The following is a 54,993-nucleotide window of genomic DNA, read 5'->3' on the forward strand; positions in this document are numbered from 1 at the left end:
CAGCAACTCCTCCCGAAGCTCGTCCAACGGACCAAGACCTCCTCGTAACCGGGCGACCCGCCAGAGGATAGAGACTTGGTGCAGTTAACTCGGATTCCGATCTTGGCGTCCTTGGCCCAGAACGGCACCAGCTTGTTGACCGGACTGCGCCACGACGCGCCCAGCACGTGTGCCCGGAGCTACGCCGTCCATTTCGAGCCGTCTAGCTGGCTCTGGCTTTGGCGCGCCTCTCAACCTCAAATGGCGTGCGGGTGTGGCGTCGAACGCCCGCTTTGCCGGAGCATCCGGTTGGACTTGATCGGGGCAGGCTTGGGCGGCACGCGCGCCGAAGGGCAAGCGGCACGTGCACCGTCTGGGTGTGGTCCAGAGCGAGCTCGGTTCGCCGGTCGGATCAGTCGTTCGGGGCGTGTGTCTGGTCGGCCAGGGCAGGTCGACGGGGACATTTCGGCGCGGGCGGCGCAGACTGGGTGGCGTGGGTGAGCCTGCAGTCGCACGGCCACTCCTCGTTGCGGGGCGGGTCGATGAACAGGGGATCCTCGGTGCGGCGATTCAGGGGGCGGCTGAAGACCGGCCGTGTGCGGTGTTCGTGCACGGCGAGGCGGGCGTGGGCAAGACCCGCCTGGTGAGGCGGATCTGCGACGTTGCTGTCGGGCGGGGCTTTGTCGTGCTGTGGGGGCAGTGTGTTCATTTTGGATCGGTCGACTCGCCATACCTGCCGCTGGTCAACGCCTTGGAGGGTTGGATCGAGTCGGCCGTGCCTTCGGAGGTGTCCGAGGTGTTGGCCGCTGTTCCGGCCGCTTCTGAGTTGTTGCCTTCGTTGGGTGGGCAGGCCTCACGGGGGGCGGTTCGGCTGCTGTCGGTGGTCGATGGGTTGGTGATGGCGATCGCGTCCCGGCGGCCGACGGTGCTGGTCGTGGATGATGTGCAGTGGGCGGATCCGGCGTCGCGTGATGCGATCACCTATCTGGTTGCGGGGTTCAGGAGCCAGCGGCTGGCAGTGCTGGCGACGTATCGGGACGAGGAACTCGCCGTGGGGCATCCGCTGCACAGCTGGCTGGCCGACCTGACCCGGCTGCCGTCGGTTTCGTCTCTCCGGCTGAACAGGCTGAGCCGGGACGAGACCGAGGACCAGCTCGCCGTGTTGCTGGGGGGCCGACCACATCCGCGCCTGGTAGCCGACGTGGTCCGTCGGTCCGACGGTAATCCCTACCTCAGCGAGCTGCTCGTCGGTGGGGTCACGCTCGCAGATGACGGCCTTCCTGCTGATCTGCCGACACAGTTGACGGGAGCGTTGCTCGGGGCGTGGCACGGGCTGTCGGCGCCGGCGCGGGAGGTCATGCGGATCCTGGCGGTCGGCGGACGGCCTGTCCTGGTCGACGATCTGATCGGGGTCGCGGCGGCACGCGGCATCGGCGCCGAGGCCGTCGTCGCCGCGCTGGTCGAAGCGACGAACGCCGGGATCTGCGTAGCACTGGGCGCCGAGACGTGCTGGTTCCGGCACCCGCTGCTGGCCGACGTACTGTGCGGAACCCTCGTCCCCGGCGAGGCAGGCCCCATCCATGCGGCATGGGCGAAGGCGCTCGAGTCTCGGTCCCGCACAGGCCTCGACGAGGTACGACGGCACGGCGACCTGGCGCTGCACTACCAGGGTGCAGGGGACCTGGAGTCCTGCCTCGAGGCGTCGCTACGCGCAGCCGATCTCGCACGAGATGCCAAGGCACTTCGCGAGGAGGCGCTCCACCTGAGCCGGGCGGCGCGGCTGTGGCCTACCGTCCATCGCGGCGACGCCCAGAGCGTGGGCCAGGAACTGGACCTGCTGGAGCGCGTCGCTGGGGCGCACCGGCTGGCGGGTGATGACGAGTCAATCTTCACGGCATGGAACCGGGCGCATGATTTGGTCGATGAACGCACCGACCCACTGCGGGCAAGCCGGGTCGTCAGGCGCTGGTCCTATAGCGCCGTGTCAACGGGCCGAGCCACCGGCGAACCGATCCACGAGCTCGAGCACGCCGTCGAACTGGCCCGGACGTTCGCTGACAGCAGGGAGTATGCCGAGGCGCTCGCCGAGCTGAGCGAGTCTCACACGTTCACGAACGCCCCCGAGCTGGCGCGACGATACGCCGAGCAGGCAGTCCAGGCAGCGCATCGGTCCGGGTCCAACGAAGCACTGACGCACGCCTACAGGTCGCGCGCACTGGCGTTCATCCGGGAGGACCGGTCCGACCGCGACTCAGCCGAGTGCCTGCGTTTCTCCCAGTTGACGCAAAATCCTGTCTTGCTCGAGGACGCTCGAATGATCAGGTCGGACTACCTCGAAGCGCGCGGCCGCGTGGCCGAGTCGGCCGAGATCTTGGCCGAAGGGCTCAGCGACACCCTCGACGCAGGCGCGTTGAACGTGGTCTCCGGCCTCACACGTGCCCTGGCGTGCCAGCTCCTCATGTTCGGGCGCTTCGCGGAGTGCGGCCGCGTCATCCGCCAAGGCCTCGCCTTGGCCGAGGGGGCGAACCAGACAGGTGACGTACGGCTCGCGGCCGCGCTGCTGTCCACACGGCGAGGAGACCTCGAGGTCGCCCGTCTGCACCTGCAACGAGCGAGAGAAGCGATACCGAACCTCGAGGACCGCCCAGATCTCATGGCGCCACCGATCCTGGCCGAGTACCTCCTGGCAGATGGTCATCCCGACCAAGCTCTCGACATGCTCACGCGGACGCTTGCAGCCCAGTCCGTAGATCCCCATGTCACCGACGAGATGCTTATGTGGGGTGCGCGCGCTGCAGCCGACATGGCCCAGGATGCCCGAGACCGACACGACGGCGATCGAGTCAGCTCTGCGAGAGCGGCCCTCCTCGGCCTCGTTGCATTACGCAAGGACCTCCCTCATCGGCCGTTCGATGTGCTGGTCGCCGAAGACCGTGTCCAACCGGCGATGGAAGCACTCTTCAACGCGGAGACGGGGCGGTGCAACGGTGAGGCGGGCACATCTTCGACATGGCAGGAAGCCGTCGCTTCGTGCGAAGCCGCAGGCCTGCGATGGGAGCAAATGATCGCGTCCTGGCGATGGTCCGAAGCCTTGCTGGACGAGGGAGCATATCCTTCCACCGTCGCCGCGCCACTCAGAGCGGTGCACCAATTCGCCTCTGCATCTGAGGCTCACCCCCTGCAGCGGCAGGCAGCCGGACTGGCGGCCCTCGGCAAGATCTCGCTCGAAGAACCGCCGGCGGCGACGCTGCGACGCGACGCACTGCCGGCGCCCTTCACTGCGCTGACCCAGCGAGAACTGGAGGTGCTCTCCCACCTCATCGTGGGGAGAACCTATGCAGAGATCGCCGACGCACTGTTCATCAGCAACAAGACGGTCAGCGCTCATGTGTCGAATGTGCTGCGCAAGACGGGAACATCGTCGCGTCAAGATGTATCCGCGCTCGCGCTGAGACTCGGCTGGTCCAGAGCCAACCCGGACTGAGCCATCCCGACTCGGGATGGTTGACCTCGGGATCAAATGCGATGTCGGCAGGTGAGCCAGAATGCCGTTTGCGGTGGCATGTCGAGCACGACGATTGGGCTTGCGGTATTCGTTCTCTGGTATCAGGCCGTTCTTGCAACCGCAGGACCGGTGCTTGACCCAGGCGGGGGTGCGGTTCCCGGACTCGAGGACGACGAGTTGTCAGCATAGGTCGTCGCGTTCATGGCTTTGTCAGCGAATGGGGTAACTTCGGGCCACCAGTCAGGGTGGTCCATTGCTCTCTTACGGAGGGCTGGACTTGTGGCCATCACGTACTCCGCGTACGAGCTCCAGTCGCTTTCGTTGGAGGCAAAGCCAGGCAACCGATTGCAGGCCTTGAGCGCCATTGAAAGCACGTCCAGGACAGCCTCGCCAGCGACCTGAGGTCGCCGGTTCTCCTCCGAGCTTCCCCAGACCTCTTGATAGGTGCTCTCGTCATCGGCGACGTGGAGTAGCACCTCCTGCAGTCGCACCATCACGTCGAGGTTGAACGTAAGTTCTGAGGCCGCGTACATGAGCCGATTCTGGTCGGCCAAGGCCTGCGTCTGCTTGGCAAGAAAGCGCACGGACATACCGGTAAACACCGTCGACATGAATGCCGCCACGGCTGCGACGATCGCTATGACCAACGCGGTCAAGGCTCCCTCCCCCTCCCCACTTCGACTACAGGATCCCCCGCCGGATGGGGGCACACCAGAGCCCACCGACAATCAATATCCACTGGTACCGCTGGCCTGTCGAATTTCCCATGCCAGCGCGCGAGAACGCCTTCCGAACGTCACTGGCCCGTCCACCGGACCCGAGAAGGGAGAAGGTCGCCAAGGGGCAATCGGTACGGCGCGGCGACGAAGGCGTTCTAGTCATGTCCGGCCCGGCCAACCCACTACAGCGGTAGGGATGCTCGCCTTGAGGCCTACGAGATCCCGAGCGGCCGTGGATCCGGAAGCGTCGGAAAGTCTTTTGGACGCAACTCCGCTCGGAGCCGGACATACCGCATGCCGTAGGTAGCCAGCAGATCGAACGCCGCATAGGCAGGGACTTTGGCGGCCTTGGCATGTGCCTTCGCCGGGCTTGTCACCAGACGCTGCTGGAGGGCATCAAAGCTCCGCAACGCCAACTTCCGCGTCAAACTCACCAACGGCCACCAGGTCCTCGCCCACATCATCGGAAAGATCCGGAAGAACTACATCAAGATTCTCTCCGAAGACCCTGACCCGAGGCCGAATCATCTTCCGCTACCGAACCTGACCTCACCGCAACCCGCGCTCGGCGATCCGCCGCCGAACGCGGGTTGATGTAGCTCATGGCCGCAGCCGACATGCTGGCCGATCGGCGACATCGACGGATGTCAAGCGTCGCGTTCTGGAGTCATCGAGTTAGCCGCCCGCTCCTCCATCGACGCCGAGGTCAGAGCTCCGGACCAGTGACGTCCTCGGCCGGCCGATGCTCGGTGATGTCGTGGTACAGCGCGACCCCTGACCGAGTCGGAAGCTCGAGGCGCCCGCCGGCCTGGTCACGTTCGTGGTGCGGCTTGTGGTGCGAAGTGGTGTCGACTCGTGCGGGATATGTTGCCGTGGTGCGAAGCAAACGATGGCAACGTTGCTGGTAGAGGCCAGATGCGGCGGTGTCGTTCCTCCTCGTAATGAGAAGGTCGTCGGTCCGACTCGTCGGAGACGCTCAGGGAGACAGGGGACGCCAGATCGGCCCGGGTAAATAGTGTCAGTGTCGCGACCGTCGACCGTGAGCAAGTAGGTCGATCTATCCTCCGGGCTAGCCGTGTTGGTGAACAGAAGCCCGGCACTTGGCGGCCCGGATCGCGAGCGTTGTCAGCGGCGATGGCGCTACTGCGGCGCGGAGAGATGGTGGTGGCCATCGGAACGTTCGCGGCGTCCTTGATGATCACGATTGGCAGCTCGACACCGACGAAAACGCCACGCGCCAGTAATGGCCGGCAGCGGCTGATTCCCCGGTCGACGGTTGTTGCTTCCAGCCCCGGTTGCCCACGACGGCCGAAACAGCGGGGTAGGAATGAGCCCGCAGCCGGATCCATCGCCGTACGGCGACATGAGCGGGGAGTCAGGCGCATGCTGGTGACGTGGCCGGCGTCCGGCGGTGTGGGAAGTGCGACGGGGCGAACGTACCGGAGCATCACCGGTTCTGCCCGTACCGAGACCGCCGAGTCACGGTCCGAGGCGTGAAGATCATCGTGTGGCCGCCATTCCACCGACCGGGCGACAGGAACGGCTATGACACCGGCCAAGCGACGCACTGACCCCACCGCGGTCCGGATCCCGCCCGATCTGGCCGGGCCCGTTGAGGTCGCCCTGGCGCGTTCGGTAGGCGAGATCCCTGGACCGCACGCGCTGCCGGGAGGGTCTCGCTACGAGGTGAAGTGGGACGGCTACCTTCACTGAACCGCATGCACAGCCGTGTTCGGAGGTCTAAGGAGCTGTGTGTTCGTTCTGAGGTGGTTCGCCCGATGTGGCTGGGGGCCTGTGAGCCGATCGTGAAGGAGAGTGGCGATCCGGCCGCATCGGCCTCATGGAGGAATCATGAACCGCAGGTACTCGGCCCTCGCACTGTCCGCATTTGCGGTGGGCGCCGTCGTCCTCACCGCGAGCGAAGCGGCGGCCATGACGACTGACCCGGAGACCGGGTCCATGTCCCAAGCGGCCCCTTCTCCCGACTGGCCCGACGAAGGGACCGGCTACCCGGGATTCTCGACCAAGAGCCCTGAGTACAACTACCCGAACTACGAGAAGAAGTACGAAGTGGCTCCGGTGAAGGCGGCGACGGTCCAGAGCCGGTCGGATGGCAACGGGGTCGAGGCCCTGCGGACGGGTGCTTCCGCACTCGGTGGTGCAGGCGTCGCCTTTTGCGGCATGTGGCTGTAACGGCGCCGCCGCGTGCTGACCGGCCATCCCCGCGCCGACCGGCTAGATGCCTAGAGCCGAACGCCGTACCTGCGGGCGCAGGTACGGCTTCGCCTGTCACGGTCAATCAGCGCGACCGGTCCCCAGCCGCTCAGCAAGTGTTGCCACTTCCACGCGACTCGAGGTGCCGGTCTTTCGCAGGATGTTGGACACGTGCACGCTGACGGTCTTGCCGCTGATCACGAGTTCCTTGGCGATCTCGGCGTTCGATCGGCCGGCGACTAGGAAGGTGAGGATCTCCCGTTCCCGTCTGGTGAGGCCGGCCAGCGCGGCCGGAACTCGGGGCGTGTCAGCGATCGGAACGGGTTCGCGCAGGGCGACGCGCGCGATCCGCGCTAGCGACTCGACTTCTTCTTGCAGTGGTCGCGCGCCGAGTTCGACGGCAGTCCGGTGGGCCTGCCTCAACAAATCGCTCACAGCCGTCGTGGGTGTCCCGGCGGCCAGCAGCGCCTCCGCGCACCGCAGCCGCGAGACCGCTTCGTGCCAAGGCGCCCCAGCTGCATGGCACGTGTCGATCGCCTGCCGCCACAGCTCGGCCTGGTTCGGCTCAGTTCGGCATCGGGCAACCTCGGCGTCGTACACGGCCTTGGCCATCGCCTGGCCTCCTACATCGGGGCGCGGCGTCGTGAATGGCTCTGCGGGCCATCGATCGATGAGGTCGTCGAACATGGCGATGGCCTGCGTCGCGCCTCGGTCGTCACCGGCATCTCGGGCGGCTTGCGCGCTCTCCGCTGCGGCGCGGGCGAAAACCGTGAGGCTGTCCTCACCGTAGACGGGGTTTGCGGCGGGTGACCTGACGATCCTGCTGTGGAGCCACTCCATGGCCTCGTGCGGTTTGCCGGCGGCCAACAAGACCTCGGCAGTCGCGATCGTCGTGTCTGCGTACAGTCCGGCGTAATCCGCGGAGACCAGTTCCATCGCCCTCTCGAGGTGCAGTTCGGCTTCGGCAACCCGGCCGCAACCCGCCGCCAGCCGGGCCGCGGCCAGGCGGACCCCGGCGCCGGCGATGCCTCCACAGCGCGCCGCCAACGCGGTGCGAAGGAGGTCACGACAGTCGTCCCACTGCCCGAGCCATAGAAGCCCGCCGGCTGCATGTGAGGCGAGCAAGTAGCCGAACTCCCATCCGTCGGCGACCACCTCCTCGAACACCCCGCGGGCCACCGCGGTAGCTTCCACCGTCCGGCCGAGGGTCGCCAGGCAGTGCACCTGCCAGATCGCCGCGTTCTCCAGCCACTCCGTGGACCCGCACAACCTGGCAAACCGCTCGGCCTCCTGCGCGTCCGCGAGGGGGTTGGCCGCGTAGTCCTCAAGGTGGGCGCAGGCACGGATACTGAGAGCGCCGGCGAGCGCTAACTCGGATCCGGATCGTCGCGCAGCCTGCACGGCCTGTTCTGCATGGGACGTCGATTCGTCGTTCAAGCCGTCCCAGTGTTCGGCGAAGGCCAACGCTGCCAAGGCCAGCGCATGCTCAGCGCTGTCTGGGAAGGCCTCGGTGAGCCAAACCGCCTCGACGAACTCGCCGGCAACGGTCTTCCCCAGGACCGTCTGCTCGTGTGTCACTTTGCTCCACGCGACCAGCAAGGTGCTGGCTAGTAGCGGCTCGGAGTCCCGGTCCACCAGGGCCAGCGCCTGTTCCGCCAGGGCGACGGCCGAGTCGTGTCGGCCGACTCGTCCACACACACTGCTCGCCCGACGGAGCAGATCCACCCTCCCACCGGGTGAGCCTCGAACCTCCGGCGAGACCCGATCCCACAGGGAGCAGGCGCGCTCCAGATGGATGGCCTCCTCGGCGGCGGCTCGCAGTTCCGCCGCATGGTCTGCCGCGGTCATCGACCACCGATAGGTCTCGTCGATTCGTCCCGCGCGGTAGTTATGCACGGCCAATTCCGCCACCGCGCCCGCCGGTATGCCGCCGGGGCTGGACTCAAGAACACGCACGAACGTCGCGTGGATGCGGGCCGTGTCTCCAGGCGGCATGGCGTCGTACAGCACCTCGGCGAGGAGCGGGTGCCGGAACCACTGCCGTCCCTCGACGTCGGGTTGTATGACGCCCTGGTCGTGGGCCTGGCTCAGACAGCCAGGCAGCCGCGCGGCGGCAACGCCGTGCTCGCTTGCCACGGCTTCCAACAGCGCAAGCTCGGTCGGGCGACCGCCGACCGCGAGCACCCGGGTGGCCTGCCGCGCCTCGGCGGTCAGGCCATGCCAGCTGGCCAGCAGCGCTTCCTCCAGAGCGGCCGGCGCGGTCGCCGGTAACGCCTGCTCGTCCCCGGTAAGGCCGCGGACCAAGAGTTCAGTGAGGTATGGATTTCCACCGGAGCGCGCTTGTACCTGCACCGCGAGCCCGATATCCATCGCGTCACCACGCAAGCCCTCGATCTGGGCCTCCGTCGCCGCGAGGTCGAGCCGGTCAAGATGAACTTCAGTGAACCCCGGCAACCGCCGCATGTCGGCGAGCCAGCCGTGCAGCGGGTGACCCTCACCGCGGTGCTCGTCGCGGCACGTGGCAACGAATCCCAGCCGCTGCTCCCGGAAGCCGGAGATCAGGTACGCGAGCACGTCCAACGAGGTGCGGTCTGCCCACTGCAGGTCATCGACCACCAGCACGGTTGTCGCCCGGCCGGCGAGCCGGTTGAACACCAGGTCGATCAACGGCAGCAGCCGCCCCGGTTCACTGCTGCGCTCGTTACCCAGTGCCGGGAGCAGCGTGCCCAGCTCGCCGGCCCCGGACAACACCTCAGCGCGGATCGCGGCATCGGTCTGCGCCAACCAGCCCTGCAGGGCACCAATCACCGGCGCGAACGGGACAGACGCCTCGCCAAAGTGCACGCAGGTGCCCCACAGGACCTGGGCCTCGTCGCCCAGACCGGTGCATACATCGCGGACCAGCCGGGTCTTACCGACACCGGCCTCACCATGCACCACCACCGCGCAGGGGTGACCGCTCGCGGCGCTCTCCAGCGCCGCCGCGAGCAGTTGCTGCTCGACTCCCCGGCCGGCGAGCCGAAGACTCGGCCATACCCTAGCGACCCCCACGTACCCAGTTTCCCCCCGCCGTCCACCTCACGCGACCCCCCCATGACCACGAGGTCCATCGCGCTTGAAGACTTCGGCCGAAGGCGCCCGGCCAGAGGCCTCCAGAATCACGATATGCGGGGGGCCAACTTCGAGCGGATCGCCTGGGCGGCGGCCGCCCGGTTGTCCTGACCGAATGGCACGGAGCGATGGCTTCGCAAATTCCCGCAACCAAGTGGGGCAGAACGCTGTCTCACGGTGCAGACAGCGAAGCAAACAGAATGGGGGAATCGAGACGATGAAGAATCTGCGCAAGGGCTGGAAGGCGGCAGCGGCGGGACTCACCACCATCGGACTGGCGGCAGTTGCTTACGGCAATCTTCCGGCCGCGAACGCCGAGCAGACTTCAGGGCAGGTGGCCACGGCGGCGAGCGGAACAGTTCTCAGCCGGGCGAAGCACATGGTCACCGTTGCCGAGGTCAGGAAGGCCGACCCAAAGGTGCCGTGGTCAGTGCAGATCGACAGGGGCCTGCTGCAGCGCACGTACTGCGGCGTCTACTCGACCGAGGGCAAGAATGTAGCGTCCCGGCTGGCCCGCGCGTACACCGGCGACAACATAGCGAGCTACGGCCGCCAGCACGTGACGGCGTACCGGACCCCTGCCGCGGCCAAGGCAGCGTACTACTCGATCGTGAAGACCGTGCTGAGCTGCACCGCGAGCAAGCCGGCGCCGACGCACGCCCGGAAGATCACCGAGAACCGGGTGGTCAAGGGCGCGGCCGGCCCGACCCGGGTGATCCGCTGGTACGACTACCCGCTGCCGAACGACCCGGGAAGTGAAGCCGGTGGTTTCCCGTACGCGATCACGCCCCGGGGTACCACCGTCTCGGTCCTGGCCTTCAGCGGCTAGGGTCCGGGCATGTCGGCGCCAAGTTTCGACAGGCTGGCCCGTACGGCAGCGGCGAAGCTGCCGCGCTGAATCGGCGCAAGGGACCGTCGCACGCCAAACCCTCTCCCGACACCTGCTGTAGCACCAACTGGTGCCCAGAAGAGTTCAGTCAACTAGTCGGGTCGCGATCGTGCGCCGCGGTGACCAGGCTCGGCTGTGGACCCGCAACCGTCACGACATCAGCGACCGGTTCCCCGACATCGTCTCCGCCGCGACACAGCAACTCCCTGCCGGTGTGCTCCTGGACGGCGAGCTGCTCATCCTCGGCGTCGATGGCCGACTCAGTTTCGATGCAATCCAGCAGCGGCTCGTGACCAGCCCGGCAAAGTCCGCGCCAAGGCCGCGCGGCTACCGGCCACCTACGCCGCGTTCGACCTGCTGGCGAGCGGAGGATTCGATCTGCGCACGCAACGCTGGACCGTACGCCGAGAGCGCCTCGAGCAGCTCTCGCGCGCACCTGGACGCCGCCTCTTCAGCTGACCCCTGCCACTGATGACCTCGACGAAGCGCGCGCGTGGTTCGACCCTTCTGCCAGGTGCGATGGGTGTCGAAGGCCTTGTCGTCAAAGGTGCTGGCAGGCGCTATGCCCCGGGTGACAGAGGTGCGTGGGTGAAGCACCGCGAGACGCGCGAGGTGATCGTGGGCGGAGTCCTCGGCTCCCTTGCCGGGCCAGAGGTCGTGATTGCTGGCCTCTACACCACCGCGGGTGAGCTGACCGTCATCGGCCGCACCGTCCCGCTCAAGCCCGCGCAGTCTGCCCAGCTCGCCGCCGCGCTCGAACCCGCCAGCACAACGCATCCGTGGCCTGACGAGATCACCTCGTACCGCTGGGGAGGTCCCGATTCGAAGAAGCCCCTAGCCAAGGTCAACCCGACCGTCGTAGCCGAGGTGACCGCCGACTCCGCCACCCAAGGCGGGCAGGTCCGTCACGGTATGCGGTACGTGCGCGTCAGACGCGATCTGTCGCCCGAGGACCTGCCGCAGCTCGAATGTCCAGTAAGCCGACTCGCAGCTCCGGCGAGCTGCCGAACCTGTCCGATGGCCTGCACCCGAGATGACTCGAACGCGGTCACAGACCACTCCTGTTTACTGTGCTGTCTGCGACTTCGCACCACGAATAGCCACACGCGACATGGGCCGGCAGGAACGTCCATGGGATCGGCAGGCCTCTGACCTGCGATTTTGGTTGGCGCGCCCGGCAGGATTCGAACCTGCGACCCACAGATTAGAAGTCTGTCGCTCTATCCAGCTGAGCTACGGGCGCGTGGCACGGACGAGTCTCTCAGATCGGTGGGCGACCGCGCCTCTGGGTTACCCGGTTTCGGGGGTTGGGGGGTGGACGAAGTACATGCTTGTCGTTCCATCCGGGTAACGCTGCGTGGGCGGTCCTGCCGTGTGAAGGGCTCTCCAACTAGGCTGCGGGCATGAGTTACCCCTCACCAGGCCCAGCCGGCTCGCCGCAACCCGCGGCGGGGTCGGCGTACTCGCCCGGCGGACCCTACCCGCAGCCGAACGTGCTGGGGAACCATCCGGTCCCCGGCCAGCGGCGCAACCAGGGCATCCTGATCGGCATCGTGATCGCGGTCGTCTTCGCGATCGCGGGCCTGGTGATCTTCGGCATCGTGGTCAAGTCGACCGGCGCGGGCGGCTTCACCTGGGGCCTGGTTTTCGCGTTCGTGCCCGTCATCCCGGTGATCGCGCTGTATCTGTGGCTGGATCGTTACGAGCCGGAGCCGACCAAGTACATCCTGTTCGCGCTGTGCTGGGGTGCGTTCATCGCGACCCTGGCCGCGATCTTCATCAACACCGAGGTCTCGAACCTGCTCGAGGAGACCGGCAGCGGCGGCAACCGCTCGGCCGTCTTCGTCGCGCCGCCGGTGGAAGAGTTCGCCAAGGGCTCGGTCATCCTGCTGCTGGCGCTGGTCCGCCGCAAGGAGTTCGACGGCATCATCGACGGCCTCGTGTACGCCGGAATGGTCGGCGTCGGCTTCGCCTTCACCGAGAACATCCTGTACTACGGCCGCATCTTCAACCAGCTGTCCGAGGAGGCCGGCAGCGACGCGGGCCTGCGCGGCGCGTTCGTGCTGTTCGTGATCCGCGGCCTGATCTCGCCGTTCGCCCATCCACTCTTCACGTCGTTCACCGCGATCGGCATCGGGGTTGCGATCAGGCATCGAAGTACCGCGGTCCGGTATCTCGCCCCGATCGTCGGGTACCTGGCTGCGGTGCTCGCCCACGGACTCTGGAACGGCGGCGCCAGCTGGGCCGGCGGCGGCGGTTTCATCACCGTCTACCTCTTCCTGATGGTGCCGATCTTCATCGGCATGGTCGTGTTCGCACTGGTGATGCGGTCCCGCGAGGGACAGATGATCGCGTCCCGGCTGTACGACTACGTGCGCTTCGGCTGGCTGGTCCCACAGGACGTACCGCTGATCGCGACGCTGCGCGGGCGCAAGGCGCTACGGCAGAACGCGAAGCGGTACGGCGCTCAGGCGGAAACGGCAGCCAAGGCGTTCCAGCACAACGCGACCGAGCTGGCGTACCTGCGGGACAAGATCGTCCGCCAGGTGATCGGGCCGGATGCGCTGGAGACCGAGAAGCAGCTGCTGGACGAGCTGCGGGAGCGGCGGCCGAGTGTGCCGTTCCCGCCGATGCCGGCGTTCGCTCAGGCAGCGCCGCAGTTCCAGGCGGTGCCGGGGCCTGGGGGGCCTGGTGGTCCGATGCCGGGTGGACCGATGCCTGGTCCTGGGCCAGGTGGACCTGTGCCCGGGCCTGGTGGGCCGATGCAAGGGGCGCCGGTGCCTGGGGGTGCGGGGTCTGGTCAGCAAGGGTCCGGTCAGCCGGGAGCGGGTGCGCCCGGTGGGCCTGGAGGGTCGCCGTACCAGGGTCAGGGAACAGGTGGATATCAGCGTCCGCAGGATGGTTATCCGCCGCCTCAGCCGGGGTATCCGTCGGGGCAACCCGGTTACCCAGGGGGCCAGCCTGGTTACCCGCCGGGACCCCCTGGTCAGCAAGGACCGCCGGGAGGATACGGTCCGTATCCACCATCGCAGTGATGCCACCCGTCCACGCCGCCAAACGGGGATGACGATGACTTTGCTTCTGCGCTGTCCGACCGGGCACCCTGTGTCCGTGGGCGGACGTCGTGGCTGACACCAGGTCAGCAGCTGGTGAGGGTTCGGAGCCGCAGGCTCCGGGCCGGGATCAGCCTGCCCAGGAGCTGGCGAACTTGATCACCAACTCGGATGCCAAGGGCAAGGGCTTCTGGCGCCGCCGGCGCCGGAAGTCCCAGCCGGAGCCCGCCGCGCCGCCTGCGCCGGAGCCTGCCGCGCCGCCTGCGCCGGAGCCTGCCGCGCCGCCTGCGCCGGAGCCTGCCGCGCCGCCTGCGCCGGAGCCTGCGGCGGCGCCTGCCGCGGAGCCTGGGAAGGCCCAGCCGGACGCTGAGGCGACGGGTGCTGCTGCGGTTGAGGAGTCCTCGGCTGAGACGTCCGCAGGCGCTGAGGCACAGCCTGACGCGGCTGGTGCGGCGGGCGGGTCCGAGTCGGATGGCGCCGCTGGTGCTTCCTCAGACGATGAAGAGAAGGTGCCTGAGGCCGAGACCGCGGAGGCCCCCGCCGAGGGCGGGGAGACTGATCAGGCGACGGCTGACGTAGCTGAGGAGCCTGAGGCTGAGGTCGCTGACGCGGCGGACGGGTCTGCTGAGGGTGGCGACGTACCGGCTGAGGCGCGGGCGACGGTTGGGGTTGTCTACGAGCCTGATGAGTCTCCGGATGGGTTCCCGCTCGAGTACGGGAACATCATCGTGGGCCTGCCCAAACAGGCAGGCGGTGAGTCCGACGAGGCCGGTGAGGCCGGCGTCTCGGATGAGGCCGCGGCCGGCGCTGAGGTCGAGGCCGAGGCCGCAGAGGTGGCCGAGGAGCACGAGCGCGGCACGGGTGACGCTGCCGAGGAGAGCTCCGGGAGCGCTCCGGCTGCTGAAGCTGCCTCTGTGGAGGCCGGAGACGCGGAGGCAGCTGACGCGTCTGCTGCGGCGTCCGGCGGCGACGCTGCGGCTGAGGCCTCACAAGATGGTGCTGAGTCGAGCGCCGAGACTGAGAAGCCCGAGGACAGGGCTCAGTCGGCCGAGGAGCAGGAGGCCGGCGCGGAGCAGTCTGCGGACGACTCCGCCGAGGGGTCGTCCGAGAGTGCTCAGGCTGACGAGGCTGGTGCGGAGGACTCCTCCGAGAGTGGTCGGGCCGCCGGGGCTGATGTGGAGGACGCCGCGGACGACGTACCTGCTGAGGGCGCGCACGACGGCGGTATGTCTGCGGACGTGAGCGCAGAGGCAGAGGAGTCCGAGGCCGGGACTGACGGATCCGGGGCGAGCGACGCGGCTGCCGGATCCGCGGAGGAGGCTGCTGCGGCCGACGGCGTGAGCCAGGCGTCGGATGAGGTCCGGGCGGGCGCGGAGCACGAGTCCAGCCAGGAGCAGGAAACCGCCGGGGAGCAGGAAGACGGCGAGGAGCAGGCGACCGGCGGGGAGGCTGCTCCGGTTGCTGAGGTTGAGAACGCTGGCGAGGACGAGTCCGAGGGTGGCGCCGCTGCTGGTGCGTCGGACGAGAGCGGACCCGAGGAAGGCGCCGTGGCCGGCGAGGTTGCCGAGCAGGGTGCTGGCGCGGCTCGGGGAGCGGAGCACGGCGAAGCCGCGGAGCAGGACGGCGAGGCTGCGGAGCAGGATGCCAGCGCGACTGCAGGTGCGGAGCACGGCGAAGCTGCGGAGCAGGACGGCGAGTCTGCGGGGGAGCACGACGGCGAGTCTGCGGGGGAGCAGAACGACGGAGCCGTCGGGGAGCAGGACGGCGAAGCCGCGGAGCAGGGTGTTGGCGCGGCTGCGGGAGCGGAGCACGGCGAAGCCGCGAAGCAGGACGGCGAGTCTGCCGGGGAGCACGACGGCGAGTCTGCGGGGGAGCAGAACGACGGAGCCGTCGGGCAGGATGACGAGGCTGCGGAGCAGGACAGCGAAGCTGCGGGGGAACACGACGGCGAAGCTGCGGGGGAGCACGACGGCGAGGCTGCGGCGCGGGACGCCAGCGCAACTGCGGGAGCGGAGCACGGCGAAGCCGCGAAGCAGGACGGCGAGTCTGCGGGGGAGCACGACGGCGAAGCTGCGGGGGAGCAGGACGGCGAAGCCGGGAGGCAGGAGACCGATGCTGCTGGGGAGCAGGGTGAGGGTGTTGTTGAGGAGCTGACTGCGGATCAGTTGGCTGAGCGGTTGGCGGCTGAGCAGGCTGCTATGGCGCTGATTACGGCTTTGATGAAGTTGCGGGGGGCGTTGGCGACCAGTCGGTTGCCGATTGATGTGGTCGGGGCCGACGAGGCGCGGCAGCAGCAGAAGGCGATGCTGGATCAGCTGGACGACTACATCCTGCCTCGGCTGGTGCAGCTGGAGGCGCCCGTTCTCGCGGTCGTGGGTGGCTCGACCGGCGCGGGCAAGTCAACCCTGGTGAACACGATCATCGGCAAGGTTGTCAGCGAGCCCGGCGTACTGCGTCCGACGACCCGCTCGCCGGTGCTGATCCACAACCCGGCCGACGCGGACTGGTTCGTCGGCGACCGGGTGCTGCCGGGGATGGCGCGTACGACGGCCGACAGCCCGGGCGGGATGGAGGACGCGGGGCAGCTCCGGTTGGTTGCCGCCGACACCGTTCCGCGCGGCCTGGCGATCCTGGACGCTCCCGACATCGACTCGGTCGTCGAGGCGAACCGCGATCTCGCGACGCAGCTGCTCGGCGCCGCGGACCTCTGGCTGTTCGTGACCACGGCAGCCCGGTACTCCGACGCCGTCCCGTGGGATTTCCTCCAGAGCGCGTCGGACCGCAGTACGGCGATCGCCGTCGTACTGGACCGGGCCCCGGCCGAGACGATCGACGACATCACCGGCCACCTGGCCCAGATGCTGCTCGAGCGCGGACTCGGCGACTCGCCGCTGTTCTCGATCAAGGAGATCGTTGTCGACGGCAACGGCATGTTGCCGGCCGAGACCGTTGCCTCGATCAAGGACTGGCTGGTCGACCTGGCCGCCGACGCGGAGGCCCGGTCGGCGGTCGTCCGCCGGACCCTGCACGGCGCCGTCACCGCGATGGTGAAGACCACCCCGCCGTTCGCGGCCGCGGTTCGCGCGCAGGCCGACACTGTGATCGAGCTGCGTTCGACCGTCGAGTCGGCGTACGACCAGGCGGTGAAGGACATCGCCAAGGCGGCTGAGGACGGCACCCTGCTGCGCGGCGAAGTGCTGGCCCGCTGGCAGGAGTTCGTCGGCACCGGCGAACTGCTGAAGGGTCTGCAGTCCAACGTCGGCCGGTTCCGCGACAAGGTGAAGGCCACGCTCGGTACCAAGGCCGCACCGCCGACCCGGGATCTCAACGACGCGGTCGAGTCCGGCCTGGAGTCACTGCTGGTCGAGCATGCCGCTGCTGCTGCCGAACGTGCGGAGAAGGCATGGCAGTCGACCGCAGCCGGGCGGCAGTTGCTCGCAGCCGGTGGCCCGGAACTCGGTGCGATGTCCGAGGACTTCGCGGCCGCAGCGGGACGTACAGTCCGCGAGTGGCAAGCCTTCGTGCTCGACCTGATCCGCAAGGAGGGCGCCGAGAAGCGCGGGACCGCGCGTCTCCTGGAGTACGGCGTGAACGGGCTGGCACTCTCACTGGTCGTAGCGCTTTTCGCCAGTGACGCAGACATCCCGACCGGCGCGGATGCGAGTTCAGGCGTCGGGAGCGCGGTCGTCGGGCAGAGGTTGCTGGAGGCCGTCTTCGGCGACGCGTCAGTTCGGAGCATGGTGGCGACGGCACGGGAAGAACTTGACGGTAAGGTTCATGCCCTGATGGATGCTGAATTCGCCCGCTATCTGACTGTCCTCGACCAGCATCCGGTCGACGCTGAGGCAGCCAGGCAACTGACCCAGGCCGCGCGCGCGGTGGAGGACTGCACGTGACGGGAACAGTGGATACGGTCGAGGCCCCGGTGCGGGCCGCGACCGATGTCCTGATGAAGATCGACGCGCTGGAAGCAGCCGCGAAGGCAGGTCAGGGTCGGTTGGACCAGGTGGTGCTCACCGAGGCCACCCAGATCGTGGACCGGGCCGGCCAGCGTCTCAGGATGTCCGGCGAGCTGACCGTGGTCGCTCTGGCCGGTGCGACCGGGTCCGGGAAGTCGTCGCTGTTCAACGCGATGACCGGCCTCGACCTGGCCGCGATCGGTACGCGCCGGCCGACCAGCTCGATGCCGCTTGCCTGTGTGTGGGGTGAGGAGCCGGCCGGTGAGGTGCTGAGCTGGCTCGGGATCCCGCGGCGCCACCAAGTGCAGCACCGCAGCTCGCTGGAGGAGCAGCAGTCGGAGGATCTGGACGGTCTGGTTCTGCTGGACCTGCCCGACCACGACTCGACCGAGGTCGAGCACCGGCTGATCGTCGACCGGCTGGTCGAGCTGGTGGACATGCTGGTGTGGGTGGTGGACCCGCAGAAGTACGCCGACGCGGCGCTGCACAACCGCTACATCAAGCCGTTCGCGTCGCACTCCGGTGTGATGGTGTTCGCGCTGAACCACATCGACAAGCTCAGCCCGGACCAGCAGAAGAGCTGCCTGAACGACCTGGACCGGTTGCTGAAGGCGGACGGTCTGAAGTCGCCGACGGTCGTTGCCACATCCGCGGTCAGCGGTGACGGGCTGGACGAGGTGCGTGGCTTGCTGGTCAAGCGGGTCAGCAACAAACGGTCCGCGCGCGAGCGCCTGGCCGCCGACGTCGATCGCGTCTCCGACCGGATGGCAAGCCAGTGTGGCAACGTCAAGACTCCGGAGATCGCCGAGGCCGACATCACCGAGCTCGTCGAGGCACTGTCCGACGCAAGCGGCCTGCCGGTCGTCGTCGACGCGGTACGGCGTTCCTACCTGCAGCGAGCCAGTGCCGCGGCGGGATGGCCGCTCACCAAGTGGCTGGGACGGTTCCAGCCGGATCCGCTGCGGCGGCTGCAGTTGGACCAGGTGTCGAGGCAACAGGGCAAGGAACTGCGCCGGTCCGCGTCCAACGAGGTCGCGACCGCGCGGGCTTCGTTGCCTGCGGCAACGCCTGTGCAGCGTGCCCGGATGGACACCGCGGTGCGGACGATCACGAACAAGGCCGCGGAAGGACTGTCGCGGCCATGGGCGGACTCGGTGCGTTCCGCGATCCGGCGCCGTGAGGAGTCGCTAGGCGACGAGCTCGACCAGGCGGTGGCGCGGACGGATCTTGGCATCGCCAACAATCCCGGTTGGTGGGGCGCGGCCCGGTTCGTGCAGTGGTTGCTGTTCGCGGTGACGCTCGCTGGTGGTGTGTGGCTGGCCGCGCTGCTTGTGGCGCGGATCGCCGGGCTGGATGACCCGCCGCTGCCCAAGGCGGGTGGAATCCCGTACGCGTGGATCATGCTGGTCGGTGGTGCGGTCCTCGGGATAGCGCTCGCGTTCGTCTGCCGGTTGTTCGCCACCGGTGGCGCCGCCCGCCGGGCCCGCGCGGCCGAGAACGCCCTTCGGGCCGAGCTCGAGAAGGTCGCCGACAGCCATGTGGTCGCTCCGGCCCGCGAAGAGCTCGAGGCCTACACCACCTGCCGCGACAGCCTCGCCGCCGCCCGAGGCTGACGCCCAGAACCATCGCCACCGCCCGAGGCTGACGCACCGAACCATCGCCACCGTCGCACCGAACCATCGCCACCGGCCGGGGGTGACGCACCGGAGCCCTCGGTACCGCTCGAAGGTGAGCCGCCCAACCCACGAGCCGTCGCGGGTTGGGCGGGACCGCGGGACTAGAGCTCCCGGCCGGGGGCGAACTGGTTCATCGACAGCTCGGCTGCTTCGTAGAGGTCCTTCTCGGTGGTCGTGCCCGAGTCGCGCACCGCGGTCATCCAGGCGCGGACGGACTGCTCATTGAAGTCCACCATCACCGGATCATCGGCGACCTCCACCGGAGTGCGGTCCGTGGGGAACGTGCCGTCGACGTACATGGCCAGGGCGAGGAAGCCGCCTTCCCAGCCGGGGCCGACGTACAGGGCGCCGGCGCCGCCGGGTGCCGGGAGTTCGCTGACCGTGTGCTCCAGTTCCAGCTCGGTGGAGGCGTTGGCTCCCGGGATGAGACGGAGCTCGAGGAGGCTGGTCGGGCCGCCGAAGGTCACCTTGAAGCGCTTCGGGGGCTCGCACTCGAGGATCTCGCCGCCCGCGTTGTCCTGGAGCTGGAAGCTGCCGCCGACCTTGAAGTCGCCGGTGACCGGCCAGAACCAGCGCTTCATCCGCTCCGGGTCCGTGAGGGCGTCCCACAGCTCCTCCGGCTCGGCCTGGTACGAGCGACGCATCAGCACGGTGGCCGTCTCCCCGGTCCGGCTGACCTCTCGATGAACCGCGTTGATGTGCTCGAGGATGTCGATCACTGGTGTTCCCTCTCCTGATGGGGGCTGATGTGGAGCCCAGAATGCCGTTCGGTACTTATATAAGTCAAGGCTGAGATAGTCACGCGGCGTCCCGCTCGGCGGTCTGCGCGGTCAGGGGCAGCGATGTGACGGAGTACTCGTCCGCCGGGTACGGCGAAGCGGTCGTCTCGATCGGATCCGGAACCGGCGTGGGAGTGAGCGAGTCCACCCTCGGTGGGTTCTTGCTGAAGGTCGTCGTACCTCGGGTCAGGTCGTGGCCGAGCGAGAACGCCTCGAGGACGACCCGGCTGCGTTGCTCGCCGGCGTCGTCGGTCCACTCGTGCGTTCGCAGGCGGCCGGTGACGATGACCGGTTGGCCGATCCGCACGGATTCGAAGGCGTTCTGAGCCAGGCCGCGCCAGCACTCCACGCTGAACCAGGTGGTCGGCTTGTCGACGTACCGCCCGAGGGCGCGGTCGAACTGCCGTGGTGTCGAGCCCATCCGGAACGTCGCGTGCGGGGTCTGTGCGACCTCTTTGAAGTCGGGGTCGCTGCCGACCCAGCCCAGAACGGTCACATAGGTTTCGCCGAGGCTCATGATGGCCACCTTCTTGATCGCGGGATGCGCTGTCACCCGAGAAGATGCACGCGCTGCGACCCTGATCGGCACCCGATCCGACGATCTGTGGACAACTCAGGGCTGATTGGGTTCCGGCTGGCCCGAGCACATAGGCTCTGGGGTATGGCGGAATTCATCTACACGCTTCGCAACGTCCGGAAGGCGCACGGCGACAAGGTCGTTCTCGACAACGTCACGCTGAACTTCCTCACCGGAGCGAAGATCGGCGTGGTCGGCCCGAACGGCACCGGTAAGTCCTCGCTGTTCAAGATCATGGCGGGGCTCGACCAGCCCTCCAACGGTGAGGCCCGGCTGGCCGAGGACGCGACGGTCGGGATCCTGCTGCAGGAGCCGCCGCTGACCGAAGGCAAGACGGTGCTCGAGAACGTCGAGGAGGGCGTCGGCGACACCAAGCAGAAGCTGGACCGCTTCAACGAGATCTCCGCCGAGCTGGCCGATCCGGACGCGGACTACGACACGCTGCTGGCCGAGATGGGCGACTTGCAGACCGAGCTCGACCACCGCAACGCCTGGGACGTCGACGCTCAGCTCGAGCAGGCGATGGACGCGCTGCGATGCCCGCCGGCCGACGCGCTCGTGGACAAGCTGTCCGGTGGTGAGCGCCGCCGGGTCGCGCTCTGCAAGCTGCTGCTGCAGCAGCCCGACCTGCTACTGCTCGACGAGCCCACCAACCACCTGGACGCGGAGTCTGTGCTGTGGCTGGAGCAGCACCTGCAGAAGTACCCGGGCGCCGTCCTGGCGATCACCCACGACCGGTACTTCCTGGACAACGTCGCCGAGTGGATCCTGGAGCTGGACCGCGGCCGCACCTACGGCTACGAGGGCAACTACTCCAAGTACCTGGAGACCAAGCAGGAGCGGCTCGTCGTCGAAGGCCGCAAGGACGCCAAGCGGCAGAAGATCCTGGAGCGCGAGCTCGAGTGGGTCCGGTCGAACGCGAGGGCCCGCCAGACCAAGAGCAAGTCCCGCCTGGCCCGGTACGAGGAGCTCGCGGCCGAGGCCGAGCGCGCCAGAAAGCTGGACATCGACGAGATCAACATCCCGCCGGGTCCGCGGCTGGGCAGCACGGTGCTCGAGGTTTCGAAGCTGGAGAAGGGCTTCGGCGACCGCAAGCTGATCGACGGCCTGAGTTTCTCCCTTCCGCGGGCCGGCATCGTCGGCATCGTCGGCCCGAACGGTGTCGGCAAGTCGACGCTGTTCCGGATGATCGTCGGCGAGGAGACGCCGGACGCGGGCACGCTGAGGCTCGGCGACACCGTCAAGGTCTCGTACGTCGACCAGTCCCGCGGCGGCCTGGACCCGAAGAAGACGGTCTGGCAGCAGGTGTCCGACGAGCTCGACTACATCAAGGTGGCGAACTTCGAGATGCCGAGCCGGGCGTACGTCGCCTCGTTCGGCTTCAAAGGCCCGGACCAGCAGAAGCCGACCGGCGTACTGTCCGGCGGTGAGCGGAACCGGCTGAACCTGGCGCTGACGCTGAAGATGGGCGGCAACCTGCTGCTGCTCGACGAGCCGACCAACGACCTGGACGTGGAGACCCTGCAATCGCTGGAGGACGCGCTGCTGGAGTTCCCCGGCTGCGCCGTGGTCGTGTCCCACGACCGGTGGTTCCTGGACCGGGTGGCGACACACATCTTGGCCTGGGAGGGCACCGACCAGGACCCGGCGCAGTGGTTCTGGTTCGAGGGCAACTTCGCGTCGTACGAGGCGAACAAGGTGGAGCGGCTCGGCCCGGAGGCCGCGCGCCCGCACCGGGTCACCTACCGCAAGCTGACCCGCGACTGAAGCACTGACCCGGTGCCCTTCGGATCAGTGGACGTGGAGGGCGGACAGCAGCATCGGGAGAGAGGCGTGGAGTTCGCGTTGCCAGTAGGCCCAGCCATGAGTGCCGGGTCCGTAGAAGTTGGTCGTCAGGTGTTTCGCACCCACGCGGTCGAGTTCTGCGGCGAGAGCGTGGTTCTGGCGGTTGAAGTCGGCCTCTAGTGCATCCGTCTTGCCGGGTGGGTCGAACGGTCCTGCGGTGCCGTCGCCGCAGGACAGGTAGACCGGCAACGACTTGAGGCGGTGCGCGAGGTAGTAGGGGTCGTGGGCCGCCCAGATGTCTCGCTGTGCGACCGGATCACCCCAGACGCGCAGCGGGTCGTTGCCCTGGCCAGCGAAGAACCCCATGATCCGGTTGACGGACTCGTCGTTCAGCAGCGGGTGCGCGGAGCCGGAGTACGCCGCCACCGCGCGGAACATCCCCGGGTGCCGAGCGGCGTACAGCAGTGCGCCCTGACCGCCCATGGACAGCCCGGCCACGACGCGGTTGGCCCCGGCGCCCCAGTCGCGCTCCAGCAGGTGGCGCAGCTCGACGGTGTGGAAGGTCTCCCACGCCGGGTCGCCGCCCGCGCCGTAGTTCCACCAGTTGCTGTACCAGCCGTTCCATCCGGCCTCCGGCATCACCACGAGAACCTTCCGCAGGCTGTCGATCGTGGCGATGTCGGTCCCCGTCCACGAGGTGTAGTCACCACAGCAGCCGTGCAGCAGCCAGAACGTCGGCCAGTGGCGGCCGCGGTCGGCGGGATTCCATCCGTCCGGTGTCATCAGCCGGACCTTCACGGTCCGGCCGCCGAGAGCCTCGGACCGTACCGACAGGTCGACCAGTCGATCGGCGACCTGCGTGACGGCGACGACCTCCGCGCCGCGGGAGTGTCTGGTCTCGAGGGAAGGAGCCGCCGTCGTTGCCATCGCCGCCATCGCGGCGTCCGCGGGTGCGAGCGGCCAGAGAGCGAGGATCACCGCCAGGACGAGCAGTACTCGCCGGCGCAGAGACCTCGGATGCCGAGTCGAGCTGGGACGTGTCGTCATGAGAGACCTCCGGGGGCGGTGCGGAATTCTGCTCAGGTGCGTCGCCGAGACGCTAATCCACTCGCGGCACCGCGGCAAGGCCACGGCCCGGGGCAGCGGGTGGGTTCTGACGCTCCCAAACACTTAGCCCTTGATCTAAGTGTTTGGTTGTGGCAATACTTAGCCTCATGGCACAGTATTCGGCGGAGGTCGACGGTGTGTTCGTCGCGCTCGCCGACCCGACCCGACGCAGCGTGATTCGGCGCCTCGGCCGCGGGCCGACGAGTGTAGGCGAGCTCGCCGCCGAGTTCCCGATGACCCTGCCGTCGTTCATGAAGCACGTCCGGACGCTGGAGAGCAACGGCCTGATCCGCACGGTGAAGGTCGGCCGGGTGCGCACCTGCGTGCTCGACCGGGACCGGCTCGCGCTGGTCGACGACTGGCTCGCGGAACAGCGCCGGATCTGGGCCGACCGTACCGACCGGCTCGAACGATTCGTCACCGATCCGATGGAGGAGCATTCATGAACCCCGATCTCGACCTGACGGTGGACCGCGTCATCCGCGCGCCGCGTGCGGTGGTCTGGCGCGCGTGGACCGATCCGTCCCGCTTCGAGAAATGGTGGGTTCCGGCGCCGGCCGTGTGCCGGGTGGAGCGCCTGGAGCCTCGTCCCGGCGGTGCGCTCGTGACTCGGCTGAGCGGTGACGGCACGGAGTTCGGCCCACATCTCGACGCCTGCTTCGTCGTCGTCGACGAGCTGGAGCGCATCGTGTTCACGACCGCGCTCGACAGCTCCTGGCGTCCCGCACAACCTGCGCCGGTCCTGATGACGGCCGAGATCACACTGGCGGACCACCAGGACGGCACCGACTACCGGGTCATCGTCCGCCACGGCGATCCGGCGGCCCGCGCCCGCCATGAGGAGCTCGGCTTCGCCGACGGGTGGGGCGCGGTCACCAAGCAACTCGCCGCCATCGCCGAGCGCGAGGCCGCGCGGTGAAGCTCGTACTCACGGAGTTCGTCACCCTCGACGGGGTCAGCCAAGGTCCTGGCTCGTCGACCGAGGACACCAGCGACGGCTTCACCCGTGGCGGCTGGCTCGTGCCCTACCTGGACGAAGCCTTCGTACGGCGTACCTCGGACTGGCTCGACCTCGCCGACGGACTGCTGCTCGGTCGCCGGACGTACGAGGCGTTCGCCCGGGACTGGCCGCAGATCACCGACCCGGACGACCCGTTCACCGTGCGGATGAACGGGTTGCCGAAGTACGTCGTCACCAACACCCTCGCCGAAGGCACCTGGAACCCGACCACCGTGCTCCGTGGCGATCCCGTCCAGACCGTCGGCGAACTCAAGGCCCAGCCAGGACGGGAGCTCCAGATCCACGGGAGTGCTCGACTCGGCAACGCGCTGCTGGCGGCGGGTCTCGTCGACACGCTCCGACTCGTCGTCGCCCCGACCGTGATCGGCTCCGGGCGACGACTGCTCGATCACCCGAGTGCGCCGACCGGACTCCACATCACCGAGCACGAAGTGACGCCGAACGGCCTGGTGATCCTGCAGTACGACGCGACCGGCGCCGCTCCACTCGGGGAGTACGAAGGCGTGGCGGCCTTCGTCTAGCCGGCCTGGTGGTCCGCCAGAACGCGTTCGACGACTGGAAGGTCTGTCGTGATGAGGGCCTTCCACAGCGCCCAGCCACGGGCGCGCGCCCAGGTCCCGGCGTCCTGCCCGACGGCCTCCCGGAAGGCGACGCGGGAGTCACCGGAGAAGAACGTGTACGCGATCACCAGATCGCACGCCGGGTCGCCGACGCCTGAGGTGCCGAAGTCGATGACAGCGGACAGCCGGCCGTCCTTCACCAGCAGGTTCCCGCTCGCGATGTCTCCGTGGAACCACACCGGCGGCCGGTCCCACGACGTCGCCAGCGCCGCATCCCAGACATCGCGCGCCAGGTCGGTGTCGATCCGTCCCTTCAGCACGCTGAGCGCCTCGACGGTCTCGTCGTGGTAGTGCTCCGGCGGCGCACCGCGGTAGAAGCTGTGCGCACCCGCCGCCGGTCCACCCGTGGCGTCCGCACCCTGCAACGCGAGGATGAACCCGGCGATCGACCGCGCGAATTCGTTGAGGTCGGCAACGGTCTCGTAGGACGCGGTGGCGCCGTCCAGCCAGCGCCGGATGGCCCAGTGGAACGGATACCCCTGGCCCGGTGAGCCCTTCGCGACCGCCTCGGGGATCGGCACGGGCAGGACCGGAGCCAGCTTCGGCAGCCACTCGTGCTCCTTGTGCACCGCGGCGGTGTAGCTCTCGTGCGTCGGCAGACGCGCGGTCAGGTCTTCGCCGAGCCGGTACGTCCGGTTGTCCCAGCCATCGACCTTGACCGGCGTCACCGCCAGCTCGGCCCACTGCGGGAACTGCGTCGCGATCAGCCGCCGTACCAGTGTCGCGTCGATGCCGGCCCGGCCGTCTTCGTGAATGTCCGTCACGCGACGAGATTCTCCGGGGTGCAGTGAAGGCACATCAAAGGCTTTAGCTATCGGCTAAACATCCTTGACCGGCTGCGAGTTGCCGACCGCGTCCGCGAGGAAGGCGGAGATGGTCCGCAGTTCCTCAGTGCTTCGCGACGCCAGGACCGCGTGCATGCGCTCGGCCTGCTCGGCGTACAGCGGGACGAGCTTGTCCTGGATCGCCTCCGTCGACGGCGTGACCACGACCTTGCGGCGATCACCGGGATCCGGTCGACGGGTGACGAAGCCGTGTGCCTCGAGCCGGTCGATGACACCTGTGACCGTGCCGGAGGTGAGGCCGGTGTGCTCGGCGAGCTCCCTCGGAGTCAGCGGTCCGTAAGTCTGCAGCAGCGTCATGAACTGGGAGTCGCTGGCGCCCAGACCGACCTTCGCGGAGACCGCGTGGTTGAACAGTACGACGCTCGCGATCAGGTGGATCATCCGCTGCTGGATCTCGCCGGCGAGCTCTTCTCTGGCACTGGTCATGGCCACCTCAGCATAGGGCTTGCATTTCTCTCGGGCATCCAAGATACTCGGAACACCAAGATACTTGAACAGCCGAGATAAAGGAGAGAGCGATGAAGGTGCTGGTGATCGGTGGCGGGACCGGCGGGCTGGCGCTGGCGCACGGGCTGAAGCGGGCCGGCATCGGCGTGACCGTGTTCGAGCGGGACGAGCTCCGGACCGACGGGCTGCACGGCTACCGGGTCGGGATCGACCCAGATGGCAGCCGGGCGCTGCACGCGCTGCTGCCGGCCGACCTGTACGACACTTTCGTGGCGACCAAGGCGCGTGACCCGAAGTACTTCACCATGCTCACCGAGGACCTGAAGGAGGTCCTGTCGTTCGACCTGCCGGAATCGACCGGCCCGGTCGAGAGCGAGAAGTCGATCAGCCGGATGACGCTGCGACAGGTGTTGCTCACCGGTCTGGACGACGTGGTCGAGTTCGGCAAGGAGTTCACTCGCTTCGAGCAGCACGGCGACCAGGTGACGGCGTACTTCGCCGATGGCACCCAGGCGACCGGTGACCTGCTGGTGGCCGCCGACGGCTCGGGCTCGCGGGTACGACGCCAGTACCTGCCGCAGGCCAAGACCGAGGAGACCGGGATCATCGCGATCGCGGGGAAGCTGCCGATTACCGCGGAGAGCGCGAAGCTGGTGCCGCCGAAGGTGTTCGAGGGCATCTCGATGGTCAACGCGCCGCACGGGCTGGCCTGCATCCTGCACGTGATGGAGTTCCAGTGGGACCGTGACGGCAACGTGAAGAGCGGGATCGGCGGCAACACCGAGGAGTTGATCCGGCGCTGGCCCGGGCTGCAGTTCGACAACACCCGCGACTACATCAACTGGGGCCTGTCGGCGACCAGGGACACGATGCCCGGCAACATCATGGAGCTGCGAGGGCAGGAGCTGATCGACGTCGCCCTCCGGCTCACACCGCACTGGCATCCGAATCTGCGGCGGCTGTTCGAGCTGGCCGACCCCGGCACCTGCTTCCCGGTGAACATCTGGACCTCGGTCCCACTCGAGCCGTGGCAGACGACGAACGTGACGCTGCTCGGCGACGCCATTCACACGATGACGCCGGGGCGCGGCGTCGGGGCGAACACCGCGTTGAGGGACGCGGTGAACCTGTGCCGGCAGCTGATCGAGGTGCGTGACGGTCGCCAGGAGTTGATCCCGGCGGTACGGGCGTACGAGGCGAAGATGATCGAGTACGGCTTCGACGCCGTACTGAAGTCTCGGGCGCAGATGACGTCCGACGACCCGGTGTACAAGCCGGTGATCGGGCGGCTGGCGCTGGCCGGGATGCGCACCGCGATGCGGGCGGTCAACCACCTGCCGCCGGTGAAGCGGCGGATGCGTGACTCGATGCTCGCCTACCGCGGGGCTGACCGTGACGAACTGGCTCTGGAGATCAGCCCGGCCCCGACCGCACGCTGACAAGCCGGCCCGAAGCGATCGGGCCGGTGACTGTCAGCAGGTCAGCGCTGGCCGATGTGCTCCGACACGGCGTCGAAGACGCGGCCGACCGCCACGAAGTCCTCGGAGGTGGCCAGGTCGACCAGGTTCTCCCGGACGCCCTCCACGTGGTACGGCGCGGCCTGCTCGAGCAGCTGGAGACCGGCCTCGGTCAGCTCGGCCCAGACGCCGCGCTTGTCGCTGGTGCAGGACGTACGGCGGACCAGCTCGGCGGTCTCCAGCCGGCCCACGGTGTGGGTCAGGCGGGAGCGGCTCTGGTGCAGCCGGTCGGCCAGGTCGGCCATCCGCAGCCGCCGGTCGGGCGCCTCGGAGAGCCGGACCAGGATCTCGTAGTCGTTGATACCCAGGCCGAACTGACGCAGGTCGTCGTCCAGTTTCGCCATCAGGCGTGCGGTCCCCAGCAGGTACGCACGCCACGCCACCTGCTGCTCAGCGTCGAGCCACCGGGTCTCAGTCGTCGTCGTCACGGGATCAGTGTACCGGGAATGTAATTGACTTTTAAACCGTTCCTCACTACTGTCGCAGTAAGAGATTGAAGTTTAAACCTCCACGCTGCGTCGCCCCCGACCAGTACGCCCCCTCCGAGAGGAACCCATGAGCGAGACCATCAATGCCGGCACGACCCCGACCAGCAGCATCCCCGGCCTGGTCGCCGGCACCTACGCCCTCGACACCGCCCACACCGAGATCGGCTTCACCGTCCGCCACCTGATGACCAAGGTCCGCGGCACCTTCCAGGAGTACGCCGGCGAGATCGTCGTGAAGGACTCGCTGGAGGAGTCGACGGCCACCGTGACCGTCGAGCTGGCCTCCGTGCACACCCGCAGCGAGCAGCGTGACGGGCACCTGCGTTCCGGCGACTTCTTCGACGCCGAGAACAGCCCGAAGATGACCTTTGCCAGCACCGCCTTCAAGCCGGAGGGTGACGACTACATCCTGGCCGGCGAGCTGACCATCAAGAACGTCACCAAGCCGGTCGAGCTCGCTGTCGAGTTCCTCGGCGTGGACCAGAACGCCTACGGCCAGACCATCATCGGCTTCGAGGCCTCCACCTCGATCAGCCGCAAGGACTGGGGCATCGACTTCAACGTGCCGCTCGAGGGTGGCAAGCTGCTGATCGGTGACAAGGTCGACATCCACCTGGACGTCCAGGCGGCTCTGCAGGCCTGACACTTCGGCTGACGTAGCGTCGGAAAGACCCCGCACCGGGTGGGTGCGGGGTCTTCCTACGTCTGGACCATCCGGTGCGCGAGGTCGGCGTACAGCTTGCCCAACGCCTCCGGATCTGCCCGGTGTGGCGTGTACCACCGGGCCACGTCGATGGACAGCGAGAGTACGGCGAGTGTCGTCCCCGGCAGGTCCGTCACCGCGAACGAGCCGTCGTGTACGCCGTCCGTCAGGACCTGCTCGATCTGCGTTGAGATGGCCCGGCGGATGGTCGCGACCTCGGCGAGGTGCTCGGGCGACAGAGCGGCCAGCTCGTACTGCACGACGCGGGCGATCGTGTGATGCTGCGCGTGCCACGCCGTGAAGGCAGAGACAAGTGAGCGGAGGCGGTCCGCGGGGGTGGGACCGGTGTCGGCGGAACGCAGTACCTCCAACGCTGCGTTGTGTCCGTACAGGCTGATCTCGAAGAGCAGGCGCTCCTTGGACGGGTAATGCACGTAGAGCGCGGCCGGGCTCATCCCGGCGAGGGAGGCGATGTCGCGCGTGGTGGTCGCCTGGAACCCGCGCTCTGCGAAGGCGTCGACGGCGCCGGTCAGCAGCCGGCGTGCGGCGGCCGGCTGGACATGCTCCCAGACCAGGGGACTCGTGACTGCGGACACGTTGACACCATGCACCGGACGGGCGAAGCTAAGCAAGCGCTTAGCCACGAATCTCAGCCCGCGGGGAGGCCCCATGGAGCGCGTCATCTTCAACGAGGATCACCACGCTTTCCGGGCCAGTGCGAAGGAGTACTGCGACCGTTCGCTGGTGCCGCGGATGGAGCAGTTCCTCGAGGAGAAGACGGTCGACCGGGCCGCCTGGCTCGAGGCCGGCAAGCAGGGCTTCCTCGGTCTCGACGTGCCGGAGGAGTACGGCGGTTCGAGTGTCGGCGACTACCGGTTCAACGCGGTCTTCGCCGAGGAGGTGTCCAAGGTCTCCGCGTCGCTGTCCAGTTGCTTCGGTATCCACTTCGACTGCTGCGCGCCGTACATCGTCGATCTGGGCACCGAGGAGCAGAAGCAGCGCTGGCTGCCGAAGTTCTGCTCCGGTGAGTACGTCGCTGCGATCGCGATGACCGAGCCGTCCGGCGGATCGGACCTGGCCGCGCTGAAGACGAGCGCCAAGAAGGCCGACGGCGGCTGGGTGGTGAACGGGTCGAAGACCTTCATCACCAACGGCGACATGGCCGACCTGGTCATCGTGGCCGCCCGGACCGACCCGGCCAAGGGCGCGAAGGGCATCACGCTGTTCGTGATCGAGGAGGGCATGGAGGGCTTCGCCCGCGGCCGCAAACTGGACAAGGTCGGCCAGACCGAGTCCGGTACGTCGGAACTGTTCTTCTCCGACGTGTTCGTCGGTGACGACAACGTGCTCGGCGAGGTCGACCGCGGCTTCATCCACATGATGGAGCGACTGGCCCAGGAGCGGGTCGGTGCCGCGGTGTCGAACATCGCGCAGGCGACCCAGATCCTGGCCGAGACGATCGACTACGTGAAGCAGCGCAAGGCGTTCGGCCAGCCGGTTGGCTCGTTCCAGTACAACAAGTTCCTGGTCGCCGAACTCGTCACCAAGGCCGAGGTCACCCAGGCGTACGTCGACAACGCGATCGTCGCGCACGACGAGGACCGGCTGTCCGCGGTGGACGCGGCCAAGGCCAAATGGTGGGCCGCCCAGGTGCAGAACGAGATCCTGGACGCGTGCGTGCAACTGCACGGCGGCTACGGCTACATGAATGAGTACCGCGTCGCCCGTGCTTGGCGGGACGCCCGGGTGACGAAGATCTGGGCCGGCTCGAACGAGATCATGAAAGAGCTCATCGGCCGTGACCTCGGCCTGTAGAAGGGAAGCGTTGTGCCTGAAGCAGTGATCGTGTCCACGGCCCGCTCGCCGATCGGCCGCGCGTACAAGGGATCGATGACCACGATCCGGCCGGACGACCTCGCCGTACAGATGATCCAGGCGGCGGTCGGCAAGGTCGGGCTGACCGGCGACCAGATCGAGGACCTGGCGCTCGGGTGTGCGGAGCCGCACGACGAACACGGCGGCAACATGGCCCGCCGGGTCGCGATCCAGCTCGGCTGGGACAACACCCCGGCGACGACGGTCAACCGGTTCTGCGCGTCGTCGACGCAGACCGCGCGGATGGCCTTCCATGCGATCAAGTCCGGTGAGGGCGACATCTTCGTCAGCGCCGGCGTCGAGTGCGTGTCGCGGTACAAGAACTTCGGCTCGGCCGGGGTCGGTGACCCGAGTTCGTTCAACCCGGTCTTCACCGACGCGGTGCAGCGGACCGAGAAGTACGCCGAGACCAACGACACCTGGCACGACCCGCGCGAGGACGGGCAGATCCCGGACGTCTACATCGCGATGGGCCAGACCGCGGAGAACGTGGCGACGCTCAGGGGCATCTCCCGCGCGGAGCAGGACGCGTTCGGCGTCCGCTCGCAGAACCTGGCCGAGAAGGCGATCGGCAACGGCTTCTTCGCGCGCGAGATCACGCCGGTGACGCTGCCGGACGGAACTGTGGTGAGCAAGGACGACGGACCGCGGGCGGGGACGACGCTGGAAGGCGTCAGTGGCCTCAAGCCGGTGTTCCGGCCGAACGGCACGGTCACAGCCGGCAACTGCTGCCCGCTGAACGACGGTGCCGCCGCGGTCGTGATCATGAGCGACACCAAGGCACGTGAGCTCGGCCTGACCCCGCTCGCGCGGATCGTGTCGACCGGCGTGAGCGGTCTGTCGCCGGAGATCATGGGCCTCGGTCCGGTGGAGGCGTCGAAGCAGGCGCTGGCGCGGGCCGGCATGAGCATCAACGACATCGACCTGGTCGAGATCAACGAGGCTTTCGCGGTCCAGGTGATCGGCTCGGCGCGTGAGCTCGGCATCGACGAGGACAAGCTGAACGTGCACGGCGGCGCGATCGCGCTCGGGCATCCGTTCGGCTCGACCGGTGCGCGGATCATGACCACGCTGGTGAACGGGCTGCAGTTCGAGGACAAGCAGTTCGGCCTGGAGACCATGTGCGTCGGCGGCGGCCAGGGCATGGCGGTCGTCCTCGAGCGCCTCAGCTGATGAGCCTGGAGAACCGTACGGCGATCGTCACCGGAGCCTCCCGGGGCATCGGGCTGGCAGTTGCGCGTCGCCTGGTGGCCGATGGTGCGCGCGTGGTGATCACCGGCCGTACCCAGGAGACGCTCGACGAGGCAGTCGAGTCCCTGGGTGGCCGGGAGCACGCGCTCGCGGTCGCCGGGAAGGCCGCGGATCCCGAGCACCGGGCGACCGTGGTGGCCGCGGCGGTCGCGACGTACGGGTCGGTGGACCTGCTGGTGAACAACGCCGGCATCAACCCGATCTACGGCAAGTTGCTCGACGTCGACCAGGCGGTCGCGGCCAAGATGGTCGACACCAACGTGCTGGCCGCGATCGCCTGGGTGAAGGCGTGCCGGGACGCCTGGATGCGCGCGCACGGCGGCGCCGTGGTCAACCTGTCCTCGGTGGCCGGCCTGGCGCCGTCGCCGGGCATCGGCTGGTACGGCGCGACCAAGGCGATGGTGTCGCGGGTGACCGCCGAGCTGGCGGTCGAGCTGGCACCGGAGATCCGGGTCAACGCGGTGGCTCCGGCGGTGGTCAAGACCAAGTTCGCCGGAGCCCTCTACGAAGGCCGTGAGGACAAGGTCGCCTCGACGTACCCGTTGCGTCGGTTGGGTACGCCGGAGGACGTGGCCTCGCTGGTGTGGTTCCTGCTGTCGGACGAGTCGTCGTGGATCACCGGTCAGACGATCACAATCGACGGCGGCCTCACCCTCAACGGCGGGATCGTCGGTTAGGGCGTCCGGCCCTGCCAGCCGGCCAGTTGGTCGTACGGCGACGCGTCATCGGCGACCGGTACGACGGGGCCGAACGGGATGGGTCCGCCACGGTGGTCGGCCGGGACGAACTGGTGGACGAGCGGCAGGCAGTACGTCGCCAGCGCGTCGTCGAGCTGTCCGAGGCGATCGGTCGCCTTCGCCAGGTCCCACGAGTGCATGGTGAGCTCGGTGGTGTAGGCAGCGATCGCGGCCGCGCCCGGAAGCGTTGCCCACGGCAACTTGCAGGTGCGGTCGAGTACGCCGTCGGCCGCCAGCGTCTCGTCGAGCGCGGTACGGCGCTGCTTCCACTCGGCCGGAACGTCGTCGACGCCGGTGGTGATGTGCGGTATGTCGAGCGCGTTACCACCGTTCAGCGCCAGGTCGATCCGGCCGACGACGGTGAGCAGGTGACCCAGCAGGGTGTTGACGTCGTACTCCGGGCAGGGGGTCGGCCGGTCGAGGTCGTCGGGACCGGTGGTGTCGATCAGGTGCTGCGTCTGGTCGAGAGCACGGATGAGCATCGGACGGGGATCGTTGGTGTTCATGACGACAGCCTCGCGGGGTATATGCGACATCTTCTGTCGCATATCCTGAACTCGTGCGAGCCGACCGGTTGTTGCAGACCATTCTGCTGTTGCAGCGGCATGCGCGGTTGAGTGCGCGGGAGTTGGCCGAGCGCCTGGAAGTGTCGACGCGGACGGTGATGCGCGACATGGAGGCGTTGTCGGCGGCCGGCGTACCCGTCTACACCGAGCGTGGGCGCAACGGTGGCTGCGTGCTGCTGCCGGGGTATCGGGCTGATGTCAGCGAGTTGACGCCACGGGAGGCGCAGGCGTTGTTTGCCTGGTCGGGGCGGTCGGCGTTGTCCGACGAGCTGGGTCTGCGGGATGCGTTGCAGTCCGCGATGGGCAAGCTGTCGGCCACATTGCCCCTGGAGTTGCAGGACGACGCCGATGCGTTGTCGGGTGCGATCGTGGTGGATCGGCGTCGCTGGTTCGCGGAGGCCGAGGACATCGGGGCGCTGCCGGTACTGCGGCAGGCGGTGGTGACGCGGAGACGGGTGCGACTGCAGTACGCGTCCGCGAGTGAAGGGCATCAGCGCCGTACCGTCGATCCGTGGGGGCTGGTCGAGCAGGCCGGGCGGTGGTATCTCGTCGCGGCGCATCGTGGCGCGGCGCGGATGTACCGCGTGTCCCGGGTCGAGAAGGCCGACATCCTCGAGGAGGCCGCTGAACGACCGGACGGACTGGATGTCCGGGCGGAATGGGAGCGGCTGCGATCCGGGCTCGAGCGGCATGCTCCTGTCGGCGTGGAGGTGGAGGTCCGGGTGCACCCGGAGCGGGTTGAGGTGATCCGCCGGATCGCCACGCCCATGGTGGCCAAGGGGACGAGGATCCGCGACGTACCCGCGGAGGACGAGTGGCCGCACCTCGCCCTGCACTTCCGTGTCCGCGAGGCAGCGTGCGGTCTGCTGCTCGCTTTCGGGAGCGACGTTGAAGTGGTCGAGCCGGTCGAGCTGCGGACCCGGCTGCTGGAGCTCGCGACCGAGGCGATCGCGACCTACGGCTGACGTCTGGCCACGAAGGTCTGGCGGAGGATGAAGTTGCCGTCGGCATCTTCGTCCTCGTTGCGCCAGTGGAAGCCGGTCTCCGTGACGCCGGTGAAGGCCCACCGGGTCTTGGCGGTCTGGGACTCGAGCGTGATCGTGTCCTCGGTCGCGTGGGCGACGAAGGGCATCACGAAGGCGGCCTTCGGACCCATCCAGGTTGAGCGAAAGGCGTTCAGCTCGGGGTCGTGGATGCGGATCGACAAGCCCCACTCGCCATCACCGTCGACCGTCCGGGCGGCCCGGCTCGGCGTGATCCAGATGTCGGCGACCGCGCGGCCGTCGAGCGCCCAGGCGAAGTGCCACTCACCCTTGGTCGTCCGGGTGACCGCGCCGGTCTCGTCGTACCAGGAGACGTCGAGGTCCCAACTGCCGATCAGTGGGGCGAACGGCGCGAACGCTTCGGCGTACTCCGGACGAGGTCCGTCCGACACCATCAGCCCGGCCAGGACCCGGGCTGCGGCAGCGCCATCGGTAATTTCCATAGCTGCTATTTACTCCTGACGCACCCGGGAGGTGTCAAGAGGATTCGGACTCCCCGCCGCCGGTGACCCCGTCGTGTCCCAGCACGATGGCACTTCCGGCGGTCGGGGCGATCAGTCCGACAGCACCGGGCAACTCTAATGCCCCGGCGTTCCACCACCGAATCGTCCGGAGCGCGCACCTGTTGCGATCACGTTGCTGTTCACCCGTTATTCCGTGGCGAGGCGGAAGGTAGCTGGTTATGGTCCGGGCATGACCACACCGATGCTGATCCGGGCGGCCGTTGGCGACGACGCCGAGGCGGTGGCCGAGGTGCGACGGGCGGTCTACTCGTACAAGATCATGTCGCCGGCCACGACCCGGCACATGATCACCTCGAAGGCGCCGGGCGAGCGGTTCCTGGCGCTGGTCGCCGAGTCCGGCGGTGAGTTGGTCGCCTGGGGATCAGCCGGTCTGAACGTCTGGACCAGCAGTCCGGGCCAGAGCCACGTGTCGATCTATGTGCACCCCGACCATCGCAAGCAGGGCATCGGTAGTGCGCTGGCCGAACGGCTGCACCAGCACCTGAGTGAGGTCGGCGCTGTGCGCGTGCGGTCGTTCGTCCATCCCGACGGCCTCGAGTTCGCCCGCAACCTCGGGTACGACGGGACGCGGCAGATGCACTACGCAGGTGTCGACCCGCGGAAGCTGCCGGCGCAGCCGCCGACCCCGGACGGCATCGAACTCATGACGTTCGACCAGGTGGATCCGCACCAGGCCTACACCGCCGACACGGTAGCGTCGCTGGACGAGCCGGGTGACTCGCCGATCGACGCCGTCGGCTACGACGAGTGGCTCGACGAGATCTGGAACGGTCCGGGGCTGGACAAGTCGCTCAGCGTTGCCGCGATGGCGGGTGACGAGATGGCGGCGTTCACCGTGATCGAGACCGCCGGCGACCGCGCCTGGTCGGGCATGACCGGGACCATCCCGGCGTACCGGGGTCGCGGTCTGGCCAAGCTGGTCAAGTCGGTCGCGCTCCGTCGCGCCGCCGACGCCGGCATCACCGCCGCCTACACCTCGAACTACGACGAGAACGGTCCGATGCTGGCCATCAACAACTGGCTCGGCTACCAACGCGTCCAGACGGAGTACGGCCTCCTGCGCACGCTCTCCGAGTAGATGACAACCGTCGGGTTCGACCGGGTGCAGCACCTGGTCCGGGTGCAGGTGCGGCTGGGCGACTCGGAGTACCGCTTCCTCGTTGACACCGGCATCGGAATCACGGTCGTTGCCTCGGCCATCGCGAGTCGTGCCGAAGTCCTGCCTACGGGCGAGACGTACACCGGGCGGCGGATGTCGGGTCAGGAGGTCGAGGCGCCGCTTGTTCGGCTGCCGGTGCTCGGGGTCGGTGACTACGCCGTCGACGGGCAGGTCGCGGGTGTCGCCGACCTCGGGGATGCGGACGATCCGAACGGTTTCGCCGGGATCATCGGACCCGGGTTCTTCGAGAACCACACGGTCACCACGGATCCGGACGCGATGACTCTGACGGTGCTGCCGCGCGAGAGCTTCCAGGCTGACGGTCCCGAGGTTCCGCTCGACGTACGGCGGGAATCGGTGTCGGTGGATCCGTTCACCCAACTGGTGTTGCCGAGTGGGCGCGAGATCTGTGTCGAGGTGGACACCGGGTCGGGCAGCCTGATCCTCGACAAGCGGTTCATGGCCGACTGCGGCGTGGATCTCGAGAGCCCGGGACTGACGACGCGGACCGGGACGGACGAGACCGGCTACGAGTGGACGCGCCACTGGGTCACGATTCCGGGCAGTGTGCACCTGGCGGCCGCGCCCGAAACCGCCCAAGCGTCACCCAGGGTTCAGTTTCAGGACATCGTTCACGACGGTCTGGTCGGGGCAGGGTACCTGGAGCGGTACAGGATGACGTTCGACGTGACTGGCGCGCGATTGGTGCTCGGTCCCCGTAGCGAAACGGCTGAGACAGAGCTGTAATCGGGTCTGTATCCGGTCTGCACCTGATTGCGGGTTATGTTCCGGAGAACTTCGCTGAAGGAGTTCGCATGGAGATCAGGGCTGCCGAAACGGGGGATGTCGAAGGGGCGATCGCGTTGCACGATGCCCTCGCACCGTACTTGGTGGTCACGCGAACCGCGTTGACCCGCAGACTGCAGGCTCCGCCCGCGCTGGGACTGGGAACCTTCGCCGCCGTGGACGCGGGCGAGGTGGTGGGCTGGGCGTCGACCGCGCTGATCGCGGGGTCGGATCCGCTGGACGGGCAGTTTCGGATTCTGGTCCGGCCTGACTACCGCGGCCGCGGGATCGGTGCGAAGTTGCTGGAGGCAACCCACCGGGACCTGCGGGCGGCCGGTGCGACCAGTGCGCGGGTGTTCGCCGACCCGTCAACCGTGGAATGGGCGGCCCGGTGGGGCTACCGGCAGACCCGGCAGGTGCACTACGCGGGCATCTATCCACCCAAGGCACCCGACGTCCCGGGCGCCCCGACCGGGGTGGAGTTGGTCGCTCTGGACCAGGTCGATCCGCGCAAGCTGTACGAGGCCGACGAAGTTGCCCAGCGCACCAAACCGGGCGATGCCAAGATCACCACCCGGCCGTACGACGACTGGCTCGCGGGCATCTGGAACTCGCCGTCGATGGTGCTCGACCTGAGTACGGCGGCCCTCTACGACGGCGAGATCATCGCGTTCACCCTGGGCAACGGCGATCACACCAAGATCTGGTCCCAGATGACTGCGACGATGCCGGAGCACCGCGGCCGTGGCCTGGCCAAGCTGGTCAAGTGCGCCGCCCTCCGCCGCGCCGCCCAGGCCGGCGTCCGCGGCGCCTATACCGCGAACTACGACGGCAACGCCCCGATGATCGCCGTCAACGAGTGGCTCGGCTACGACCGCGTCGCCACCCACGCCGTACTGATCTGCCCGCTCTAAGCCTCCGCCCGGTCAGGGGACGAGCAGTACGACGGTCTCCGCGACGCAGGCGGGTTTGGTGGAGTTCTCCAGTTCGATGACCCAGTTGAGGGAGACCTGGACGCCGGCCGGGGTCTCGACGGCGTTGGAGATCGAGGCGCTGGCGCGGACGCGGGTGCCGACCGGGACCGGGGCCGGGAAGCGGACCTTGTTGACGCCGTAGTTGAGCTTCGCGGTCACGCCGCTCACCGAGAACAGTTCGTCACCGAACCGCGCGATCAGGCTCAGCGTGAGGTAACCATGCGCGATCGTCCCGCCGTACGGGCCCTGCTTGGCGCGCTCGACGTCGACGTGGATCCACTGGTGGTCCCCGGTGGCGTCGGCGAACGTGTTCACCTGCTCCTGGGTGATCTCCAGCCACTGGCTCTCGCCCAATGGGGTGCCGACCGCGTGCACGACCTCGTCGACACCGGTGAACGACTGCGCCATCTGCAACTCCCTCAGTTTCGCGGTCCGCCGGCAACGTACAGGACCTGGCCGGAGACGAACCCGGCCTCCTCGCTGCAGAAGAACGACGCCGCCGCGGCGATGTCGTCGGGCTTGCCGGTCCGGTTCACCGGGATGGTGGCCGCGGTCGCCTTCTTGAACTCCTCGAAGTCCACCCCGACCCGGGCCGCGGTCGCCGCGGTCATGTCGGTCTCGATGAACCCTGGCGCGATCGCGTTCGCGGTGACGCCGAACTTGCCCAGCTCGATCGCCAGCGTCTTCGCCAGACCCTGCAGACCGGCCTTCGCGGACGCGTAGTTCGCCTGGCCGCGGTTGCCCAGCGCCGACGTGGAGGAGAGGAACACCATCCGGCCGTAGCCGGCCTCGACCATGTGCGCCTGGCAGGCGCGGGACATCAGGAAGCTGCCGCGCAGGTGGACCGACATCACGGTGTCCCAGTCGTCCTCGGACATCTTGAACAGCAGGTTGTCGCGCAGCACGCCGGCGTTGTTCACCAGCACCGTCGGTGCGCCCAGCTCGGCGACCACGCGCTCGACGGCGGCGGCCACCTGATCCGACTTGCTGACGTCGCAGCCGATCGCGATCGCCTTGCCGCCCGCCTCGGTGATCGCCTTGACGGTGCCCTCACAGGCGCCCTCGTCGAGGTCGAGGACGGCCACCGCGTTCCCGTCCTTCGCCAGCCGCAGTGCGACGGCCGCGCCGATTCCCCGGGCCGACCCGGTCACGATCGCTACCCGCTGATCAGTCATCCGCGCTGCTCCTTCGCTCGTGCTGCTGCCGGGGATGACATTACCCACGCTCCGTCACGCCGGGAGTACTCCGGATGCGATGATCGCCGTGTGGATCATCACAACCGCCATGTCTACTACTGCCCGCTGCGATGGGGTGACATGGACGCCCTCGGGCATGTGAACAACGGACGGTACGTCGACTACCTGCAGGACGCCCGCGTCGACTTCCTGTTCCGGACCGCCAAGGAGCTCGGCGCGGACGACCTGGAGACCGGCCTGCTGGTGGCCCGCCACGAGGTCGTGTACCGCGCTCCGCTGCAGTACCGGCCCGAGCCGGTGCGGATCGAGCTGTGGATCAGCGAGATCAAGGCCGCGTCGTTCACCGTGGACTACGAGATCCTCGACGCCGAGCCCGAGCGCCGGACGTACGTCGAGGCGCGGACCCGCCTGGTGCCGTTCGACTTCGCCGCCAACCGCCTGCGCCGGATCAGCCCGATCGAGCGCGAGGCCCTGTCAAAGCTGGTGGGCGCATGAAGTACACCCATCCCGTTCTGGTCCGCTGGTCGGACATCGACTCCTACGACCACGTCAACAACGTCCGGTACTTCGACTACCTGCAGGAGGCCCGGATCGCGTTCCTCGGTGAGGTCCTCGGCGTCACCGGCGACGTGTTCGCCGTGCACTCGGTCGTCCTGGTCAGCCAGACCGTGGACTACCTTCGCCCGATCCTGCTGCGGCACCCGCCGTACGACGTCGACGTGTGGGTCGACGCGGTTGGTACGACGTCGTACACGCTCGGCTCGTGGATCCTCGACCGCAGCGGTGAGAGCGAGGACGTGTACGCCAAGGCGGTGTCCGTGCTCGTCGCCACAGACCCCGAGACCCACGCCAAACGCCCCCTGTCAGAGTCCGAACGGGCAGCCCTGCTGAGACACATTGAGACGGCTTGAGACACGAGGGTATGTCTCCCGACCCCACGCCTACTGCGCGGCACTCGGCGGGCACCTCGCTGCACTGGAGTGAAGGGCACGATGGATCCGCATCGAGCCCTTCCCTCCAGCGCACCGAGGCACTCCGCCGAGCACCTGCTCGCTACGGCGTGGGGTCGGGAGACATACCCTAGGACCGACATGAGTGACCAGCAGAGCTTTTATGACGCTGTCGGTGGGGCGGAGACCTTCCACCGTCTGGTGGCCGCGTTCTACCGCGGTGTCGCCGCCGACCCCGAACTCCGCGCGCTGTACCCGGAGGAGGACCTCGGTCCCGCCGAGGTGCGCTTCCGGATGTTCCTGGAGCAGTACTGGGGCGGTCCACGCACGTACTCCGAGCAGCGCGGGCACCCGCGGCTGCGGATGCGGCACGCCCCGTTCGCCGTCACCCCGAGAGCCCGGGACCTCTGGCTCGGCCACATGCGCGCGGCACTGGACGAGATCGCCCTGACACCGGAGCAGGACAACCAGATCTGGACGTACATGGTGATGGCCGCGCAGAGCATGGTGAACACCGACGAACCGCAGTACCCCGGCGCGATCGACGTGTCCGGCCGCTGACCCCTCTCTTCGAAGGAGAAACACGAGCATGGCTACCACTCGTACGGCCAAGGCCCACTGGGAAGGTTCGCTGATGGAGGGCGCCGGCAAGGTCGCCCTGGAGTCGTCCGGGATCGGCACCTACGACGTGACCTGGGCCTCCCGGGCGAACGAGGCGAACGGCAGGACCAGCCCGGAGGAGCTGATCGCGGCCGCGCACTCGACCTGCTTCTCGATGGCGCTGTCGCACGCGCTGGCCGGTGCCGGCCACGCGCCGGAGTCGATCGACACCCAGGCCGACGTGGACTTCCAGCCGGGTGAGGGCATCACCGGCATCAAGCTGTCCGTGAACGGCAAAGTCGCCGGCATCACCGCCGACGAGTTCGCCGAGTTCGCCGAGGGCGCGAAGAAGAACTGCCCGGTCTCCCAGGCCCTGTCTGCCGTCCCGATCACCCTGGACGTCACCTTCAGCGCCTGACATCTCCAGCCGACACCGACCAGGAGCCGTTGCGCCTGGTCGGTGTCGTGTTTCTGCGAGACAGTCCCGTGGGGTGCTGGGCATACTGCGCGGGTGCATGAGTTGCTCGACAACCACCTGGCGTTCCTGGCTGCCCATCGAGGCGAGGCACGACGTACTGCCACCGGAATCGAGGTGGTCGGTGAGGACGCGTACTTCTCGGCGTGGATCCCGCTGACGGCGGATGCGGAGCTCCCGGCGGGGACCGCCACGGTGCGGTTGGTGCCGTGGAGCGGGGACGGATGGGAAAAGCGGCTGGTGGCAGCCGGGTTCGAGGCGACCGAGGTGCTGGTGCACATGGAGGCGCCGCCGGACGCAGTCGACGGTGACCCGATCACGCCGATCGCGACGGACGAGGACGCGGTGGCGTTCGCCGAGGTGCAGGGTGCCGCCTTCCTCGACGACGACGATCCGGATATCGAGTGGTGGCGGGCGATGCTCCGCGAGAAGGCTGTGAAGAACTACTCCGCTCCGGAGCAGTCCCTCTACCTACTACGCGTCGACGGCGACCCGGCCGCGGTGACGCTGGTCCTGCGGTCTGGACCGGTGACCGGGATCTACGCGGTCGCCACCAAACCGGCGTACCGGGGACGCGGGCTGGCCTCGACCCTGCTCGCGCAGGCGCGTCGGGACGCGGCCGGTGGGCGGCTCACGCTGCAGGTGGTGGAGGGATCGGACGCGGAACGGCTCTACCTCAAGCTCGGCTTCCGTCCTGCTTTCTGGTCGCCGCACTTTCGTCGCCCTTAGCCTCGATCTCGGCCTCGGCCTCGGCCTCCTCCTTCTCGGTCGCGCTGCCGACCCCGGACGACCCGGTGCTGGCCGGGTCCCGAGTGGTCAGGTTGCCGACGCGGAGGACCTCGCCGTTGCGGACGTACCAGGTGGTGCCGTCCTCGCCGCGGAGCGTGGTGATGCGCAACCCGACCGCGACGACCACGCCGGTGGCCTTCTCCATGTCGATCAGGTCGCCGACGCCGTACTGGTCCTCGAAGATCATGAACACGCCGGCCAGGAAGTCCTTCACCAGCGTCTGGGCGCCGAAGCCGAGCGCGACACCGATGATGCTGGCCGACGCGATCACCGGGAGGATGTTGAAGCCGAGCTCGGCCAGCACCATCACCACCAGGATGGACGTCAGCACGATCGTCACCGTGCTGCACAGCAGGGAGGCGATCGTCTCGGCCCGCTGGGTCCGGCGTTCGCCGGCCAGGTTGTTCTCGACGAAGCCCTGGCCGATCTTCGACCTCGACAGCACCCCGGCGACGGCGCCGTTGCCGGTCCGCCGGGCGAACCGGCGGATCAGCTTGTGCAGCACCCAGCGCAGCACGAAGAAGCCGATGATCAGCCCGGCGATCCGGGCCGGGACCATGAAGATCTGGTCGGTCACCTCCAGCTTGCCGTCGTTGCCCATCCGGAAGAACGTCGGGAAGGACTTAGACAGCGAAAACAGGGGGTGACTGATCGAGGACACAAGGTAGCTGGTCAGAATAGGCATCTCGCCGCCCGATCTTAGTAAGGCTGACAAGGGAGACGCGATCGCATGCCCAGCCGGCTGGATGACGAGCTGTCCCGGCTCGTGAGCGCTGGTGTGCTGCGCCAGTACCAGGCCGATGCTCTGCGAGACGCTGCGGACGCCGAGATCGACGCGGCGCTGGCCGATCCTGGGCGGGGCCGGCCGGAAGCTCCCGCCCACCCACCGAAGCCGAAGCCCCCGCCGGCTGTGTCGCATGCGGGCGCGCTCATCGAGGTGCTCGGCTACATCGGCGGTGCACTGCTGCTGGGAGCGGTCGCGCTGCTGACGATCGCGAACTGGGGTGAGATGGGCCACGCCGCCCGGGTCACCACGGGGACCAGCGCGGCGATCGTCCTGCTCGGCGCCGCCGCGATCCTCGCGCTGCTGCGCCGTCAGGACCAGCTGAGCTCGGCGCTGGCCGCCCTCGGCTGCTGCGTGGCCGGTTTCGCGACGTACGTCGCCATCGAGGGGGAGACGGGGCGGGTCGTCGGCGTCGCGGTGGCGCTGGCGCTGGTCGCGATCGGGGTGTGGTGGCTGGCCGGCTCTTCGTTGCTTGTAGCAACGTTCGGGATCCTGGCCGTCGGGGTCCTGGTGCTCACCGCGGACGTGCTCACTCCCGACAACGGCACGGCGACCAATACGGCTGGGATCGCCGGGACCGGGTTCATCCTGGTGGCGTTCGTGATGGCGCTGCTGGGACTGGTGCGGGACCAGGTGACCGCGTGGTCGCTGGCCGGGGCAGCGATGTTCAGTTCGTCGATCTGCTGGCTGGTCCAGGAGCGCGGCGAAATCATGGCTCTGGCCGTCGGCACGGCCGGTCCGGCCGCTCTGCTGGTCGCGTACGGTCGCCGGCACGCGTCGGCGTACGCCGTGGTGGGCTGCGCGATCCTGCTGGTCATCTGGCCGACCGCGCTCTATCAGTTGACCGACAACGTCGCGGGTGTGGCCATCGGTCTGGTCGTCGCCAGTGCCGCGCTGCTGTTCGCCGTACTGCTGCTGAGCCGTCGCCGCTCCAACGCGAACCAGTGAACGCGGCGCGCGGCGTTACGCAGTACGGCGGTTGATGCGGCAGACTCGCTGAGGTGACTGCTCCTACTCCGGCCCTTGTCGAGCTAGCGGTTGCCCATGGGGTGGCGACGGAGTACTGGAACTGGCAGGGCGAGCATGTGATCGTCTCGAGCGAGGTGGTCGCCGCCGTGCTCGCGGCACTCGGTGTGGACGCTTCCACGCCGGACAAGGCGGCCGACGCACTCGCGGAGCACCAGCAGACGCGCTGGCGCCGTACGTTGCCCGCCACTGTGGTGATGCGGGAGGGGTGGACGCCCTGGTTCGCGGTTCACCTGCCGCATGGGTCCAGCGCCGAGGTGTGGGTGGACCTCGAGGACGGTGGGCAGCGGCGTGACATCCCGCAGCAGGACCACTGGGTCGAGCCGGAGTGGATCGACGGTGTGCAGATCGGTGAGGCGACGTTCCAGTTGCCGGGCGACCTGCCGCTCGGGTACCACCGGCTCTGTGCGCGAGTCGGGACCAGTCCGGAGATCTCGGTCAGCACGCTGATCGTCACACCGCGCAAGCTGGAGCCGGAGAAGCTGCGACGTACCTGGGGCTGGGTTCTGCAGCTGTACTCGGTTCGCTCGCGCCGGTCGTGGGGGATCGGTGACCTGCATGACCTCGGCGACCTGGCCGCCTGGTCCGCGAACGACCTGGGCGCCGGCTTCGTGCTGGTGAACCCACTGCACGCCGCGGAGACGACGGGCCGGATGGAGCCGTCCCCGTACCTGCCGGCGTCGCGGCGGTTCGCCAACCCGATCTACCTCCGGATCGAGGACATCGACGAGTACGGCGACTTGGCGCCGGCGGAGCGGGATCGGGTCCGGGCACTCAGCCTGCAGACGCGGGCGTTGAGCGAGGACCCGACCGCGCTGGACAGGGACACGGTCTGGGCGGCGAAGCGGGAGGCGCTGCAGTTGCTGTTCGGCGTCCGCCCGTCGATCGGCCGGATCGCGGAGTACGGCGCCTACTGCGACCGCGAGAGCCAAGGGCTGATCGACTTCGCCACGTGGGCCGCGATCGCCGACGTGCACGGGCCGGAGTGGAGCAAGTGGCCCGAGGAACTGCAGGAGCCGACCGCACCGGCTGTTGTTGCCTTCCGCAACGAGAATCCGGACGCGGTGGAGTTCCACTGCTGGCTGCAGTGGCAGATGGACGAACAGCTTGCTCGCACCCAGGCGCGGGCCAAGGCCGCGGGCATGTCGCTGGGCGTCGTCCATGACCTGGCTGTCGGCGTACATCCGGATGGTGCGGACGCTTGGGCACTGCAGAATGTGCTGGCGCCCGGCATCCACGTCGGTGCACCGCCGGACGCGTTCAACCAGCAGGGTCAGGACTGGTCGCAGCCGCCGTGGCGGCCGAACGCACTGGCCGAGACCGGGTACGCCGCCTGGCGGGATCTGGTCCGGGCGGTGATGCGGCACGGTGGCGGGCTCCGGATCGACCACATCCTCGGCATGTTCCGGCTCTGGTGGGTGACATCGCCGGAGCGCCCGACCGAGGGCACGTACGTCCGCTACGACCACGAGGCGCTGGTCGGCATCCTCGTCCTCGAGGCGACGCGCGCCGGCGTGACTGTGGTGGGCGAGGACCTCGGCACGGTCGAGCCGTGGGTGCGTGACTACCTGACCGAGCGCGGCATCCTCGGTACGTCGGTGCTGTGGTTCGAGGGGGACCGGGACGGCAACCCACTGGCACCGGAGCGCTGGCGAGAGCTCTGCCTGGCCACGGTCACCACTCACGACCTGCCCCCGACGGCTGGCTACCTCGCCGGCGACCACGTCGAACTGCGCAACCGGCTCGGTCTGCTCACCAGACCGGTCGAGGAGGAGCTCGCAGTGGACGAGGCAGATCGCGACGCCTGGCTGAACGCTCTCCGCGAGCGGCACCTACTCAGCAACAGTGACGGCGACGTGGAGCGCATCGTCGAGGCGCTGCACCAGTACGTCGCTCATACGCCGGCGAAGCTGGTCGGCGTGGCATTGACCGACGCTGTCGGCGAACGTCGTACTCAGAACCAACCGGGCACCACGGACGAGTACCCGAACTGGCGCGTGCCGCTCGGCGGTCCGGACGGCCAGCCCGTGCTGATTGAGGACCTGCCCAACAACCAGCGCCTCCGCCGACTGATCGGTGCTCTCAACATCTAGCTTTCTGTGCACGGGTGCTTACGAACCGTTGACAATAGATTTGAACGGTTGTTTTCTATGTGTCACCAAGAAGGCGCCTTCCTTCGCTGTCTCACCGCCCCAACAGTTGAAGGAGTCCTGGCATGCTGCGAGCACGCAAGCTCAGTCTGGCCGGAATCGCCGTCGGTGCACTGGCGCTCACGGTCAGCACCACTGTCCCGCTGGCCTACGGGCACGGGTACACGACCACCCCGATCAGTCGCGCGAAGCTTTGCGCGAACGGCACCGTTCAGAACTGCGGCGCGATCCAGTGGGAGCCGCAGAGCACCGAAGGGCCCAAGGGGTTCCCGGCGTCCGGCCCAGCGGACGGTCTGCTCTGCTCCGCCGGCCTGGCCCAGTTCCACGAGCTGGATGACCAGCGCGGGGGAGCGTGGCCGGCCACTCAGCTCACCTCGGGTGCGAACTACACGTTCAACTGGCACCTGACCGCACCGCACTCCACCACCGACTTCAAGTACTACATCACCAAGCAGGGGTGGGATCAGAACGCCCCACTCACCCGCGCCGCGCTCGATCTGAATCCGTTCCTGACGGTGCCGATGAACGGCGGCCGGCCGGCCAACGACGTCAGCCATCCAGGCACCCTGCCGAACCGGTCCGGACGGCACATGATCCTGGCGGTCTGGACCATCAACGACACGGCGAACGCCTTCTACCAGTGTTCGGACGTTAATTTCTGATTCAACCGGACGTTTCGTGAATTACTTTCGTGGGAAGTGCACTCCTTGAAATATCCGCCCCGTATTTCGAGGAGTGTCCCCCATGAAGTCAGTGCTCCGTCGTGTCCTCATCCCCGTCGTCGCCGTCATCGCCGGGCTGCTGCCCGGGGTCGTCGCGGTCGAGCAGGCGTCCGCGCTCACCAAGCTCACGCACTCGCAGGCGACCGCGATCTTCCGCGCCGCCGGCATCACCTGGTCGTCGAGCGGTGGCTGCTCGGACTGGAACAATCCGACCTGTACGTCGTTCACGAACATCAATGACTCCACCGTGTACGGCGTACGCACTCTGAAGCAGGCGAGTGGGTGCGCCGTGAACATCACGGGTGGGACCGAGGTTGGTCACGCCAGCGGCACCTACAGCCACCGCAACGGCTACAAGGTCGACATCTCGGTGTACACGTGTGTCAGCAACTACATCCGCGGCACTTTCACCCGGATCGCCGACCGTGGTGACGGCGCCCAGCAGTGGCGCTCGGGCGCCGGCAACATCTACGCCAACGAAGGCAACCACTGGGACATCACGTACTACAACTGTGGTGGTTGCTGAGAGAGGAACCAGCAGCGCTCCGCGCTGCGTTGGAGGAAGTAACTGCGGTGGTTGCTGAGTAGAAGGCCAGCAGCGCTACGCGCTGCGTTGGAGGAAGTAACTGCGGTGGTTGCTGAGTAGAAGGCCAGCAGCGCTACGCGCTGCGTTGGAGGAAGTAGCTGCGGTGGTTGCTGAGTAGCAGAACCAGCAGCGCTTCGCGCTGCGCTGGAGGGAAGCAACCGCGGTGGTTGCTTACACCTTCGTCTCTTCTTCGCGGTTGTCTCGGGGTGAGCCCCGGGGCAACCGTGGAGGGGTGGGGGACTAGGCTCTGGAGCGTGATCACTCTGCTCTCCGGCCACACCGTGCTGGTGTTCGTCGGTATCCCCGTGCTGGTCATCGCGGTGGTGGCGCTGCTGGTCTTCGCGCCGTCGATCGCGAAGGGGCCGCGCTACCGCCCAGGCCTGTCCTGGTGGGCTCCGCCGGTCTGGATCAACGGTCCGGTCGCGACCAAGCCGGACCCGGCCCATCTGCCCGAGCTGCCCGGTGCGCCGGGGACCCCCGCGACCGCCGGCACCGGCGTCGCCCGCACGACCGGAGGCGCAAGTGCCAGCTGGTGACGCATTCACTCCCGACCAGCTCTACGACATCGAGCGCGCGGTCCGGCACGCCGAGGAGGTCTCCGGCCTGCACTTCTCCGTGTACGTCGGTGGAGCGGACTCCGAGACCCGCCCGTTCGCGCTGGAGTTGCTGAACGAGCTGGAGGACCCGGACCACACAGTCCTGGTTTACGTCGACCCCGCCGGGCGTCGCCTGGAGATCGTCACCGGAGCGCTCGCCAAGCGGCAGCTGTCGGACACGGCGGCCGGTCTGGCCGCGCTGGCGATGCAGACCTCGTTCGCCACTGGTGACCTGACCGGCGGTCTGGTCACCGGCGTCCAGCAGCTGGGCACCCACGCGCACCAGGCGCCGCTGCTGCACGCGAACGAGCCGCACAAGCAGTGAGCCCGGCGCTCCAGCCACGCCGGATCGAGCTGGACGACGTCGTACTGCGTCCGTTCGTCCGGTCGGACGAAACCGCGGTGGCCGATGCGCTGCGCGACCCGGACATCCTGCGCTGGACCGGAGGTACCGCGGTGATCCGCACTCCGGCGGAACATCGCGCCCGGCGGTGGCTGGAGCCGCGCATCGACGGCTGGGCGCGTGGCAGCGCGGTGTTCGCCATCGCGGATGCTGCGACGGACCAGGTGGTTGGCACCGTGTCAGTCCGCGACGTGAACCGGGTGCCCGACCAGGCGGTCGTCGCCTACTGGGTCAGCCCGTCGGCGCGCGGCCGCAGGCTCGGTGCCCGTGCACTCGACGCGGCGGCCCGGTGGGCGTTCGCGACGGACGGTCTCGGGCTGCACCGCCTCTCGCTGGACCACTCGCTGATCAACGAGGGCTCGTGCCGGGTTGCGACGCGGGCGGGCTTCCACCTGGAAGGGACCATGCGGGACTACTTCGTCGAGGCGAACGGCGAGCGTCACGACTCGCACCTGCATGCGCGGCTCGCGACCGATCCGCCGCCTCAGCTGCCCGGAGCGGCTGCCGGCTCGTAGGTGGGGCAGGCCGGGTTGCTGTACGCCTTCTGGGTCTTCGGCGCGGAGCACAGGTCGAGGACCTGCTCCGACGATGAGCCCGGGCCGAGGTAGACGACCCAGCTGTCCGTGATCGGCTCCATGGAGCTGTCCGCGAGCCCCGGATACTGACCGTTGACCAGCATGGCCTTGGCCGGAACGCCGGCCGCGATGAGCTTGGCCGCCGTACCCTTCGCGACCGTGTCGGCCTCCAGGCCGACGTCGGTCGGGTACTTGTCGAGGACCGCGATCCACTGGCCGCGTTTGAAGGCCGGCGAGGTCGGGCCGGTGTTGACCGCCGGCGTACTGGCGAGCGCCTTCGGTGCCGGCGTGCTGGGTGGCGGCTTGCGGTCCGCCTTGGCCGTGCCGGCCGACGGCTCCGGATCCGGACTCGCTGTCGCACCACCCTCGGCTGGAGCCGCGGCGCCGTTCGGTACGGCGCCCGTCCGCAGACCGTCGTCGGTCGTCGGCCCGGCCGATCCCCGCGTCAGGATGAACGCGAACACAGCGAGCATCGCGGCCGCGGCGACGATCGACGCGCCGATGGCGCTGTGCGACCGCTGGGCCTTCCGCGGCTGCTCCGCGGGGGACTCGCGGTGCCGTGAAGGGCTGTGATGTCTCCGTGCTGCCCGGGCGGGCGGCCTGCGGTGATCCACGGGTGTCACGGCAAGGGCCCCTCCCCACAGTTTCCCTGCAATCGGCTGAATCACCCGCAGCTTAAACCGAACCAGCGAGTAAGTGAGTCTTCTTCAGGTGGCGAGAATCTCCTTCTCCACAAGGGAATCGCCGTCCGCGCACGTGTCCTCACGATGCGCCGACGAGCAATCGTTTGATCCTCACGCGCTGCGTCGGAGTCGTGACTCAGGAAACTAGTGCCCTGCGTCGGAGATACCTTGGCGCTTGCGGCGCCCAGGCACGCACCTCGCGGCGTTGGAGAAGCATCCACGATGCTCCGCATCGAGGACGCTTCTCCGCCTTGCGATGCACGCACCTGGACACCGCAATCGCTCAAGGGATCTCCGACGCAGGGCACTAGGTCCCGGAGGGGATGCCGTCGAATTTGGGTTGCGGCCGGGTGTCGAGGGCGTCGTCCAGCCAGGCGTCGATGTCGACACCTGTGCCGAGGATGTGAGTCACGTACGACGCACGCTCGTGGCTGAGGACCTCTTGTTCCCACACACAGGGACCCGCGCCGATCGGGGCCGGCCGCAGATCGTCGGCCTCCATGCCGCTGAAGATGCTGAGCCGGGACTGGAAGTCCTTCGACCAGCTCTGTACGACGAGGTAGATCGCGTCGTCGCCGAGGTGCAGCACGACCACGGCCAGACCGAGCGCGCCCATCGCGTCGTCGAACTCGAGTTGCCGGGTGGCGGTGGCGCGGGCGACCTCCACCATGTGGTCGTCCCACTGCCGTCCGCGTGCGGTGATGACGTACGGCTTCACGAGCCGGTGCGGGTACCGCCAGGGCATCAGCGGCGTGACAGGTCGAAGGCGGTACGCCTCTGCGAGTCCGGTCAGCGCAACGGCTGCCGCACCGGCCAGGGCGGGGTCAGAAGCGGGCACCCCACCAGTTCTACAGGTCACCAGGCCGACGACGACAGCGCCGGCCCCACATCGGAGTGGGGCCGGCGCTGTGCGGGAGGACGGGTCAGCCGGCGTCGCGCGCCTGGGCCGCGATCGCGCGGGTCAGGTCGGCCTGGGCCTCGGTGACGTAGCGGAGCGTCGGTGCGTCGACCGACGACGACTCCGCCGACAGCCACCCGGTGAGCGCGTCCAGGGTGGACTGCTCCGGGAGGTGCCGCGGCGACAGGTAGACCAGCACGTTCTCGCCCATCGACGAGCCGAGGCGGGTGTAGACGTCCTTGGCCGCGCTCAGGTACTTCTCGACGTACGGCCGGAGCAGGTCCTCCTGGCCCGGCTGCTGGAAGCCGAGGATGGTCCTGAACTGCGTCTCGTTCGGGGTGTCCCCGGACTCGACCGCGATCCGCCACGCCTCTTCCTTGGCCTCGGCGGTCGGCCGTGCTGCTCGCGCCTGAGCCGCACGCTCACCACCGGTGATGGTGGTGTCGCGGGTCAGCTCGTCGTCGATCTCGGCTGCGTCGATCCGGCCCAGCCGGGCCAGTGCGACGATCAGCGTCCAGCGCAGGTCGGTGTCGACGACCAGACCGGGCGGCAGGTCGCGGTCGTCCAGCCACGCCGTCAGCCGGTCCGCGCCGGCGTCGGAGAACACCGCCGAGCTGTACGCCCGGGCGAACGCGAGCTGGTGGTCGCTGCCCGCCTCGGCGTCCGCGAGCAGACTCGCCAACGTCTCCTCGAACTGCGTCCGCAGGGCCGGCCGGTTCGCCGGGGCGGCGTACAGGTTGATGGCACTGGTCGCCTGCGACAGCAGCGACCGTACGCCGGTCAGATCGGTCTCGGCCCGGATCCCGCGCAGTACGATGCCGACGTATTGGCTGGCCGGCATCTCCGCGTCGCGGGTCATGTCCCAGGCGGCGCCCCACGCCAGTGCCCGCGGCAGCGACTCGGACAGCTGGTCGATCGACTCGACCAGCGTGGCCCGGGACCGCTCGTCCAGGCGGATCTTTGCGTAGGTCAGGTCGTCGTCGTTCAGCAGCACCAGATCCGGCTGGGTGGCGCCGGTCAGCTCGGGCAGCTCGGTGCGCGGGCCGTCGATGTCCACCTCGAACCGCTCGGTGCGGACCAGTCCGTCGTCGGTCCGGCGGTACAGACCCACCGCCAGCCGGTGCGGCCGCAGTACCGGGAACTTCTCCGTCGCGGTCTGCTCGATCGCGAACGACGTGAACGCACCCTCGGCGTCGACGGCGAAGTCGGCCCGCAGCGTGTTCACCCCGGCGGTCCGCAGCCAGCGCTCGGTCCAGTCGTCCAGGTCGCGGCCGGATGCCTTCTCCAGCGGCTTGAGCAGGTCGGTCAGCTCGGTGTTGCCGAAGGCGTGGTCGGCGAAGTACTCCTTCAGCGCGGTGATGAAGGTGTCCTCACCGACGAACGCGACGAGCTGCCGCAGTGTGGACGCGCCCTTGGCGTAGGTGATGCCGTCGAAGTTCACCTCGACCGCGTGGAAGTCGACCATGTCGGCCGCGATCGGGTGTGTCGAGGGCAGCTGGTCCTGGCGGTACGCCCAGTTCTTCCGCGCGTTGCAGAACGTCGTCCAGGCACCGGCGTACTTGGTCGTCGCGACCGCCTGCGCCCAGTGGCTGGCCCACTCGGCGAACGACTCGTTCAGCCACAGGTCGTCCCACCAGGTCATGGTCACCAGGTCGCCGAACCACATGTGCGCCAGTTCGTGCAGCACCGTGTTGGCGCGCGCTTCCATCTCGGCGTGGGTGGTGCGGCTGCGGAACAGGTACTCGTCCCGCAGCGTCACGCAGCCGGCGTTCTCCATCGCGCCCATGTTGTACTCCGGCACGAACGCCTGGTCGTACTTGTGGAACGGGTACGGCGTACCGAACGCGTTCTCGTACAGCTCGAAGCCCTGCTTGGTCACCTCGAACAGGTCGTCGATGTCCAGCGCCTCCTGCAGGGAAGGACGGCACAGCAGCGACAGCGGGTACGACCCGTGCGGACCCTCGTAGACGTCGGTGACGACGTGGTACGGCCCGGCCACGACAGCGGTGATGTAGGTCGAGATCCGCTCGGTCGGCGGGAACTCCCAGCGGGCCAGCTCCTCGCCGTTCTCCCCGGCGTACGGCGTCGGCTCGGGGGCCGGAGCGTTCGAGATGACGACCCAGCGCGCCGGTGCTGACACGGTGAAGGTGAAAGGGGCCTTGAGGTCCGGCTGCTCGAAGGTGGCGAACACCCGGCGGGCGTCCGGCACCTCGAACTGGGTGTAGAGGTAGGTCTCCTTGTCGGCCGGGTCGACCGAGCGGTGCAGCCCTTCACCGGTGCGCGAGTACAGGCAGTCGGCGACCACGCGGAGCTCGTTGCGGTCTGCCAGCCCGTCCAGCTGGATCCGCGCGCCGTCGTACACCGTGTCGGGGTCGAGCGCGCGGCCGTTCAGCGTCACCTCGCGGACCTTCTCCGCGATCAGGTCGGCGAAGCTGCTCGCGCCCGCCTCGGCGGCGAACGTGATGGTGGTCACCGACGGGTACGTCGGGGCGCCACTCGGGGCGTTGGACAGGTCCAGCTCGATCGCGTAGCTCACGTCGCTGACCACGCCCGCACGGGTACGCGCCTCGTCGCGCGTCAGGTTGGTTCCAGGCATGTCGGCATCCTATGCACCTGGCTCCTGGGTTCGCCGACGGTTTCCCCGCGACATTGCGCATGGATACCAAACCGGTGCCTGATTGTTTGATTTTGTATGATCGAGAACATGACTGCCCCCGCCGATTTCTGGTTCGACCCGGCCTGCCCCTGGGCCTGGATGACGTCTCGCTGGATGCTCGAGGTCGAGCAGGTCCGGGACGTGAAGACGACCTGGCACGTGATGAGCCTGGCCGTCCTGAACGATGGCCGCGAATATCTGGAGGACAAGTACAAGAGCTTCCTGACCAACGCCTGGGGTCCGGTCCGCGTGCTGATCGCGGCCGAGCAGGCCCACGGCAACGAGGTGCTGCTGCCGTTGTACACCGCGCTCGGCCGGCGGATCCACGTCGAGGGCCGCGGGATCGGCGACGGCAAGGGTGACGTGGTCCAGGAGGCACTCGCCGAGGTCGGCCTGCCCGCGTCGCTGATCGAGGCCGCCGACACCGACAAGTACGACGACGCGCTGAAGAAGTCGCACCACGCCGGCATGGACCAGGTCGGCATGGAGGTCGGTACGCCGGTGATCTCGGTCGAGGGCACCGCGTTCTTCGGCCCCGTCGTCACGCCCGCGCCCAAGGGCGAGGCGGCCGGCAAGCTCTGGGACGGCGTCCGCCTGGTGGCCGGTACCGAGGGCTTCTTCGAGATCAAGCGCACCCGCGACCGGGGCCCGATCTTCGACTGATTCGGTCTGTGATTCAGGGCTTGAATTCGCCCCGCCCGGATGGTGAAGGTTACTCACCAAGTAGTTCTCCGAGCGGTGAGTAGGTACCAGATGACGTTGCGTGACGAACTTCCCGAGACCGTTGCCGTGCCCCTGGGACTGACGGCGGGGATCGCCGTCTTCGACCGCGGGACCGGGCAGTTCGTCCAGCAACACAACGCCGACCATCGGTTCCGGTCGGCGTCGGTGGTGAAGCTGCTGATCGTGCTCGACCTGCTCTGGGACAGCGGACCGGCGTACGACGTGCCGGCCGAGGACCAGGCCCGGCTCGAGGTCATGCTGCGCAGCAGCGACGACGACGCGGCGAGCTACTACTGGGATCACCTCGGTGGTGCGGAGATCGTCGAGCGGATGGTTCGGCGGCTCGGCCTGACCCACACGGCCGCGCCGCCGGCGACGCACCCGGGCTTCTGGGGGTACGTCGCGATCACCGCCGCGGACACGGTCCGGATCTATCGCCACATCCTCGACGAGGCTCCGGCACCGGTGCGCGAGTACGTGATGGGCTTGCTGCATGAGCCGACCCGTCTGGGCACCGACGGCTTCGACCAGTACTTCGGGATCGCGTCCGTCTTCGACCCGCACTTCAGCATCAAGCAGGGCTGGTCGGGATTCCTCGGCTCGAGCGGCTACGGCTCGGACAAGGCCAAGCCGGTCGACGTCCCGCTGGATCTGGTCAGCGAGGCACTGCACACCACCGGGACGGTCGGGGCGGATGATCGCACCATCGTCGCGGTGTTCACCCTGCACCCGCGCGGAACGCAGTACGACAAGGCCTACACGGACGTGACGGCGCTGACCGCGGCGCTGACCGTGCCGGGCGGCGTACGGCGGCCTGCGCGCTGATGCGAGACTTCTGGCCATGCGAGTGCACATCGGCTCTGACCATGCCGGCTTCGAGTTGAAGAACCACCTGGTCCAGCACCTCACGGCTGCCGGGCATGACGTCGTGGACCACGGCCCCGCCGTGTACGACGCCGTCGACGACTACCCGCCGTACTGTCTGCGGACCGGGGTGGCGGTGGTCGAGGAGCCTGGCAGCCTCGGCATCGTGATCGGAGGCTCGGGCAACGGTGAGCAGATCGCCGCGAACAAGGTGAAGGGGGTCCGGGCAGTGCTGGCCTGGAGCACCGACACCGCGCGGCTCGGCCGGGAGCACAACAACGCCAACGTGGTCAGCGTCGGGGCGCGGATGCATTCGGAGGAGGAGGCGACCGGGTTCGTGGAGACGTTCCTGGCCACCGACTACTCCGGCGAGGAGCGGCACACCCGCCGGATCGACATGCTGTCGGG

At 68.2% G+C, this 54,993-nt stretch carries 52 protein-coding genes, 1 tRNA gene and 2 pseudogenes; 37 read left to right on the forward strand and 18 right to left on the reverse strand.

Features of this window, described 5'->3' with window-relative positions; all coding sequences use genetic code 11:
• Positions 1-472: 472 nt before the first annotated feature.
• A pseudogene (locus AB0I34_RS39395) lies at positions 473-988 on the forward strand (ATP-binding protein); the annotation flags it as partial.
• A 348-nt stretch (positions 989-1,336) separates the two neighbouring features.
• Complete coding sequence (locus tag AB0I34_RS39400; RefSeq protein ID WP_360456265.1) at positions 1,337-3,463, forward strand: LuxR C-terminal-related transcriptional regulator; 2,127 nt, start codon at positions 1,337-1,339, stop codon at positions 3,461-3,463.
• 122 nt (positions 3,464-3,585) lie between these two features.
• Here the strand turns inward: AB0I34_RS39400 and AB0I34_RS39405 are convergent, their stop codons facing one another.
• Positions 3,586-4,140 carry a hypothetical protein gene (locus AB0I34_RS39405; protein WP_360456122.1) on the reverse strand — a complete coding sequence of 185 codons (555 nt, stop codon included), beginning with the start codon at positions 4,138-4,140 and terminating at the stop codon, positions 3,586-3,588.
• Between the two features lie 411 nt (positions 4,141-4,551).
• Between AB0I34_RS39405 and AB0I34_RS39410 the strand changes: the two are divergent.
• Both AB0I34_RS39410 and AB0I34_RS39415 read left to right on the forward strand, forming a co-directional pair.
• Positions 4,552-4,750, forward strand: a pseudogene (locus AB0I34_RS39410) (hypothetical protein).
• A gap of 1,304 nt (positions 4,751-6,054) precedes the next feature.
• Positions 6,055-6,396: a hypothetical protein gene (locus tag AB0I34_RS39415; RefSeq protein WP_360456125.1), complete on the forward strand. Its 342-nt coding sequence runs from the start codon at positions 6,055-6,057 to the stop codon at positions 6,394-6,396.
• Between the two features lie 102 nt (positions 6,397-6,498).
• On the opposite strand, the gene AB0I34_RS39420 is transcribed toward AB0I34_RS39415, so the two are convergent.
• A complete protein-coding gene (locus tag AB0I34_RS39420) occupies positions 6,499-9,468 on the reverse strand; it encodes an AAA family ATPase (protein WP_360456128.1) in 2,970 nt (989 codons plus the stop codon).
• Between the two features lie 277 nt (positions 9,469-9,745).
• On the opposite strand from AB0I34_RS39420, the gene AB0I34_RS39425 reads away from it, so the two are divergent.
• Positions 9,746-10,357, forward strand: coding sequence for a hypothetical protein (locus tag AB0I34_RS39425; RefSeq protein WP_360456131.1), 612 nt, complete (start codon positions 9,746-9,748; stop codon positions 10,355-10,357).
• A 648-nt stretch (positions 10,358-11,005) separates the two neighbouring features.
• The gene (locus tag AB0I34_RS39430) at positions 11,006-11,569 is read left to right on the forward strand and encodes a hypothetical protein (protein WP_360456134.1); all 564 of its coding nucleotides are present in this window, start codon (positions 11,006-11,008) and stop codon (positions 11,567-11,569) included.
• A gap of 14 nt (positions 11,570-11,583) precedes the next feature.
• Here the strand turns inward: AB0I34_RS39430 and AB0I34_RS39435 are convergent.
• Positions 11,584-11,660, reverse strand: a tRNA-Arg gene (locus tag AB0I34_RS39435).
• 160 nt (positions 11,661-11,820) lie between these two features.
• On the opposite strand from AB0I34_RS39435, the gene AB0I34_RS39440 reads away from it, so the two are divergent.
• The 3 genes from AB0I34_RS39440 (at position 11,821) to AB0I34_RS39450 (ending at position 19,042) form a co-directional block, all read left to right on the forward strand.
• Positions 11,821-13,452: a PrsW family intramembrane metalloprotease gene (locus tag AB0I34_RS39440; protein ID WP_360456137.1), complete on the forward strand. Its 1,632-nt coding sequence runs from the start codon at positions 11,821-11,823 to the stop codon at positions 13,450-13,452.
• Between the two features lie 527 nt (positions 13,453-13,979).
• Complete coding sequence (locus AB0I34_RS39445; RefSeq protein WP_360456140.1) at positions 13,980-17,366, forward strand: AAA family ATPase; 3,387 nt, start codon at positions 13,980-13,982, stop codon at positions 17,364-17,366.
• Positions 17,363-19,042 carry an ABC transporter gene (locus AB0I34_RS39450; RefSeq protein WP_360456143.1) on the forward strand — a complete coding sequence of 560 codons (1,680 nt, stop codon included), beginning with the start codon at positions 17,363-17,365 and terminating at the stop codon, positions 19,040-19,042. Before AB0I34_RS39445 ends, AB0I34_RS39450 begins: the two co-directional genes overlap by 4 nt.
• Before the next feature lie 164 nt (positions 19,043-19,206).
• Here AB0I34_RS39450 and AB0I34_RS39455 read toward each other — a convergent pair whose 3' ends face one another.
• Together AB0I34_RS39455 and AB0I34_RS39460 are read right to left on the reverse strand one after the other, a co-directional pair.
• The gene (locus AB0I34_RS39455) at positions 19,207-19,824 is read right to left on the reverse strand and encodes an SRPBCC family protein (RefSeq protein ID WP_360456146.1); all 618 of its coding nucleotides are present in this window, start codon (positions 19,822-19,824) and stop codon (positions 19,207-19,209) included.
• Between the two features lie 79 nt (positions 19,825-19,903).
• Positions 19,904-20,401 (reverse strand): single-stranded DNA-binding protein, encoded by a 498-nt coding sequence (locus AB0I34_RS39460; protein WP_360456148.1) that lies wholly within the window; start codon positions 20,399-20,401, stop codon positions 19,904-19,906.
• A 144-nt stretch (positions 20,402-20,545) separates the two neighbouring features.
• On the opposite strand from AB0I34_RS39460, the gene ettA reads away from it, so the two are divergent.
• Positions 20,546-22,228 (forward strand): energy-dependent translational throttle protein EttA, encoded by a 1,683-nt coding sequence (ettA, locus tag AB0I34_RS39465; RefSeq protein WP_131363994.1) that lies wholly within the window; start codon positions 20,546-20,548, stop codon positions 22,226-22,228.
• 24 nt (positions 22,229-22,252) lie between these two features.
• Here the strand turns inward: ettA and AB0I34_RS39470 are convergent, their stop codons facing one another.
• Positions 22,253-23,293, reverse strand: coding sequence for an alpha/beta hydrolase family protein (locus AB0I34_RS39470; protein ID WP_360456151.1), 1,041 nt, complete (start codon positions 23,291-23,293; stop codon positions 22,253-22,255).
• Positions 23,294-23,460: 167 nt separating this feature from the next.
• On the opposite strand from AB0I34_RS39470, the gene AB0I34_RS39475 reads away from it, so the two are divergent.
• The 3 genes from AB0I34_RS39475 to AB0I34_RS39485 are packed head-to-tail and all read left to right on the forward strand — an operon-like array spanning position 23,461 to position 24,895.
• Positions 23,461-23,799: a metalloregulator ArsR/SmtB family transcription factor gene (locus tag AB0I34_RS39475; protein ID WP_360456154.1), complete on the forward strand. Its 339-nt coding sequence runs from the start codon at positions 23,461-23,463 to the stop codon at positions 23,797-23,799.
• Positions 23,796-24,272, forward strand: a complete 477-nt coding sequence (locus AB0I34_RS39480) for an SRPBCC domain-containing protein (RefSeq protein WP_360456157.1) — start codon at positions 23,796-23,798, stop codon at positions 24,270-24,272. The genes AB0I34_RS39475 and AB0I34_RS39480 overlap by 4 nt, the downstream gene beginning before the upstream one ends.
• A complete protein-coding gene (locus AB0I34_RS39485) occupies positions 24,269-24,895 on the forward strand; it encodes a dihydrofolate reductase family protein (RefSeq protein WP_360456160.1) in 627 nt (208 codons plus the stop codon). Before AB0I34_RS39480 ends, AB0I34_RS39485 begins: the two co-directional genes overlap by 4 nt.
• On the opposite strand, the gene AB0I34_RS39490 is transcribed toward AB0I34_RS39485, so the two are convergent.
• Together AB0I34_RS39490 and AB0I34_RS39495 are read right to left on the reverse strand one after the other, a co-directional pair.
• Complete coding sequence (locus AB0I34_RS39490) at positions 24,892-25,758, reverse strand: aminoglycoside phosphotransferase family protein (protein ID WP_360456163.1); 867 nt, start codon at positions 25,756-25,758, stop codon at positions 24,892-24,894. The two genes, AB0I34_RS39485 and AB0I34_RS39490, sit on opposite strands and share 4 nt — an antisense overlap.
• A 54-nt stretch (positions 25,759-25,812) precedes the next feature.
• Positions 25,813-26,265 carry a MarR family transcriptional regulator gene (locus AB0I34_RS39495; protein WP_360456166.1) on the reverse strand — a complete coding sequence of 151 codons (453 nt, stop codon included), beginning with the start codon at positions 26,263-26,265 and terminating at the stop codon, positions 25,813-25,815.
• Between the two features lie 92 nt (positions 26,266-26,357).
• Here AB0I34_RS39495 and AB0I34_RS39500 point away from each other — a divergent pair, with 92 nt between their 5' ends.
• Positions 26,358-27,725: an NAD(P)/FAD-dependent oxidoreductase gene (locus tag AB0I34_RS39500; RefSeq protein ID WP_360456169.1), complete on the forward strand. Its 1,368-nt coding sequence runs from the start codon at positions 26,358-26,360 to the stop codon at positions 27,723-27,725.
• A 41-nt stretch (positions 27,726-27,766) separates the two neighbouring features.
• Here the strand turns inward: AB0I34_RS39500 and AB0I34_RS39505 are convergent, their stop codons facing one another.
• Positions 27,767-28,231 carry a MarR family transcriptional regulator gene (locus AB0I34_RS39505; RefSeq protein WP_360456172.1) on the reverse strand — a complete coding sequence of 155 codons (465 nt, stop codon included), beginning with the start codon at positions 28,229-28,231 and terminating at the stop codon, positions 27,767-27,769.
• A gap of 127 nt (positions 28,232-28,358) precedes the next feature.
• On the opposite strand from AB0I34_RS39505, the gene AB0I34_RS39510 reads away from it, so the two are divergent.
• Positions 28,359-28,934, forward strand: a complete 576-nt coding sequence (locus AB0I34_RS39510) for a YceI family protein (protein ID WP_360456175.1) — start codon at positions 28,359-28,361, stop codon at positions 28,932-28,934.
• Between the two features lie 56 nt (positions 28,935-28,990).
• Here AB0I34_RS39510 and AB0I34_RS39515 read toward each other — a convergent pair whose 3' ends face one another.
• Positions 28,991-29,590 carry a TetR/AcrR family transcriptional regulator gene (locus tag AB0I34_RS39515; RefSeq protein WP_360456178.1) on the reverse strand — a complete coding sequence of 200 codons (600 nt, stop codon included), beginning with the start codon at positions 29,588-29,590 and terminating at the stop codon, positions 28,991-28,993.
• A 73-nt stretch (positions 29,591-29,663) separates the two neighbouring features.
• On the opposite strand from AB0I34_RS39515, the gene AB0I34_RS39520 reads away from it, so the two are divergent.
• From AB0I34_RS39520 to AB0I34_RS39530, 3 genes are read left to right on the forward strand one after another with little or no spacing between them, the layout of a single operon-like run.
• Positions 29,664-30,809 (forward strand): acyl-CoA dehydrogenase family protein, encoded by a 1,146-nt coding sequence (locus AB0I34_RS39520; RefSeq protein WP_360456181.1) that lies wholly within the window; start codon positions 29,664-29,666, stop codon positions 30,807-30,809.
• Positions 30,810-30,821: 12 nt separating this feature from the next.
• Positions 30,822-32,042, forward strand: coding sequence for an acetyl-CoA C-acetyltransferase (locus AB0I34_RS39525; protein ID WP_360456184.1), 1,221 nt, complete (start codon positions 30,822-30,824; stop codon positions 32,040-32,042).
• Entirely contained in the window at positions 32,042-32,797 is a 756-nt protein-coding gene (locus AB0I34_RS39530) for an SDR family oxidoreductase (RefSeq protein ID WP_360456187.1), read from the forward strand. The genes AB0I34_RS39525 and AB0I34_RS39530 overlap by 1 nt, the downstream gene beginning before the upstream one ends.
• Here AB0I34_RS39530 and AB0I34_RS39535 read toward each other — a convergent pair.
• Entirely contained in the window at positions 32,794-33,363 is a 570-nt protein-coding gene (locus AB0I34_RS39535) for a TIGR03086 family metal-binding protein (RefSeq protein ID WP_360456189.1), read from the reverse strand. The two genes, AB0I34_RS39530 and AB0I34_RS39535, sit on opposite strands and share 4 nt — an antisense overlap.
• 53 nt (positions 33,364-33,416) lie before the next feature.
• On the opposite strand from AB0I34_RS39535, the gene AB0I34_RS39540 reads away from it, so the two are divergent.
• Positions 33,417-34,388 (forward strand): YafY family protein, encoded by a 972-nt coding sequence (locus AB0I34_RS39540; protein ID WP_360456192.1) that lies wholly within the window; start codon positions 33,417-33,419, stop codon positions 34,386-34,388.
• Here the strand turns inward: AB0I34_RS39540 and AB0I34_RS39545 are convergent.
• Entirely contained in the window at positions 34,379-34,909 is a 531-nt protein-coding gene (locus AB0I34_RS39545) for a hypothetical protein (RefSeq protein WP_360456195.1), read from the reverse strand. The two genes, AB0I34_RS39540 and AB0I34_RS39545, sit on opposite strands and share 10 nt — an antisense overlap.
• 250 nt (positions 34,910-35,159) lie before the next feature.
• On the opposite strand from AB0I34_RS39545, the gene AB0I34_RS39550 reads away from it, so the two are divergent.
• From AB0I34_RS39550 to AB0I34_RS39560, 3 genes are all read left to right on the forward strand, one after another.
• Positions 35,160-36,068 (forward strand): GNAT family N-acetyltransferase, encoded by a 909-nt coding sequence (locus AB0I34_RS39550; RefSeq protein ID WP_360456198.1) that lies wholly within the window; start codon positions 35,160-35,162, stop codon positions 36,066-36,068.
• Positions 36,069-36,896 carry a retropepsin-like aspartic protease gene (locus AB0I34_RS39555; RefSeq protein ID WP_360456201.1) on the forward strand — a complete coding sequence of 276 codons (828 nt, stop codon included), beginning with the start codon at positions 36,069-36,071 and terminating at the stop codon, positions 36,894-36,896.
• Between the two features lie 68 nt (positions 36,897-36,964).
• Entirely contained in the window at positions 36,965-37,849 is an 885-nt protein-coding gene (locus AB0I34_RS39560) for a GNAT family N-acetyltransferase (protein WP_360456204.1), read from the forward strand.
• 12 nt (positions 37,850-37,861) lie between these two features.
• Here the strand turns inward: AB0I34_RS39560 and AB0I34_RS39565 are convergent, their stop codons facing one another.
• A complete protein-coding gene (locus tag AB0I34_RS39565) occupies positions 37,862-38,317 on the reverse strand; it encodes a MaoC family dehydratase (protein WP_360456206.1) in 456 nt (151 codons plus the stop codon).
• 11 nt (positions 38,318-38,328) lie between these two features.
• Positions 38,329-39,084, reverse strand: coding sequence for an SDR family oxidoreductase (locus tag AB0I34_RS39570; RefSeq protein WP_360456209.1), 756 nt, complete (start codon positions 39,082-39,084; stop codon positions 38,329-38,331).
• A gap of 90 nt (positions 39,085-39,174) precedes the next feature.
• On the opposite strand from AB0I34_RS39570, the gene AB0I34_RS39575 reads away from it, so the two are divergent.
• The 5 genes from AB0I34_RS39575 (at position 39,175) to AB0I34_RS39595 (ending at position 41,859) form a co-directional block, all read left to right on the forward strand.
• A complete protein-coding gene (locus AB0I34_RS39575; protein WP_360456212.1) occupies positions 39,175-39,600 on the forward strand; it encodes a thioesterase family protein in 426 nt (141 codons plus the stop codon).
• Entirely contained in the window at positions 39,597-40,016 is a 420-nt protein-coding gene (locus AB0I34_RS39580) for an acyl-CoA thioesterase (protein ID WP_360456215.1), read from the forward strand. The genes AB0I34_RS39575 and AB0I34_RS39580 overlap by 4 nt, the downstream gene beginning before the upstream one ends.
• Positions 40,017-40,196: 180 nt before the next feature.
• The gene (locus AB0I34_RS39585) at positions 40,197-40,616 is read left to right on the forward strand and encodes a globin (RefSeq protein WP_131363954.1); all 420 of its coding nucleotides are present in this window, start codon (positions 40,197-40,199) and stop codon (positions 40,614-40,616) included.
• 28 nt (positions 40,617-40,644) lie between these two features.
• The gene (locus tag AB0I34_RS39590; RefSeq protein ID WP_360456218.1) at positions 40,645-41,073 is read left to right on the forward strand and encodes an OsmC family protein; all 429 of its coding nucleotides are present in this window, start codon (positions 40,645-40,647) and stop codon (positions 41,071-41,073) included.
• A gap of 93 nt (positions 41,074-41,166) precedes the next feature.
• On the forward strand, positions 41,167-41,859 hold the full coding sequence (locus tag AB0I34_RS39595) for a GNAT family N-acetyltransferase (RefSeq protein ID WP_360456221.1): 693 nt from the start codon (positions 41,167-41,169) through the stop codon (positions 41,857-41,859).
• Here AB0I34_RS39595 and AB0I34_RS39600 read toward each other — a convergent pair.
• Complete coding sequence (locus tag AB0I34_RS39600) at positions 41,807-42,604, reverse strand: mechanosensitive ion channel domain-containing protein (RefSeq protein WP_360456224.1); 798 nt, start codon at positions 42,602-42,604, stop codon at positions 41,807-41,809. The two genes, AB0I34_RS39595 and AB0I34_RS39600, sit on opposite strands and share 53 nt — an antisense overlap.
• Before the next feature lie 45 nt (positions 42,605-42,649).
• Here AB0I34_RS39600 and AB0I34_RS39605 point away from each other — a divergent pair, with 45 nt between their 5' ends.
• From AB0I34_RS39605 to AB0I34_RS39635, 7 genes are all read left to right on the forward strand, one after another.
• Positions 42,650-43,651, forward strand: a complete 1,002-nt coding sequence (locus AB0I34_RS39605) for a hypothetical protein (RefSeq protein WP_360456227.1) — start codon at positions 42,650-42,652, stop codon at positions 43,649-43,651.
• 53 nt (positions 43,652-43,704) lie between these two features.
• Positions 43,705-45,822 (forward strand): 4-alpha-glucanotransferase, encoded by a 2,118-nt coding sequence (malQ, locus tag AB0I34_RS39610; RefSeq protein ID WP_360456230.1) that lies wholly within the window; start codon positions 43,705-43,707, stop codon positions 45,820-45,822.
• A 122-nt stretch (positions 45,823-45,944) separates the two neighbouring features.
• The gene (locus tag AB0I34_RS39615; RefSeq protein WP_360456233.1) at positions 45,945-46,541 is read left to right on the forward strand and encodes a lytic polysaccharide monooxygenase; all 597 of its coding nucleotides are present in this window, start codon (positions 45,945-45,947) and stop codon (positions 46,539-46,541) included.
• An 82-nt stretch (positions 46,542-46,623) separates the two neighbouring features.
• Positions 46,624-47,127, forward strand: coding sequence for a hypothetical protein (locus AB0I34_RS39620; protein WP_360456236.1), 504 nt, complete (start codon positions 46,624-46,626; stop codon positions 47,125-47,127).
• A gap of 314 nt (positions 47,128-47,441) precedes the next feature.
• Positions 47,442-47,723, forward strand: a complete 282-nt coding sequence (locus AB0I34_RS39625; protein WP_360456239.1) for a hypothetical protein — start codon at positions 47,442-47,444, stop codon at positions 47,721-47,723.
• Positions 47,710-48,108 carry a DUF5130 family protein gene (locus AB0I34_RS39630; protein WP_360456241.1) on the forward strand — a complete coding sequence of 133 codons (399 nt, stop codon included), beginning with the start codon at positions 47,710-47,712 and terminating at the stop codon, positions 48,106-48,108. Before AB0I34_RS39625 ends, AB0I34_RS39630 begins: the two co-directional genes overlap by 14 nt.
• Positions 48,105-48,701, forward strand: coding sequence for a GNAT family protein (locus AB0I34_RS39635; protein WP_360456244.1), 597 nt, complete (start codon positions 48,105-48,107; stop codon positions 48,699-48,701). The genes AB0I34_RS39630 and AB0I34_RS39635 overlap by 4 nt, the downstream gene beginning before the upstream one ends.
• Here AB0I34_RS39635 and AB0I34_RS39640 read toward each other — a convergent pair.
• From AB0I34_RS39640 to pepN, 3 genes are all read right to left on the reverse strand, one after another.
• Positions 48,671-49,375, reverse strand: coding sequence for a hypothetical protein (locus AB0I34_RS39640; RefSeq protein ID WP_360456247.1), 705 nt, complete (start codon positions 49,373-49,375; stop codon positions 48,671-48,673). The two genes, AB0I34_RS39635 and AB0I34_RS39640, sit on opposite strands and share 31 nt — an antisense overlap.
• A 376-nt stretch (positions 49,376-49,751) precedes the next feature.
• A complete protein-coding gene (locus AB0I34_RS39645) occupies positions 49,752-50,282 on the reverse strand; it encodes a hypothetical protein (RefSeq protein WP_360456250.1) in 531 nt (176 codons plus the stop codon).
• 85 nt (positions 50,283-50,367) lie between these two features.
• The gene (gene pepN, locus AB0I34_RS39650) at positions 50,368-52,938 is read right to left on the reverse strand and encodes an aminopeptidase N (RefSeq protein ID WP_360456253.1); all 2,571 of its coding nucleotides are present in this window, start codon (positions 52,936-52,938) and stop codon (positions 50,368-50,370) included.
• A 108-nt stretch (positions 52,939-53,046) separates the two neighbouring features.
• On the opposite strand from pepN, the gene AB0I34_RS39655 reads away from it, so the two are divergent.
• The 3 genes from AB0I34_RS39655 to AB0I34_RS39665 form a co-directional block, all read left to right on the forward strand.
• Positions 53,047-53,661, forward strand: coding sequence for a DsbA family protein (locus tag AB0I34_RS39655; protein ID WP_360456256.1), 615 nt, complete (start codon positions 53,047-53,049; stop codon positions 53,659-53,661).
• 75 nt (positions 53,662-53,736) lie between these two features.
• Positions 53,737-54,546, forward strand: a complete 810-nt coding sequence (locus AB0I34_RS39660; protein ID WP_360456259.1) for a hypothetical protein — start codon at positions 53,737-53,739, stop codon at positions 54,544-54,546.
• 16 nt (positions 54,547-54,562) lie between these two features.
• A partial coding sequence (locus AB0I34_RS39665; protein ID WP_360456262.1) for a ribose-5-phosphate isomerase occupies positions 54,563-54,993 on the forward strand: 431 nt, incomplete at its 3' end.

This window comes from Kribbella sp. NPDC050281, from assembly GCF_040655855.1.
Lineage (GTDB): Bacteria > Actinomycetota > Actinomycetes > Propionibacteriales > Kribbellaceae > Kribbella.

Excerpts from the sequence above, each read along its gene's own strand:
- AB0I34_RS39600 (WP_360456224.1), bottom strand. The coding sequence starts at position 42,604 with ATGCCTATTCTGACCAGCTACCTTGTGTCCTCGATCAGTCACCCCCTG.
- AB0I34_RS39565 (WP_360456206.1), bottom strand. The coding sequence starts at position 38,317 with ATGGCGCAGTCGTTCACCGGTGTCGACGAGGTCGTGCACGCGGTCGGC.
- AB0I34_RS39560 (WP_360456204.1), top strand. The coding sequence starts at position 36,965 with ATGGAGATCAGGGCTGCCGAAACGGGGGATGTCGAAGGGGCGATCGCG.
- AB0I34_RS39555 (WP_360456201.1), top strand. The coding sequence starts at position 36,069 with ATGACAACCGTCGGGTTCGACCGGGTGCAGCACCTGGTCCGGGTGCAG.
- AB0I34_RS39520 (WP_360456181.1), top strand. The coding sequence starts at position 29,664 with ATGGAGCGCGTCATCTTCAACGAGGATCACCACGCTTTCCGGGCCAGT.
- AB0I34_RS39495 (WP_360456166.1), bottom strand. The coding sequence starts at position 26,265 with ATGACCAGTGCCAGAGAAGAGCTCGCCGGCGAGATCCAGCAGCGGATG.
- AB0I34_RS39500 (WP_360456169.1), top strand. The coding sequence starts at position 26,358 with ATGAAGGTGCTGGTGATCGGTGGCGGGACCGGCGGGCTGGCGCTGGCG.
- AB0I34_RS39415 (WP_360456125.1), top strand. The coding sequence starts at position 6,055 with ATGAACCGCAGGTACTCGGCCCTCGCACTGTCCGCATTTGCGGTGGGC.
- AB0I34_RS39425 (WP_360456131.1), top strand. The coding sequence starts at position 9,746 with ATGAAGAATCTGCGCAAGGGCTGGAAGGCGGCAGCGGCGGGACTCACC.
- AB0I34_RS39545 (WP_360456195.1), bottom strand. The coding sequence starts at position 34,909 with ATGGAAATTACCGATGGCGCTGCCGCAGCCCGGGTCCTGGCCGGGCTG.
- AB0I34_RS39550 (WP_360456198.1), top strand. The coding sequence starts at position 35,160 with ATGACCACACCGATGCTGATCCGGGCGGCCGTTGGCGACGACGCCGAG.
- AB0I34_RS39400 (WP_360456265.1), top strand. The coding sequence starts at position 1,337 with ATGCGGATCCTGGCGGTCGGCGGACGGCCTGTCCTGGTCGACGATCTG.
- AB0I34_RS39620 (WP_360456236.1), top strand. The coding sequence starts at position 46,624 with ATGAAGTCAGTGCTCCGTCGTGTCCTCATCCCCGTCGTCGCCGTCATC.
- ettA (WP_131363994.1), top strand. The coding sequence starts at position 20,546 with ATGGCGGAATTCATCTACACGCTTCGCAACGTCCGGAAGGCGCACGGC.
- AB0I34_RS39470 (WP_360456151.1), bottom strand. The coding sequence starts at position 23,293 with ATGACGACACGTCCCAGCTCGACTCGGCATCCGAGGTCTCTGCGCCGG.
- AB0I34_RS39590 (WP_360456218.1), top strand. The coding sequence starts at position 40,645 with ATGGCTACCACTCGTACGGCCAAGGCCCACTGGGAAGGTTCGCTGATG.
- AB0I34_RS39655 (WP_360456256.1), top strand. The coding sequence starts at position 53,047 with ATGACTGCCCCCGCCGATTTCTGGTTCGACCCGGCCTGCCCCTGGGCC.
- AB0I34_RS39580 (WP_360456215.1), top strand. The coding sequence starts at position 39,597 with ATGAAGTACACCCATCCCGTTCTGGTCCGCTGGTCGGACATCGACTCC.
- AB0I34_RS39535 (WP_360456189.1), bottom strand. The coding sequence starts at position 33,363 with ATGAACACCAACGATCCCCGTCCGATGCTCATCCGTGCTCTCGACCAG.
- AB0I34_RS39530 (WP_360456187.1), top strand. The coding sequence starts at position 32,042 with ATGAGCCTGGAGAACCGTACGGCGATCGTCACCGGAGCCTCCCGGGGC.
- AB0I34_RS39615 (WP_360456233.1), top strand. The coding sequence starts at position 45,945 with ATGCTGCGAGCACGCAAGCTCAGTCTGGCCGGAATCGCCGTCGGTGCA.
- AB0I34_RS39440 (WP_360456137.1), top strand. The coding sequence starts at position 11,821 with ATGAGTTACCCCTCACCAGGCCCAGCCGGCTCGCCGCAACCCGCGGCG.
- AB0I34_RS39570 (WP_360456209.1), bottom strand. The coding sequence starts at position 39,084 with ATGACTGATCAGCGGGTAGCGATCGTGACCGGGTCGGCCCGGGGAATC.
- pepN (WP_360456253.1), bottom strand. The coding sequence starts at position 52,938 with ATGCCTGGAACCAACCTGACGCGCGACGAGGCGCGTACCCGTGCGGGC.
- AB0I34_RS39510 (WP_360456175.1), top strand. The coding sequence starts at position 28,359 with ATGAGCGAGACCATCAATGCCGGCACGACCCCGACCAGCAGCATCCCC.
- AB0I34_RS39460 (WP_360456148.1), bottom strand. The coding sequence starts at position 20,401 with ATGAGCCTCGGCGAAACCTATGTGACCGTTCTGGGCTGGGTCGGCAGC.
- AB0I34_RS39585 (WP_131363954.1), top strand. The coding sequence starts at position 40,197 with ATGAGTGACCAGCAGAGCTTTTATGACGCTGTCGGTGGGGCGGAGACC.
- AB0I34_RS39480 (WP_360456157.1), top strand. The coding sequence starts at position 23,796 with ATGAACCCCGATCTCGACCTGACGGTGGACCGCGTCATCCGCGCGCCG.
- AB0I34_RS39605 (WP_360456227.1), top strand. The coding sequence starts at position 42,650 with ATGCCCAGCCGGCTGGATGACGAGCTGTCCCGGCTCGTGAGCGCTGGT.
- AB0I34_RS39475 (WP_360456154.1), top strand. The coding sequence starts at position 23,461 with ATGGCACAGTATTCGGCGGAGGTCGACGGTGTGTTCGTCGCGCTCGCC.